The sequence below is a fragment of the Pseudomonas panipatensis genome (genome assembly GCF_900099785.1).
In the GTDB taxonomy this organism is placed as follows: domain Bacteria; phylum Pseudomonadota; class Gammaproteobacteria; order Pseudomonadales; family Pseudomonadaceae; genus Pseudomonas; species Pseudomonas panipatensis.
In genome coordinates this window covers 350,743-406,559 of sequence record NZ_FNDS01000006.1, presented here as the reverse complement: position 1 = coordinate 406,559, position 55,817 = coordinate 350,743, and the positions used below count along the sequence as shown (strand labels likewise).

Annotated in this window: 49 protein-coding genes and 3 pseudogenes (2 of these 52 only partly in view); 26 read left to right on the top strand and 26 right to left on the bottom strand. The window is 68.9% G+C overall.

Annotated features, from left to right (window positions below):
- The 4 genes from BLQ74_RS16430 to BLQ74_RS16415 all read left to right on the top strand — a co-directional run.
- A protein-coding gene (locus BLQ74_RS16430; protein ID WP_090263999.1) for a lipopolysaccharide biosynthesis protein crosses the window boundary here: on the top strand, positions 1 to 649 show its final stretch. Its footprint begins 662 nt before the window's first position; 649 of the gene's 1,311 nt are visible here — the last part of the coding sequence; its start codon lies beyond the left edge, outside the window; it ends in the stop codon at positions 647 to 649.
- Positions 643 to 2,559: a hypothetical protein gene (locus tag BLQ74_RS16425; RefSeq protein WP_090263995.1), complete on the top strand. Its 1,917-nt coding sequence runs from the start codon at positions 643 to 645 to the stop codon at positions 2,557 to 2,559. Before BLQ74_RS16430 ends, BLQ74_RS16425 begins: the two co-directional genes overlap by 7 nt.
- 73 nt (positions 2,560 to 2,632) lie before the next feature.
- Entirely contained in the window at positions 2,633 to 3,760 is a 1,128-nt protein-coding gene (locus tag BLQ74_RS16420) for a GNAT family N-acetyltransferase (protein WP_170842815.1), read from the top strand.
- Positions 3,757 to 4,557, top strand: coding sequence for a carbohydrate deacetylase (locus tag BLQ74_RS16415; RefSeq protein ID WP_090263992.1), 801 nt, complete (start codon positions 3,757 to 3,759; stop codon positions 4,555 to 4,557). Before BLQ74_RS16420 ends, BLQ74_RS16415 begins: the two co-directional genes overlap by 4 nt.
- Before the next feature lie 36 nt (positions 4,558 to 4,593).
- Here BLQ74_RS16415 and BLQ74_RS16410 read toward each other — a convergent pair whose 3' ends face one another.
- The 6 genes from BLQ74_RS16410 to BLQ74_RS16385 form a co-directional block, all read right to left on the bottom strand.
- Positions 4,594 to 6,150: an amino acid ABC transporter permease/ATP-binding protein gene (locus BLQ74_RS16410; protein ID WP_090263990.1), complete on the bottom strand. Its 1,557-nt coding sequence runs from the start codon at positions 6,148 to 6,150 to the stop codon at positions 4,594 to 4,596.
- A 59-nt stretch (positions 6,151 to 6,209) separates the two neighbouring features.
- On the bottom strand, positions 6,210 to 7,016 hold the full coding sequence (locus BLQ74_RS16405) for an ABC transporter substrate-binding protein (RefSeq protein ID WP_090263988.1): 807 nt from the start codon (positions 7,014 to 7,016) through the stop codon (positions 6,210 to 6,212).
- Between the two features lie 37 nt (positions 7,017 to 7,053).
- The gene (locus BLQ74_RS16400; protein ID WP_090263986.1) at positions 7,054 to 8,097 is read right to left on the bottom strand and encodes an isopenicillin N synthase family dioxygenase; all 1,044 of its coding nucleotides are present in this window, start codon (positions 8,095 to 8,097) and stop codon (positions 7,054 to 7,056) included.
- Positions 8,098 to 8,122: 25 nt separating this feature from the next.
- Positions 8,123 to 8,965, bottom strand: a complete 843-nt coding sequence (locus BLQ74_RS16395) for a sugar phosphate isomerase/epimerase family protein (RefSeq protein WP_090263983.1) — start codon at positions 8,963 to 8,965, stop codon at positions 8,123 to 8,125.
- Between the two features lie 470 nt (positions 8,966 to 9,435).
- The gene (locus BLQ74_RS16390; RefSeq protein ID WP_090263981.1) at positions 9,436 to 10,395 is read right to left on the bottom strand and encodes an alpha/beta fold hydrolase; all 960 of its coding nucleotides are present in this window, start codon (positions 10,393 to 10,395) and stop codon (positions 9,436 to 9,438) included.
- A gap of 101 nt (positions 10,396 to 10,496) precedes the next feature.
- A complete protein-coding gene (locus tag BLQ74_RS16385; RefSeq protein WP_090263980.1) occupies positions 10,497 to 11,546 on the bottom strand; it encodes an NAD(P)H-dependent flavin oxidoreductase in 1,050 nt (349 codons plus the stop codon).
- Positions 11,547 to 11,630: 84 nt separating this feature from the next.
- Between BLQ74_RS16385 and BLQ74_RS16380 the strand changes: the two genes are divergently transcribed.
- The 3 genes from BLQ74_RS16380 to BLQ74_RS16370 all read left to right on the top strand — a co-directional run bounded on the left by BLQ74_RS16380 (position 11,631) and on the right by BLQ74_RS16370 (position 14,748).
- Positions 11,631 to 12,509, top strand: a complete 879-nt coding sequence (locus BLQ74_RS16380; RefSeq protein WP_090263979.1) for a LysR family transcriptional regulator — start codon at positions 11,631 to 11,633, stop codon at positions 12,507 to 12,509.
- On the top strand, positions 12,506 to 13,681 hold the full coding sequence (locus BLQ74_RS16375) for a YbfB/YjiJ family MFS transporter (RefSeq protein ID WP_244507213.1): 1,176 nt from the start codon (positions 12,506 to 12,508) through the stop codon (positions 13,679 to 13,681). Before BLQ74_RS16380 ends, BLQ74_RS16375 begins: the two co-directional genes overlap by 4 nt.
- 116 nt (positions 13,682 to 13,797) lie before the next feature.
- Positions 13,798 to 14,748, top strand: a complete 951-nt coding sequence (locus BLQ74_RS16370; protein ID WP_090263978.1) for a phospholipase D family protein — start codon at positions 13,798 to 13,800, stop codon at positions 14,746 to 14,748.
- A gap of 181 nt (positions 14,749 to 14,929) precedes the next feature.
- Here the strand turns inward: BLQ74_RS16370 and ilvA are convergent, their stop codons facing one another.
- The 3 genes from ilvA to BLQ74_RS16355 form a co-directional block, all read right to left on the bottom strand.
- On the bottom strand, positions 14,930 to 16,444 hold the full coding sequence (gene ilvA / locus BLQ74_RS16365; protein WP_090264061.1) for a threonine ammonia-lyase, biosynthetic: 1,515 nt from the start codon (positions 16,442 to 16,444) through the stop codon (positions 14,930 to 14,932).
- An 11-nt stretch (positions 16,445 to 16,455) separates the two neighbouring features.
- On the bottom strand, positions 16,456 to 16,884 hold the full coding sequence (locus BLQ74_RS16360) for a YybH family protein (RefSeq protein WP_090263977.1): 429 nt from the start codon (positions 16,882 to 16,884) through the stop codon (positions 16,456 to 16,458).
- 229 nt (positions 16,885 to 17,113) lie between these two features.
- Positions 17,114 to 18,001 (bottom strand): Dyp-type peroxidase, encoded by an 888-nt coding sequence (locus tag BLQ74_RS16355; RefSeq protein ID WP_090263976.1) that lies wholly within the window; start codon positions 17,999 to 18,001, stop codon positions 17,114 to 17,116.
- Positions 18,002 to 18,442: 441 nt separating this feature from the next.
- Between BLQ74_RS16355 and BLQ74_RS16350 the strand changes: the two genes are divergently transcribed.
- The 4 genes from BLQ74_RS16350 to BLQ74_RS16335 all read left to right on the top strand — a co-directional run bounded on the left by BLQ74_RS16350 (position 18,443) and on the right by BLQ74_RS16335 (position 23,468).
- Positions 18,443 to 19,900 carry a high affinity choline transporter 1 gene (locus tag BLQ74_RS16350; protein WP_090263975.1) on the top strand — a complete coding sequence of 486 codons (1,458 nt, stop codon included), beginning with the start codon at positions 18,443 to 18,445 and terminating at the stop codon, positions 19,898 to 19,900.
- Positions 19,901 to 20,028: 128 nt separating this feature from the next.
- Positions 20,029 to 20,589: a PAS domain-containing protein gene (locus tag BLQ74_RS28155; protein WP_170842814.1), complete on the top strand. Its 561-nt coding sequence runs from the start codon at positions 20,029 to 20,031 to the stop codon at positions 20,587 to 20,589.
- A gap of 47 nt (positions 20,590 to 20,636) precedes the next feature.
- Positions 20,637 to 21,407 carry a 3-hydroxybutyrate dehydrogenase gene (locus BLQ74_RS16340; protein WP_090263974.1) on the top strand — a complete coding sequence of 257 codons (771 nt, stop codon included), beginning with the start codon at positions 20,637 to 20,639 and terminating at the stop codon, positions 21,405 to 21,407.
- Between the two features lie 108 nt (positions 21,408 to 21,515).
- Positions 21,516 to 23,468, top strand: coding sequence for an acetoacetate--CoA ligase (locus BLQ74_RS16335; RefSeq protein ID WP_090263973.1), 1,953 nt, complete (start codon positions 21,516 to 21,518; stop codon positions 23,466 to 23,468).
- A gap of 151 nt (positions 23,469 to 23,619) precedes the next feature.
- Here BLQ74_RS16335 and pcaD read toward each other — a convergent pair whose 3' ends face one another.
- The 6 genes from pcaD to BLQ74_RS16305 form a co-directional block, all read right to left on the bottom strand.
- Entirely contained in the window at positions 23,620 to 24,408 is a 789-nt protein-coding gene (pcaD, locus tag BLQ74_RS16330) for a 3-oxoadipate enol-lactonase (RefSeq protein WP_090263972.1), read from the bottom strand.
- A 169-nt stretch (positions 24,409 to 24,577) separates the two neighbouring features.
- Positions 24,578 to 25,783: a 3-oxoadipyl-CoA thiolase gene (gene pcaF, locus BLQ74_RS16325; protein ID WP_090263971.1), complete on the bottom strand. Its 1,206-nt coding sequence runs from the start codon at positions 25,781 to 25,783 to the stop codon at positions 24,578 to 24,580.
- Positions 25,780 to 26,562 (bottom strand): CoA-transferase subunit beta, encoded by a 783-nt coding sequence (locus tag BLQ74_RS16320; protein ID WP_090263970.1) that lies wholly within the window; start codon positions 26,560 to 26,562, stop codon positions 25,780 to 25,782. Before BLQ74_RS16320 ends, pcaF begins: the two co-directional genes overlap by 4 nt.
- Positions 26,562 to 27,425, bottom strand: a complete 864-nt coding sequence (locus BLQ74_RS16315; protein WP_090263969.1) for a CoA transferase subunit A — start codon at positions 27,423 to 27,425, stop codon at positions 26,562 to 26,564. Before BLQ74_RS16315 ends, BLQ74_RS16320 begins: the two co-directional genes overlap by 1 nt.
- Positions 27,426 to 27,581: 156 nt before the next feature.
- The gene (locus BLQ74_RS16310; protein ID WP_090263968.1) at positions 27,582 to 27,995 is read right to left on the bottom strand and encodes a VOC family protein; all 414 of its coding nucleotides are present in this window, start codon (positions 27,993 to 27,995) and stop codon (positions 27,582 to 27,584) included.
- A gap of 17 nt (positions 27,996 to 28,012) precedes the next feature.
- A complete protein-coding gene (locus tag BLQ74_RS16305) occupies positions 28,013 to 28,435 on the bottom strand; it encodes a YciI family protein (RefSeq protein ID WP_090263967.1) in 423 nt (140 codons plus the stop codon).
- 205 nt (positions 28,436 to 28,640) lie between these two features.
- Between BLQ74_RS16305 and BLQ74_RS16300 the strand changes: the two genes are divergently transcribed.
- The 3 genes from BLQ74_RS16300 to BLQ74_RS16290 all read left to right on the top strand — a co-directional run bounded on the left by BLQ74_RS16300 (position 28,641) and on the right by BLQ74_RS16290 (position 32,623).
- On the top strand, positions 28,641 to 29,108 hold the full coding sequence (locus BLQ74_RS16300) for a YbaK/EbsC family protein (protein WP_090263966.1): 468 nt from the start codon (positions 28,641 to 28,643) through the stop codon (positions 29,106 to 29,108).
- Between the two features lie 301 nt (positions 29,109 to 29,409).
- A complete protein-coding gene (locus BLQ74_RS16295; protein ID WP_090263965.1) occupies positions 29,410 to 31,230 on the top strand; it encodes a DUF1302 domain-containing protein in 1,821 nt (606 codons plus the stop codon).
- Between the two features lie 28 nt (positions 31,231 to 31,258).
- Positions 31,259 to 32,623, top strand: coding sequence for a DUF1329 domain-containing protein (locus BLQ74_RS16290; RefSeq protein WP_090263964.1), 1,365 nt, complete (start codon positions 31,259 to 31,261; stop codon positions 32,621 to 32,623).
- A 71-nt stretch (positions 32,624 to 32,694) separates the two neighbouring features.
- On the opposite strand, the gene BLQ74_RS16285 is transcribed toward BLQ74_RS16290, so the two are convergent.
- On the bottom strand, positions 32,695 to 33,402 hold the full coding sequence (locus BLQ74_RS16285) for a Crp/Fnr family transcriptional regulator (RefSeq protein WP_090263963.1): 708 nt from the start codon (positions 33,400 to 33,402) through the stop codon (positions 32,695 to 32,697).
- A gap of 227 nt (positions 33,403 to 33,629) precedes the next feature.
- On the opposite strand from BLQ74_RS16285, the gene BLQ74_RS16280 reads away from it, so the two are divergent.
- The 11 genes and pseudogenes from BLQ74_RS16280 (at position 33,630) to BLQ74_RS28335 (ending at position 46,742) form a co-directional block, all read left to right on the top strand.
- Positions 33,630 to 35,354 carry an AMP-binding protein gene (locus BLQ74_RS16280; RefSeq protein ID WP_090263962.1) on the top strand — a complete coding sequence of 575 codons (1,725 nt, stop codon included), beginning with the start codon at positions 33,630 to 33,632 and terminating at the stop codon, positions 35,352 to 35,354.
- A 35-nt stretch (positions 35,355 to 35,389) separates the two neighbouring features.
- Positions 35,390 to 36,193 carry an esterase/lipase family protein gene (locus tag BLQ74_RS16275; RefSeq protein WP_170842813.1) on the top strand — a complete coding sequence of 268 codons (804 nt, stop codon included), beginning with the start codon at positions 35,390 to 35,392 and terminating at the stop codon, positions 36,191 to 36,193.
- 71 nt (positions 36,194 to 36,264) lie between these two features.
- Positions 36,265 to 37,803 carry a WS/DGAT/MGAT family O-acyltransferase gene (locus BLQ74_RS16270; protein WP_090263961.1) on the top strand — a complete coding sequence of 513 codons (1,539 nt, stop codon included), beginning with the start codon at positions 36,265 to 36,267 and terminating at the stop codon, positions 37,801 to 37,803.
- A 71-nt stretch (positions 37,804 to 37,874) separates the two neighbouring features.
- Complete coding sequence (locus BLQ74_RS16265) at positions 37,875 to 39,212, top strand: MFS transporter (RefSeq protein WP_090263960.1); 1,338 nt, start codon at positions 37,875 to 37,877, stop codon at positions 39,210 to 39,212.
- A gap of 21 nt (positions 39,213 to 39,233) precedes the next feature.
- Positions 39,234 to 39,998 (top strand): class II aldolase/adducin family protein, encoded by a 765-nt coding sequence (locus tag BLQ74_RS16260; protein WP_090263959.1) that lies wholly within the window; start codon positions 39,234 to 39,236, stop codon positions 39,996 to 39,998.
- A 125-nt stretch (positions 39,999 to 40,123) separates the two neighbouring features.
- Positions 40,124 to 41,221 carry a M14 family metallopeptidase gene (locus BLQ74_RS16255; protein ID WP_090263958.1) on the top strand — a complete coding sequence of 366 codons (1,098 nt, stop codon included), beginning with the start codon at positions 40,124 to 40,126 and terminating at the stop codon, positions 41,219 to 41,221.
- Positions 41,118 to 43,511, top strand: a pseudogene (locus BLQ74_RS16250) (MalT transcriptional regulator family protein); the annotation flags it as partial. The gene BLQ74_RS16255 and the pseudogene BLQ74_RS16250, both read left to right, overlap by 104 nt.
- 156 nt (positions 43,512 to 43,667) lie before the next feature.
- Positions 43,668 to 43,862: pseudogene (locus BLQ74_RS28150) on the top strand (response regulator transcription factor); the annotation flags it as partial.
- Between the two features lie 96 nt (positions 43,863 to 43,958).
- Positions 43,959 to 44,909, top strand: coding sequence for an alpha/beta hydrolase family protein (locus BLQ74_RS16245; RefSeq protein WP_090264056.1), 951 nt, complete (start codon positions 43,959 to 43,961; stop codon positions 44,907 to 44,909).
- A 165-nt stretch (positions 44,910 to 45,074) separates the two neighbouring features.
- Positions 45,075 to 45,884 (top strand): annotated as a pseudogene (locus tag BLQ74_RS28340) (MCP four helix bundle domain-containing protein); the annotation flags it as partial.
- Positions 45,879 to 46,742, top strand: coding sequence for a methyl-accepting chemotaxis protein (locus BLQ74_RS28335; RefSeq protein WP_483153931.1), 864 nt, complete (start codon positions 45,879 to 45,881; stop codon positions 46,740 to 46,742). The pseudogene BLQ74_RS28340 and the gene BLQ74_RS28335, both read left to right, overlap by 6 nt.
- 11 nt (positions 46,743 to 46,753) lie before the next feature.
- Here BLQ74_RS28335 and zapE read toward each other — a convergent pair whose 3' ends face one another.
- The 9 genes from zapE to BLQ74_RS16195 form a co-directional block, all read right to left on the bottom strand.
- Positions 46,754 to 47,878, bottom strand: a complete 1,125-nt coding sequence (gene zapE / locus BLQ74_RS16235) for a cell division protein ZapE (RefSeq protein ID WP_090263955.1) — start codon at positions 47,876 to 47,878, stop codon at positions 46,754 to 46,756.
- Positions 47,875 to 48,366, bottom strand: coding sequence for an outer membrane lipoprotein YfiB (gene yfiB, locus BLQ74_RS16230; protein WP_244507219.1), 492 nt, complete (start codon positions 48,364 to 48,366; stop codon positions 47,875 to 47,877). The genes zapE and yfiB overlap by 4 nt, the downstream gene beginning before the upstream one ends.
- A complete protein-coding gene (gene dgcN / locus BLQ74_RS16225; RefSeq protein ID WP_090263953.1) occupies positions 48,251 to 49,657 on the bottom strand; it encodes a diguanylate cyclase DgcN/YfiN in 1,407 nt (468 codons plus the stop codon). Before dgcN ends, yfiB begins: the two co-directional genes overlap by 116 nt.
- Complete coding sequence (gene yfiR / locus BLQ74_RS16220) at positions 49,654 to 50,217, bottom strand: regulatory sequestration protein YfiR (protein ID WP_090263952.1); 564 nt, start codon at positions 50,215 to 50,217, stop codon at positions 49,654 to 49,656. The genes dgcN and yfiR overlap by 4 nt, the downstream gene beginning before the upstream one ends.
- A gap of 171 nt (positions 50,218 to 50,388) precedes the next feature.
- Positions 50,389 to 50,712: a DUF2025 family protein gene (locus BLQ74_RS16215; RefSeq protein WP_090263951.1), complete on the bottom strand. Its 324-nt coding sequence runs from the start codon at positions 50,710 to 50,712 to the stop codon at positions 50,389 to 50,391.
- 66 nt (positions 50,713 to 50,778) lie between these two features.
- Complete coding sequence (gene ubiM, locus BLQ74_RS16210; RefSeq protein ID WP_090263950.1) at positions 50,779 to 51,951, bottom strand: 5-demethoxyubiquinol-8 5-hydroxylase UbiM; 1,173 nt, start codon at positions 51,949 to 51,951, stop codon at positions 50,779 to 50,781.
- 125 nt (positions 51,952 to 52,076) lie between these two features.
- Positions 52,077 to 53,207, bottom strand: a complete 1,131-nt coding sequence (locus BLQ74_RS16205; RefSeq protein ID WP_090263949.1) for a saccharopine dehydrogenase family protein — start codon at positions 53,205 to 53,207, stop codon at positions 52,077 to 52,079.
- Positions 53,208 to 53,294: 87 nt separating this feature from the next.
- Positions 53,295 to 53,696: a GFA family protein gene (locus BLQ74_RS16200; RefSeq protein ID WP_090263947.1), complete on the bottom strand. Its 402-nt coding sequence runs from the start codon at positions 53,694 to 53,696 to the stop codon at positions 53,295 to 53,297.
- A 92-nt stretch (positions 53,697 to 53,788) separates the two neighbouring features.
- Positions 53,789 to 54,910, bottom strand: a complete 1,122-nt coding sequence (locus BLQ74_RS16195; RefSeq protein ID WP_090263945.1) for an ATP-NAD kinase family protein — start codon at positions 54,908 to 54,910, stop codon at positions 53,789 to 53,791.
- Between the two features lie 206 nt (positions 54,911 to 55,116).
- Here BLQ74_RS16195 and BLQ74_RS16190 point away from each other — a divergent pair, with 206 nt between their 5' ends.
- Positions 55,117 to 55,296 (top strand): PA1571 family protein, encoded by a 180-nt coding sequence (locus BLQ74_RS16190; RefSeq protein ID WP_090263944.1) that lies wholly within the window; start codon positions 55,117 to 55,119, stop codon positions 55,294 to 55,296.
- 95 nt (positions 55,297 to 55,391) lie between these two features.
- On the opposite strand, the gene pdxB is transcribed toward BLQ74_RS16190, so the two are convergent.
- Positions 55,392 to 55,817: the end of a 4-phosphoerythronate dehydrogenase PdxB gene (pdxB, locus tag BLQ74_RS16185; protein ID WP_090263942.1), read on the bottom strand. 723 nt of this gene lie beyond the right edge of the window; only the last 426 of its 1,149 coding nucleotides appear in the window; its start codon lies beyond the right edge, outside the window; its stop codon occupies positions 55,392 to 55,394.

The following is a 55,817-nucleotide window of genomic DNA, read 5'->3' as shown; positions in this document are numbered from 1 at the left end:
CCACCCCAACGTGATCTTCCAGGAAATGCTCATGCGCGCCGATTACCTGCTGATCGGCTCCATGCTGCCGCCGTCGGCCCTGGGCGAATACGCCCTGGCCAGCGCCGCCGCCGAACTGCTGCTGATCATCCCCGAGGCGGTGACCACGCCGCTGATGAAGCGCCTGCTGCAACAGGGCGAAGGCATCGACGAACTGACCCCCTTCGCCCTGCGCCTGACCGCCAGCGTGATGCTGGTCGCCTGCCTGGGCATGGCGGCGATCGGCGAATGGCTGATCGTGCTGCTGTTCGGCGCGCCCTACGCGCCCGCCTACCCGGCCCTGCTGGCGCTGCTGCCGGGACTGTTCGGCCTGTGTTACGCGAGCATCCTGCGCCTCGACCTGCTGGGCAAACAGCGGCCCGGCGCGCTGTCGATCATGATGGGCCTGGCGGTGGCGCTGAACCTGGCACTGAACCTGGTGCTGATCCCCAGCCTGGGCATCGTCGGCGCCGGCATCGCCTCTTCGGTGGCCTACCTGGCGGTGACCCTGGCCATGCTGGTGCTCTACTGCCGGCTCAGTGGCGTGCCCTGGCAACGCACCCTGATCCTGCTGCCCGAGGACATCCGCCAGCTCCGCGACATGCTGCGCCCACGGGAGGCGACATGCTGAAGCGGCTGCTTCTGGCGCTACTGTTCATCGCCGTCGCGGCGCCGGCCGAGGAGCACCGCTGGCAGGGCCTGCGCGATGGCGTCCTGTACCTGCGGCCAAGCGCCTGGGACGCGCTGGACATCGACTGGCAGGCGGCCTGGCAGAGCGAGGCCAACCATGAGCAACTGTATCTGCTGGACGGCGTCGGCCATCTGGCGCAACAGGTCGAGATCGCCGCCGAGCGCAACCGTGGCGAGCGCCGCCTGGACCTCGCCGAAGGCAACGGCGACTACGCCCTGCACATCCCCGGCTACAGCTTCCGCAGCTACCGGGTCAGCCACGGCGCCGGCAGCGCCTCGCAGTTCGAACCGGCGAAACTGCACTTCAGCGCCGAAGTGGCGGACGGCACCACCCTGTACTTCCGCGTCGGCCCCGGCCAGCAGGTACGCCTGGCGGGGAAGAACCACGGCGGCGTGCACGCCTTGCAGGCGACCCGCCTGAGCGACAACGCCCAAGTGCAACTGGAGCTGCTGCGCTACGACCGATACGCGCGCTTCGACCAGGCCAGCCTGCCGCTCTCGCCGCGCGAGGAAATCTGGCGCCTGGAGCTGGTCGGCAGCGGCAAGGCGGCATTCTGGCTGGACGGCGGCAACAACCTGTTCGCCCTGGCGCCGGAGCAACTGTTCCGCCTGCAGTGGCGACCGGGCACGGTCCAGCTCCGCCTGCGCCAGGACGACCTCGGCCCGGCGCCACGCCTGGGCAGCGCCCTGCCCTATGGCGTGCCGGAGGCCGACGGCATGCGCCAACTGGCGGCGATCGCCGGCCGCGCCGGGGCCTACTACAGCTTCGTCGATGTGCTGCCGCGCCAGCCGCAGCGCGAGATCGCCTTCCGCCAGGCGTTCCAGGAGCGACTGGGCATCGACCAGGACATCACCCTGCTCGCCGGCAGCGGGCGGCGCGCCGTGCTCGACGCCGATCCGTCGAGCTTCGCCGGACTCGACGCCTGGCTGGCCGATACTGCGCGCCTGCCGGGCAAGGGCCTGCATTACCTAGCCTTCGCCGACGAACCCAACCTCAACTACCCGGACTACGCCAGCTACGCCGACTACTTCGGCGCCATGCTGCGCCGCGTCCAGGCCAGCCCCGGCGCCCGCGCCGCCGGCGTGCGCATCGCCATGCCGGCCAGCTCGCGCCTGCTCGACGGCCCGTTCCGCAACGGCGCCGCGCAACGCCGCGGCCTGGACTGGGCGCGGCAGTTGCTCGCCGAGCACGGCAACGACATCGATGCCCTGGCCTGGCACGAATGGATGCTGCGCGACCTGCTGGCCACCCGGCGCTACCGCGACAGCGTGCGCCAGGCCGCCGATCTGGTCGGTCTCGACCTCAACGGCCGGCCGCGCAAGGCGCTGCTGCTCGACCAGACCAACATCTCCAGCGGCGACGCCCTCAGCCCCTACCAGCAGAACAGCCAGTTCGCCGCACTCTGGTGGGCCTCGGTGGTGTTCAACGCGTCCCAGGACGGACTGCTCGACATGCTCATCTGGTTCCAGGCCATGGACGAAGACGCCTACACCAAGGGCATGCTCAACGAAGACGCCACCGGCACCACACTCAAGCCGGTGGGCCTGGCCCAGCGCTTCATCCTGCAACACTGGCTGGCCCAGGTGCAGGGGCTCGACAACCCGGCCTTCGAGGTCGACGCCCTGGCCCTGCGCGACGGTAAGCGCCACAGCCTGCTGGGCGTCAACAAGGTGCCGCGCCAGCAAGCCATGGAAATCACCGGCGCGGCGCTCTGCGCGGCCAGGCCGAGCCTGCGCCTGTTCGACAGCCAGGGCCTGGAGCGCGACTGGCCGCTGACCTGCGAAGCCGATCGCGCGCGCTTCGACCTGCCCGGCGAAAGCCTGTTCGCCCTGACCTGGGAGGCCACATGAACCCGCCACCACAGCGCATCGACCGGCGTCGCCGCCGCGCCGACCGCGACCACGCCAGGCAGGGACGCTGAACATGCGCCTGCACTGGAGCCACAGCCTCAGCGCCGCCGACTTCCCCCGGCAGGCATACGAAGCCCTGCGCGCGCGCCTGGAACAGGCCACGCCGTTCAATCACCTGGGCTGGCTGGATGGCGCCGAGCGCGCCCTCGAACCCGGCCAGCAACTGCACATCCTGCTCGGCTGGGAAGAGCAGCGCCTGGTGCTCTGCCTGCCGCTGATCCGCTGCCGCGAACGCCAGGCCGGGCTGCCGCTGTGGGTAGTGCGCCACCTCGGCTACCCGCTGGCCGACCGTATCGCCCTGCTGATCGAGCCCAGCCAGTGGCCGCGCCTGGGCGAGGTGCTGGCGCTGATCCGCCGGCGCCTGCCGCACGCCCTGCTGCAACTCAGCGAAATCACCCCGCTGGCCGGCCAGGCCGGGCAATTCGCCGCCTGGCAGCGCCATAGCTGGTTCGCCGAACAACGCCTGAGCTGCCGCGCGCCCGAGCATCGGCTCAGCGCGGCGGACCGCGCCGAACCCAGCGGCGACCTGCGCTACAAACTGCGCAAGGCGCGCCGCCGTTGCAGCGAGATGGGCGCCAGCATCCTGCGCCTGCGCCCCGACGCGCAGAGCATCGACGCCCTCTGCGAGGCCCTGCGCGAGGTCGAGCAGGTGAGTTGGAAGGGCGAGCAAGGCGTCGGCATCTTCTCCGGCGAACGCCGCCAACGCTGGATGTTCGACGCCCTGCATGCGCTGGCCGCGGCGGACTGCCTGCGGGTGGTCATGGTCGAACACCAGGGCCGCTGCGTCAGCTACCGCCTCGGCCTGTTCGAGCGCGGCCGGCTGTACGACTACAACCTCGCCTTCCGCCCCGAATACGCCAGCCTCGGCGCCGGCCGCCTGCTCCTCGATGAATGGATTCGCTGGGGGCTCGACGACGACTGGCAATGCATCGACGCCTCGCGGGTCAGCCTGAGCGGCTCCGGCCACCAACTGCACGAACGCCAGACCGGCGCGGTCGAGCAGCAGCGCTGGACTTTCTATTCGCGGCGCCCCAGCGGCCTGCTGCTGGGCCTGCTGTATGGTGCCTGGCGCCAACTGAAACCCTACCTGCAACGCCGGCGCGGCCGTTCCAGCGCCGCCGGCGCGGAACCCAGCCCATGACGCAGCCCCTGCTGGCCATCGTTAACGCCGACGATTTCGGCCTGTCCCGCGAAGAGAACCGGGTCATCGTCGCCGCCTTCGACGCCGGCGTCGTCAGCTCCGCGACCCTGATGGCGAACATGCCGGCCTTCACCGAAGCCTGTGCCCTGGGCCATGAGCACGGCGTGCAGGACAGCCTCGGCCTGCACTTCAACCTCACCTACGGCGAACCGCTGAGCCCGGCGCTGCGCCGCGAGCCGGCGTTCTGCGACGCCGACGGGCGCCTCGACCTCGGCCTGCCGCGCCACGTCCTGCGCCTGTCCGCCAGCGCCGCGGCGGCGCTGCGCGGCGAACTGCAGGCGCAGTGGCAGGCTTGCCTGGCCCAGGGCATCCGCCCCAGCCACATCGACTCGCACCAGCACGTGCACAACCTCTGGCCGATCGCCGCGCTGGTCGCCCGCTTCGCCGCCGAACAGGGCGTGCCCGTGCGCCTGGCGCGCAACCTGGGGCGCAACATCGGCCCGGCGAAACGCCTGTTCAAGTACCTGCTCAACCGCCGTCTGAGCCGCCTGAGCGGTTGCAGCGTGGCGCAGGTCTGCACCCCGCGCGACCTGCTCGACGGCCTGCGCCCCGGCAGTCCGGTGGAGATAGTCGCCCACCCCAGCCGCCTGGCCGATGGCGGCTTCGGCGACGCCTACCTGCCGCCCGGCGAGTCGCTGGTAGAAGTGCTGGCCAGCGGCCTCGGCCAGCATCGGCGCATCTCCTACCGCGACCTCGCCGCGCTGTCCGCCGCCGGGCTGGGCAGCCCCTGCGGCTGAGCCCGGCGCCGTCGGCTGCCGCGCGCCAGCTGAACGTCAGCGCGCCGACTGCCGCGCGCGTTCCGGCGCCGCCGCGGCGGCTGGCGCGTCCAGGCCGATGAAGCGCAGCACGCGCTCGCCGGCCTCGCCGTTGCGGATCGCCGCCGGGCTGGCGTCGACCTGCACCTGGCCGTGCTCCATGAACACCACGCGATCGGAAATGGACAGGGCGAAGTCCATTTCATGGGTGACGATGACCATGGTCATGCCCTCCTTGGCCAGGTCGCGGATGACATTGAGCACGTCGCCGACCAGTTCCGGGTCGAGCGCCGAGGTCGGTTCGTCGAAGAGCATGATCGCCGGCGCCATGGCCAGCGCGCGGGCGATGGCGACGCGCTGTTGCTGGCCGCCGGAGAGCTGGTGCGGGTATTTGTGCGCATGGGCGAGCAGACCGACCTTGTCGAGCAGCGCCAGGGCGCGCTCTTCGCAGACCGGGCGCTCGGCCTGGCCGTGGAAGCGCGGGGCCAGGGCGACGTTGTCGAGAATGGTGCGGTGCGGGAACAGGTTGAAGCTCTGGAACACCATGCCGATGTGCCGCACGCCCTGGCGCAGGCGCTCGGGATCGCCACGGCCGGCGCCGATGTAGCCCTCGCCGAAGAGCACGATCTCGCCGCCGTCGATACCCTCCAGGCCGTTGATGGTGCGGATCAGCGAGGTCTTGCCGGAGCCCGAGGGGCCGATGATCGACACCACCTCGCCACAGCCGACCTGCAGGTAGACGCCCTTGAGCACCTGATGGGCGCCGTAGCTCTTGCGGATGTCGCGCAGGTGCAGGGCCGGCGGCACGCCCGCCCCGGCCATCTGCCGCTGCTGCACGGGCAGCGCCGGCAGGCGCTGGCGCAGCGTCTGCAAGGCGGCGTCGGACAGGGTATCCGGCTTGCGCGCGTTGAGGTCCAGGCGGTGCTCCAGGTACTGCAGCAGCCAGCCGAACAGGGTGACGATGAGCACGTAGTAGATGGCCACCGCGGAGAGGGTTTCCATGACCAGGAAGTTCTGCGCGTAGAGGCGCTGGCCGACCATCAGCAGCTCGGTGAGGGAGATCACCGAGACCAGCGAGGTCAGCTTGACCACGGTGACGTACTCGTTGATCAGGGTCGGCAGGGAAATGCGGAAGGCCTGCGGGATGACGATCAGGCGCTGGATGCCGAACGCGCCGATGGCCAGCGCGCGGCCGGCTTCCTTTTGCCCCTTGGCCACCGAGATCAGCCCGCCGCGATGGATTTCCGCCATGTACGCGGCCTCGGTCAAGACCAGCGCCAGCAGCCCGGAAATGAACGGATTGGACAGCAGCGCGCCGCTGGCCGGGAACAGTTGCGGCAGGTTGTAGACGAAGACCACCAGCACCAGCAGCGGCACGCTGCGGAAGAACCAGATGTAGAGCCCGGCCGGCACGCGCAGCAAGGGCTGCTCGGAGAGCTTGGCCGAGGCCAGGAGGAAGCCCAGGAACATGCCGATCAGCCAGGCCAGGGCGCTCAGCTCGATCACGGTGACGCAGGCCTTCCAGAAGGCCGGCAGGGAGAACAGCGAGAAGAAATACGACCAGTCGAACTGCATGGGCACCTCGGTGGACGGGCCCCCGTCGAGGCCCGTCTCTCATATTGCGAAACGCGGAATCACTCGGCCGAGGCGTCTTCCAGGGCGTACTTGTTGAGGATGGCGGCGAACTCGCCGCTGTCCTTGGTCTTCTGCAGGGCGACTTTCAGCGCGTCGTAGAGGCCCTGGTTGCCCTTCTTCACGTACATGCCCAGGGTCTGCTTGTAGATCAGCTCCTTGGAGCTGACCACCACGCGGCCCTTGGAACGCTCGGCGATCATCCGCGCGGCGCCGGAAATCTCCACCTGGGCCTGGACGTTCTTCGACAGCAGCGCCTGGGTCACTTCCGGCGCCGAGGGGTATTCGCTGACGCTGATGGCGCCCTTGCCGTTCGGCTCGCAGTAGCTCTTCGACAGCTCGGCGAACTTGCTCACCCAGGTGGTGCCCTGCTCCAGGCCGACCTTCAGCCCGCAGAGGTCTTCGGGTTTCTCCGGACGCAGCGTGCCGTCGGCCGGGACCATGATCGCCGCGCCGGTCTGTGCGTAGGGAATCGCCAGGGCCTGGGCGGTGCGCTCGGGAGTGATGTACATGCCGGAGATCACCGCATCGAAATGCCCGGCGTTGAGGCCGAGGATCAGCCCGGAGAACTTGGTGTTGACGAAGTCGGCCTTGACCTCCAGGTGCTTGGCCAGGGCTTCGGCCAGTTCCGGGTCGGAGCCGACCACCTTGTCGCCGTCATAGGACTCGAACGGCGGGTAGGTGATTTCCATGCCGATCTTGATCTGCCCCGGCGCGGCGGTCACGGCGGCGCTGGCGCCCTGCATGGCGCCGAACAGGGTGGCACCGAGCACGGCGCTGGCCAGGAGGGTGCGGGTGGTTTTCAACATAGCGATGCTCCAGGGTCTGGGTCTTGAAGTGCGCGGCTCAGGTCGGCTGCGTCTGTTTTTTCAGGTGGCCGAAGCTGGACGGCTTGCGCGCCCGCTCCGGCAGGCTCAACTCGCCCGCCTCGACCTTGCGCCGCAGGTAGCTGTAGGTCTGCAGCGCCTGGCTCCACATGTGTTCGCCGATCGCGATGGTTTCGTACTCGCGGCTGCCGTTGTCGAACTGCGGCAGCGGGCGGATCTGCGTGTGGTAGTCGCAGGCGTAGAACAGCGGAAAGGAATAGCGCTCCTCGCGCACCGTGCGCACACGGTGCGCGGTGGCGACGAAGGCGCCGGCGGTCATGACTTCGAGCATGTCGCCGATGTTCACCACGAAGGCGCCCGGCACCGGCGGCGCGTCGATCCACTCGCCGTCCTCGTTGAGCACCTCCAGGCCCGGCTCGGTGGCATGCAGGATGGTGAAGCACTCGTAGTCGGTGTGCGCGCCGATGCCGGGGGCGTCCTGGGCGGCGCCATCGAACGGGTAATGGATCAGGCGCAGCTTCGACGGCGGCCGGCTGACCAGCGGATCGAAGTAGTCCTCCTCCAGGCCCAGGGCCAGGGCGAAGCCGCCGAACAGCCGGCGGCCAAGGGCGAACACCGCCTGGTAGTAGGCGCGCACGCTGCTCTCGAAGCCGGGCAGCGACGGCCAGCGGTTCGGCCCCAGCAGCGGCGTGCCGGCCAGCACCAGAGGATCGTCGGCGGGCACTTCGAAGCCGACGTCGAAGGCTTCCTTGTGGTCCGGCTTGCCCTTGGCATAAACCTCCTCGCCTTCCGGGACGAAACCCTTGTGGCTTTCCGAGGCGCCGATGTAGTGGCGCATCTTGGCCTCCAGCGGCTGCGCGAAGTAGTCGCGCGCGGCGCGCTGCAAGCCCTCGATCAGCGCCGGCTCGATGCCGTGGTTGCGAATGTAGAGGAAGCCCACCTCGGCGGCCGCCTTGCCCAGCGCCGCGGCCACCGCCTGACGGTCCTCCAGGCGCGCGCTGAACAGCCCGGCGATATCGACGACGGGGATCGAGGTGAAGGCCTTGCTTGCATGCTCCTGCATGGTCGATTGCTCCGAGAGGGGGTCTTCAGGATTCGAGGAAGCGCCGGAAATCCTGGCGCTGTGCCTGGGCCATCCAGCGGTTCAGCTCCCACAGATCGGCGATGGGGGCGTTGGTGAAAGGCAGGTGATGCAAATATCCGTCCGCCCCGAACTCCGGGGTCAGGGTGCTGACCGCATAGCCGCGCGCGCGCTGCGAACGCCACACCGCGCGCCAGTGCGCCTGGTGGAAGGCCAGTGCCGCGGCGTATTCCGGCGCCGCCGGGTGCGGCACCTGCGGGCCCTGGTCGTAGCCGACGCGTGCCTGAATGTGGTGCACGCGCTCGACGAAGGGCGTCAGATCGTCCGCCGGGTCGTTCAGCAGGCGCTCGCAGACCACCACCCAGTGACTGATGTCGCTGGTGAAGCGCAGGTCCGGCAGTTGCCGGATCAGCTCCAGGGTCACCCAGGGATTGAACAGCGAGCGCGCACGGTGGCTTTCGAAACTGCAGAACAGGCCTTGCTCGCGGCTCAGTTCGAGGGCGCGGCCGAAGAACTCGACCTGCGCCGCCAGGGGCCAGCGGTCGTTGCCGCCAAGCACGTTGACGAAGCGCGGCGCCAGTTCGGCGGCCCAGCCGAGCTTGCGCTGCAGGTCGTCGAGGTGCAGTTGCGGGCTGGCCGACTGCTCGGGCAACACGTCGTAGGCGGTGAACAGGGTGCAGATGTAGGGCACGCGCTCCGCGGCCAGCAGCCGCGCGTAGTCGGCGCGCAACGCCGGATCGAGCGGCAGACGCGCTTCCAGGCCGTCGAAGCCGGCGGCGCGCAGCTCGGCGATGGCCTGCGGCCAGCCATTGGGGTAGCCCCACAGGGTGCGGAAGATTTCCAGTTGCATGCACGGACTCCGGGCAGGATGAGCCGCACCGACAGGCACGGCGGGAGGCACGGCGCGGCGCTCAGGCGTGCAACGAAAGGCGATCGGGGGTGTGGCTGCCGCGCGTGGATCTGGCGGCGGACTGCGAAGGAATGGCGGAAAGACGCGCAAGGATGGACACGGTTGAGTTCCTCTGACAGACCAGCAATCTGGACGGGCCTGCGCCCGTCATTCTTGTTCTGCGCCTGGCGCGATGCCGGGCGTGCTTGGGCAGTAAGGAAAAGCACCGCGGACGAGGCTTCTGGAATGGCGACGTTCCGCGGACGCCGGGGCCGGTGGCCTGGCGTCGGGTGCAGTTGTCGCAGCTTGCCGGAGTGGGAAAAATAGCCCCGCGCAAATAATTACTTCAGGTTTTTCTGAAGTATCCGGCGAATCGGGAGGCAGCGCCGACAGCGGCTGACGCGCGCCATTGCAGCAGCGCGCGCGGCGTTTCAGGCGGGGTAATGGCGGGCGAGGAAATCCACCAGCAAGGCATTCACCTCGGCGGTTTTTTCGTTCTGGATCCAGTGCCCGCAAGCGGCCAGCCGGTGCTGTTCCAGGCGCGGCACCCAGTCCGCCATGCGCGAGAGGGTATAGGCTTCCAGCCGCCCCACCGGGTCACGGTCGCCGATCGCGAACAGGGTTGGCTGTTGCACCTTGAGCCCGGCCAGCGACTCGCTGCGCTGCCAGTTGCGCTCGAAGTTGCGGTACCAGTTCAGCGCGCCTCGGAAGCCGCGCCCGGCGAACGTGCGCAGGTAGATGGCGAAGTCCGCCTCGCTGCACCAGGCCGGCAAGCGCGCGGGGCTCGGCAGGTCGTCGAACAGGCGTGCATCCGCCGGCTTGTCCTGGAGGAACGGATCGCTGTCGCCGGGATCACGGAAGAACAGCCGCAGGCTGCGCGACAGGTCGGCGTCCAGCTCGGCCTCGGCGACGCCGGGCTGCTGGAAGTAGAGGATGTAGTTGAAGCGCCCGCCATGCAGCTCGCGCATGATCTCGGTGGCCGGCCGCCGCGGCCGCCCGGCGAAGGGCACCGAGAGCGTCACCAGCGCCTCGACCCGCTGTGGCTCCCACAGCGCCAGGTGCCAGGCGACGAACGCGCCCCAGTCGTGCCCGATCACCGCGGCGCGCGCCTGCCCCAGGGCATCCATGGCGGCGCGGATATCGCCGCACAGGCTCGGCAAGTCGTAGGCCTCCACCGCCACCGGCGCGTCGCTGGCGCCATAGCCGCGCATCTCCGGGACGCACACCCGGTAGCCCGCGGCGACCAGCGCCGGAATCTGCCCGCGCCAGGAGTGCCAGCACTCCGGGAAACCATGCAGCAGCCACAGCGGCCGCCCCTCCTCGGGGCCGGCCAGCCAGACGTTGAGACGGATGCCGTTGACCGCCAACAGGCGCTGTTCGATGGTGAGCATGGGCCGACTTCCCTGGTTGTAGGCGACGCCAGAAGCTAGCAGAGGCCGTGCGGCGCCGGGACGACCATTCGCCGGCCGAATGCCGCGACCCGGCCCGCTGCCTAGCCGGCGCGCATCTCCTCGGCCAATGCCGCCACCAGTTGCGCCGCCGGCAATTCACGGGCCTGCGGCGCGCCCTGCCCGGCCCATTGCACGGCGAAATCCTCGTTGCCACGGGCTTGCGCGGCAGCCAGCAGGGCTTTGCTGGCGTCGTAGGTCTGCGGGTAATCCGGCAGGGCCGGCGCGCCGGCGCCGCCGATGTCGCTGAACAGGCGGTTCGGCAAGCCACGCGCCGGGCGTCCCGAGATGGCCGCGCTGACCTCGGTCCGCCAGGCCCGCGGCGTGCGCAGCGCCGCGCGGTAGGCGGCATTCGCCGACGACTCCGGGCAAGCGATGAAAGCGGTGCCCATCTGCACCGCCTCGGCGCCCAGCGCCAGCGCCGCGCGAATGCCCGCGCCGTCCATGATGCCGCCGGCGGCGATCACCGGCAGGCGCAACGCCTTGCGCAGATTGCGCACCAACGCCAGGGTGCCGATGCAGGCGTCGTGGCTGGGCTCGAACAGGCCGCGATGGCCGCCCGCCTCATAACCCTGGGCGACCACCGCGTCGATCCCGGCGGCCTCGATCCGGCGGGCCTCGTCGAGCTGGGTGGCGCAGGCCAAGAGGGTGATGCCGGCGGCCTTGAGGCGGTCGATCCAGTCCTGCTCGGGCAGGCCGAAGTGGAAGCTGACCACCGCCGGGCGCGCGTCCAGCAGCAGTTCGAGCATCTGCGGATCAGCGAGGAAGCTGCGGTAGATCTCGCGCAGGGCTTGCGGCGGCTCGGCGCCGAGTTCGGCGAACAGCGGCCGCAGATACTCCAGCCAGCGCGCCTCGCGGAGCGGGTCGCCGGGCGCCGGGCGGTGGCAGAACAGGTTGAGGTTGAACGGCCGCGCGGTCAGCGCGCGGGTCTGTTCGATCAGCGCCTCGGCCTGCGCCGGATCGCAGGCGCCCAGCCCCAGGGAGCCGAGGGCGCCGGCATTGGACACGGCGGCGGCGAGCGCCGGCGTGGAGACGCCGACCATCGGCGCCTGGATGATCGGATGCTGGATACCGAGCCGTTCGATGAAAGACATGTTCGCGATCTCGCCGTGGAAAGGTTGACGAAAAATCTCACAAAGAGAATATTTTCTGCAAGTCATTCTCCACCAGAGATACAAATGGACCTTTCCAGCCTGGAAATCTTCCGCTGCGTCGCCGAGGAACAGAGCGTCACCCGCGCCGCCGCACGCCTGCACCGGGTGCAGTCGAACGTCACCACGCGCATCAAGCAACTGGAAGACGACCTTGGCGTGGCGCTGTTTCTGCGCGACGGCAAGCGCATGACGCTGACCGACCCGGGCCGCGAGTTCCTCGCCTATGCCAGCCAGTTGTTGGCCCTGGCCGCCGAGGCGCGGCAAGCACTGCACCCGCAGACGGCCAGCGGCAGCCTGCGCCTGGGTAGCATGGAAAGCACCGCCGCCAGCCGCTTGCCGGCACCGCTGGCGGCCTTCCACCGGGCCTGCCCGCAAGTGCGCCTTGAAGTCACCACCGGCACCAGCCAGGCGTTGCTCGATGGCGTGCTGTCGCGCCGCCTGGACTGCGCGCTGATCGCCCACCCCGAAGCGCTGCGCGTCGAACCCGCCGTCGACATGGCGCTGGAGCGCGGCCTGCAAGGCCTGCCAGTGTTCCGTGAGGAACTGCTGCTGGCGCTGCCCGAGGACCACCCGGCGGTAAGCACGGCGGACGACGTACAGGTGCGCACCCTGGCTGGCTTCGCCCGTGGCTGCACCTACCGGCAACTGGCCGAGGACTGGCTGAACAGCGCCGGGCCACCGGTGCAGGTGCAGGAAGTCGGCTCCTACCACGCCATCCTCGCCTGCGTCAGCGCCGGCGCCTGCGTCGGCCTGCTGCCGCGTTCGCTGCTCGACCTGCAGCGCGATGCTCCCGCCGTGCGCCTGCTGCCGCTGCTCAGCGTGGACACCCTGCTGGTCTGGCGCGAAGGCTATGCCACTGCCGCCTTCGCGCGCTTCCGCGAGGCCCTCGGGGCGTCGGCGTGAGTACCGCGACGGCGCTCCGCGCGGGACTCTGCGCCGCGCTGGTGCTGGCGCTCGGCATGGGCTTCGGCCGCTTCGCCTTCACCGGGCTCTATCCGCAGATGCTCGGCGACGGCCTGCTCGACCTGAGCAGCGGCGCGCTCGCCGCCTCGGCCAACTACGCCGGCTACCTGCTCGGCGCCCTGCTCCTCGCCCGCGCCCAAGCGCACCAGGCCGCGCACCTGTGCCGCCTGGCGCTGCTCGGCACGCTACTCGGCCTGGCCGCCATGGCGCTGCCGGCGCCGGCCTGGCTGGCCATCGCGGTGCGCTTCGGCGCCGGGCTGTGCAGCGCGCTGGCGATGGTCGGCGCCTCGCTCTGGTTGTTACAGGCACAGGCGCAGCCCCAAGGCGCATCCTTGCTGTTTTCCGGGGTCGGCGCCGGCATCCTGCTGTCCGCCGAACTGATCGCCGCCGGGCAACGGGCCGCGCTCGGCAGCGCCGCCAACTGGCTGCTGCTGGCCGGCGTCGGCGCCCTGCTCACGGCCCTGGCCTGGCCGGCGCTGAAGGCCGCGCCGGCGCAGGCGAGCGCGGACCGCCACAGCAGCGCCTCGGCGCCGGCCCCGAGCGCGCTGGGGCCGAGCCGCCTGCTGCTGATCTACGCCCTCGCCGGCTTCGGCTACATCGTCACCGCCACCTACCTGCCGCTGCTGCTGCGCGACGCCCTCGGCACGCTCGACCCGCTGCAGGCATGGGCGCTGTTCGGCCTCGGCGCGGCGCCCTCGTGCTTCCTCTGGCAGCGCCTGCAACGGCGCCTGGGCACGCGCCGCGCGCTGGCGGCGAACCTGGCGCTGCAAGCCCTCGGCGTGGTCCTGCCGGCGCTGGCCAGCGGCCCCCTGGCCGGCCTCGGCAGCGCCGTACTGGTCGGCGGCACCTTCATGGGCAGCGTGACCATCGCCATGCCGGCGGCGCGCCAGGTGGCGGCCCAGGTGCGCTTCAACATGCTGGCGGCCATGACCGCGGCCTATGGCATCGGCCAGATCGCCGGCCCGCTGCTCTGCGGCCTGTTGCTGCAACGCAGCGCCGGCTTCGCCCCGGCCCTGCTCGTCGCCGGCGCGGCGCTGCTGCTGGCGGCGCTGAGCTGCCAGCGGCGACTCGGCGCGCCGAGCGGCGCAGGGGTCCGCGCCGGCCACGGCTGAGCGGCTGCCGCCCGGCGCCTCGCGCGGCGGCAAGGCTTTTAGCGCTACGCCTGTATCCGCGCGGGCCGCCGTGCCAGAATAGGCGGCATTGCAGAGTCACTGCTGCTGGAGAACCTATGCAGATCCTCGATAATCAAAACGACCTCGCGGGCTTCCTCGGCCAGCAACGCGACAAGAACATCACGGTCGTCTCCGCCTTCGCCGCTGGCACCGAAGCGCTCGTCGATCGGCTGCGCGCGCAGGGCAACCGCCTGGACATCGTCGTCGGCACCATCAACTCCTTCACCTCCCCCGACTTCATCGAACACTGCACCAGCGAGGCCGGCGACGACCTCAGCTTCGCCGTGGATTTCCGCAACCAGAAGAGCATCCACTGGAAGCTCTACCTGATCGAGCCGGACCTGGTCATCCTCGGCAGCGCCAACTTCACCGAGATCGGTGTCAGCCTGTCCCGCGACAACGCCGTGGTCCTCCAGGACGCCGTGCTCTACGCCGGCTACCAGGCGCGCATCGCGGCACTGAAGGCCAGCGAGGGCGTGCTCTCCAGCAGCCAGAGCGAGGCCTTCGACGAAGCCCTCGAAGAGTACCGCTACAGCCACCGGCGCATGCAGGCCGGCCTGGCGCGCACCGCGCAATACCTGGACGGCGAAAGCTGGCTGGGCGAGGAGTCGAACCAGAGCATCCCGCTGTTCACCTGGTACAGCGACCATTCCGAAGACTCCGAAAGCATCGCCGAGCGCCACCTGCGCGACAGCAGCAATGGCGTGGCCTGGGACGACGTCCGCGAGTTCTTCACCTACGAATGCGCCGAGGGCGCGCTGCCCTACGAAGAAGGCGACGTGGTGCTGACCGCGCGCTGCAATGGCACCAACATCGCCTTCTACACCTTCGACCGTATCCTCTACCGCGACGGCACCTACTACATCTATTCCTATCGCAAGAAGCGCTACTCCGTGCCCTTCAAGCTGGAAGACGCCAAGGAAAGCCTCAAGGAGGCCATCCCGCGCTGGTACGAGGAAGGCCGTACCGAGATCAATCGCGCGGACATCCTGCGCTTCATGATCTGAGCCGCGGACGCGGCACGGCGGCCCGCGGGCTGCATGGAAGAGAGGCGGCAGCCCTGCCCGGCTGCCGCCTCTTTTTTTGCCTGTGCCGCGCTCACTGCGGCAGCGGCGCCATCGAGACCCTGGACATCGATCCGGCGCTCGACCGCCTGCGCGACATTCTCCAGCTCATCGCGCCACAGGCCTAGCCGATGAACAGCCGATAGGCCGGATTCTCGCTCTCGTCCCAGTACGGATAGCCGATCGCCGCCAAGGCCGCGTGCAGCTCGCCAAGCTCGCCGTCCGGCACTTGCAGACCGGCCAGCACGCGGCCATCGGCGGCGCCGTGGTTGCGGTAGTGGAACAGGCTGATGTTCCAGCGCCCGCCGAGTTTGCCGAGGAAGTCGAACAACGCGCCGGGGCGTTCCGGGAACTCGAAGCGCAACAGCCGCTCGGCGCCGACCTGCGGCGCGCGGCCGCCGACCATGTGGCGGATGTGCAGCTTGGCCACTTCGTTGTCGGTCAGATCGAGCACCGGGAAGCCCTGGCCGCGCAGATGCCCGAGCAAGGCCGCGCGCGGATCGTGCTGCGGGTGGGTCTGGATGCCGACGAAGATCTGCGCCTCCTCGTCGTGCTTGTAGCGGTAGTTGAACTCGGTGATCTGGCGCTTGCCGATGGCCTCGCAGAACGCCTGGAAGCTGCCCGGCCGCTCGGGAATGGTCACCGCCAGGATGGCTTCGCGCTTCTCGCCCAGTTCGGCGCGCTCGGCGACGTGGCGCAGGCGGTCGAAGTTGATGTTGGCGCCGGAGTCGATGGCCACCAGGGTCTGCCCGCTGGCCTGCTCGCGCTCGACGTACTTCTTGATCCCGGCCACGGCCAGGGCGCCGGCCGGCTCGGTGATTGAGCGGGTATCGTCGTAGATATCCTTGATCGCCGCGCAGATTTCGTCGGTGCTGACGGTGATCACCTCATCCACATACTGGCGGGCGATATCGAAGGTGTGCTGGCCGATCTGTGCCACCGCCACGCCGTCGGCGAACAGCCCGACCTGGTTCAGCACCACGCGCTCGCCGGCGGCCAGGGCGGCCTGCAGGCAATTGGAGTCGTCCGGCTCGACGCCGATGACCTTGGTCTCCGGGCGCAGGTATTTCACGTAGGCGGCGATACCGGCGATCAGCCCGCCGCCACCGACCGGGACGAAGATCGCGTCGAGACGACCGGGATGCTGGCGGAGGATTTCCATGGCCACGGTGCCCTGGCCAGCGATCACGTCCGGGTCGTCGTAGGGCGGCACGAAGGTATAGCCGTGTTCCTCGACCAGGCGCAGGGCATGGGCCAGCGCCTCGGGAAAGGCATCACCGTGCAGCAGCGCCTTGCCACCACGGGACAACACGCCCTGCACCTTCAGTTCCGGGGTGGTGCGCGGCATGACGATGGTCGCGCTCACCCCCAGCTCCTTGGCGGCCAGCGCCAGGCCTTGGGCATGGTTGCCGGCGGAGGCGGCGATCACCCCGCGCGCGCGCTCCTCGGCGGAGAGCTGGGCGAGCTTGTTGTAGGCGCCGCGGATCTTGAAGGAGAACACCGGCTGCAGGTCTTCGCGCTTGAGCAGCACACGGTTACCGAGGCGCTCGGAGAGCTGGCGGGCCGGCTGCAGCGGGGTCTCGATGGCGACGTCATACACCGGCGCGGCGAGGATCTTGCGCACGTAGCGCTTGAGCAGTGCGTCCTGGCTCATGCTTGCGCCTCCCGGGTTTGGCCGGCCGGCGGCAGGCTGTCGAGGAGCTCGCTGCCATAGGCGTTGTCCACCGCGCAGCGCCACTGGCCGTCGGCCTCGCGGCGGAACACATAGGTGGCCTTGCGCGCCAGTACCTGCGGGCCGTCGGCGGTCTCCCCGGCAATCAGGGTGCGCGCCAGAACCAGCGCGATGTCACCGGATTCGAGCACCTGCATGGCCGCCTGGCGCACCTTGAGGCCGCTATTGAAATGCGCGTCGATGGCGTCGAAGGCGCGACGGATCTGCTCGCGGCCACAGGCATTGAGCCCGGGGCGCACCACCAGGGTGGCGTCCTCGGTATAGAAATCCATGAGTAGGTCGAACTGCCGGGCGTTGATCAGTCGGTCGGCCAGTTCGATGGCCTGGGTGACGCTGTAGGGGCTCATAGCCTGTCTCCTGCTGGGCGGTTTTCGGTGCCCTGGAGACAGTTAGGAAGAACCCGCCTCGAGGGCGGGTTCGGTGGACGTCGGCTAACCCGCCAATGACGTAATGGCGGTAATAATGATGCGGCCGAGGTTCAGGTTCGTGCGGGTCATGGCTTGGGAACTTAGGCGATGCCAGGGCGCAGCGTCAAGCGATTCCTACAGGGTTACCTGACGGACCACGCCGCGCGACTCAGTCACTCAGCAGCGCGCTCAAGTCGAGCACGCCCGCCTTGCACGGCGGGCACCAGTAGTAGCCGCCGCTGAGCGGCCGGCTGAAGCGATAAAGCGCGTCGACGATGCCATCTTCCAGCCCGCTCATGCGCCGCAGTTGCGCCTCGAAGGCATCCAGGCTGTGGCCGAAGGCGAGGAACATCAGGCCGGCGTCGGCGCCGCTGGTCCAGGGCATCGAGCGACGCACGACGAAGGCTTCGGGGCTGAAGCTTTCCTGGGCGGTGCGTTTGACGTGGGCGGATTCCGGGGCGTCCTCCAGCTCCTCGTTGTCGCTCTTGCGCCGGCCGATGATGTCGTCCTGCTCGCCCTGCGGCAGCGCGGCGAAGGCTTGCAGCTCGTGGCGCCACTGCTGGATCGCGGCGAAGCTGCCACCGTCCAGGCCCGAACCGCTGCCGCTGACGATGGCGGCGGCCAGGGCGGCGGCGTCATGCGGGTTCTCGGTGCCATCTTCGTAGCCGGTCAGGTCGTGGCCGCTGCCGTGGCGGAAGGCTTCGGTCAGCGCCACCAGATGCAGTGCGGGGGCCAACTCGCGCTGCAGCTCGTGGGTGCGCAGGAGCAGCTCGCCGCGGTCCTCGCCATGCAGCCAGACCCACAAGGCATGCGGGGTCGAGGGGTTGTCCACGCCAACGCCGGAAAGCGCCGGGAACTCGCGCAAGCCCTCGATGCGGCGGCCCAGCGCTCGCACCAGGGACTCGCCGCAGCCGACCACCGCGGCAGCGCCATCGACCAGGCGCTGCAGGCGGTCGAGAGCCGCCGGCAGGTGTTCGACGGCGTGCAGGTCAAAGAACAGGTGACGGGCCTGCGGGGGAACCGGGGTGGCGAGAATGCCGGGCTGGTAATGGCTCATGGGGACGTCCTTGAACGAAAAAACCCGAGTTTAATCGGCACCGACGGATTTCCATACCCGCCCGGTTCCCCGGTGCGGCGACGGGCCGCCAGCCCAGGCGGCACGGAAGCTGAACCGACTCAGCAAGCGTTCTTCATATCGAACAGGCAGTGTCAAAAATATCTGACTGGCGAGTCTCTTCATGCGCGATAAATCAACAACTTAATGAATTCAAGCATGCTCGTCTGTCATTTTTTTCATTCATAAGCACTGTAATCGTTTGACATATTTTACGTCTTTGGCAGACTGCTCGACCGTTGCGTCCCGGAGGGCAGGCCCCTGCCACCCGGACTCCTGGCCCCTGCCGCCAGGTCGCCGCGATGCCTAAAAACAAAAACGTGCCAGTTGCGCCGCCCTGCCCCTCCTCTGCGCACCTGGCCAGCCAATGGAAAGTACGAGCAAATGCTGATCTGGTTTGTCGCGATCTACCTGTTGATCACCGTCATTGTCGGCTTCTACGCAGCCACCCGCGTGCACAACGCTTCGGACTACGCGGCCGCCGGCCGCAGCATGTCCTTCCCCCTGGTCGTGACCATGGTGTTCGCCACCTGGTTCGGCTCCGAAGCCGTGCTGGGCATTCCCGCCACCTTCCTCCAGGAAGGCTTCGCCGGCATCATCGAAGACCCCTTCGGTTCCTTCGGCTGCCTGATGCTGGTCGGCCTGGTGTTCGCCCGCCCGCTGTACCGCCTGAACCTGATGACCATCGGTGACTTCTTCCGCAAGCGCTTCGGCCAGCACGTGGAAATCTTCACCAGCCTGGTGATCATCATCTCCTACATGGGCTGGGTCGCCGCGCAACTCACCGCGCTCGGCGTGTGCTTCAGCGTGCTGTCGGACGGCGCCCTGACCACCACCCAGGGCATGCTGATCGGCACCGTGATCGTCCTCCTGCACACCCTGTTCGGTGGCATGTGGTCGGTGGCGCTGACCGACTTCCTGCAGATGATCATCATCGTCTGCGGCCTGTTCTACCTGGTCTGGCTCATCGGCGACATGGCCGGCGGCCCGCAGGCGGTGATCAGCCACGCCGCCGCCGAAGGCAAGTTCCACTTCCTCAACGGCACCTCGGCGAAAGACATAGTCGCGTTCCTCGGCGCCGCGGTGACCATGATGTTCGGCTCCATCCCGCAGCAGGACGTGTATGCCCGGGTGATGTCGGCGAAGACCGAGAAGATCGCCTCGCGCGCCACCATGACCGGCGCCACCTGCTACCTGGTGTTCTGCATGCTGCCGATCTTCCTGACCTACGCCGCGTCGATGATCGACCCGGAGATGGTCAAGCACTGGCTGGCCGAAGACTCGCAGCAGATCCTCCCGCACCTGATCATGGAGCGCACCCCGCTGTTCGCCCAGATCATGTTCTTCGGCGCCCTGCTCTCGGCGATCATGTCCTCGGCGTCCGGCGCCCTGCTGGCCCCGTCGGTGACCCTGACCGAGAACATCCTCAAGCCGATGCTGCCGAGGATGAGCGACCGCCAGGCGCTGCGGGCCATGCGCGGCAGCGTGCTGGGCATGACCGTCGCCACCTGCGTGTTCGCCCTGTACTCCAACGCCAGCATCTACGAGATGGTCGGCAACGCCTACAAGGTGACCCTGGTCGCCGCCGTGGTGCCGCTGTTCTTCGGCCTGTTCTGGAAGCGCGCCACCACCCAGGGCGCCCTCACCGCCATCGCCTTCGGCCTGATCGGCTGGGTATCGCTGGAACTCGGCCACCAGGAAGGCGACTTCTGGCCGCCGCAACTGGTCGGCCTGATCTGCAGCGCCTTCGGCATGATCATCGGCTCGCTGGCCCCGCAGCTCAGCCGGAACCACGGCGACCACACCGAGACCCTGGCCGCCCAGGCTGCCCTCGGCAACTGAGTCCCGCGCGCCATGAAAAAGCCCCGCCCCGTGCGGGGCTTTTTCATGGGCGGCGCCTGCCCCTGCTGACCCGCCAGGCGCGTCCCGGTAGAGTGCGCCCACGTCTTACCTTCGTCGCCGGGCCGCCCATGAACGACAGCCATTCCCTCACCGACTACCAGAGCGTCCGCCAACTGGCGATCCGCTCGCTGTTCGAAATCATCGAGCAGTTCAGCGAGGGCACGCTGATCGTCGACCGCGAGGCGCGCATCGTCTGGATCAACCAGCGCTACGCCCAGCGCTTCGGCCTGGCCGATCCCGAACAGACGGTCGGCCGCCCGGTGGAGAGCGTCATCCCCGGCAGCCTGATGCGCGAGGTGGTGCGCAGCGGCCGGCCGATGCTGCTGGACATCCTCGACCTGGCCAGGGACCCGCTGGTGGTCATGCGCATGCCGATCCGCGACGACAGCGGCGCGGTCATCGGCGCCGCCAACGCCGCCGGCATCCCCCTGGAAGTGCTGCACCGGGTGGCGGCCATGGCCAGCGGCGGCATGGACACGCTGCCGCACAACGGCGCGGTGATCACCCTGCTGGCAGTCACCGGCCTGACCCACCGCGAGGCCTACAAGGACATTTTCGCGATTACCCTGATCAAGACCCTGGCGGTCTTCGTGGTCATCACGCTGTTTTACACAACCGGGATCGTCTGATCCCCCGACACGGCGACCAGCCATGCGCGGCCGCCGAGGAGAGAAACATGAGCCTCAACGGCAAGACCGCTCTGGTCACCGGTTCCACCAGCGGCATCGGCCTCGGCATCGCGCGCAAGCTGGCCGAGGCCGGCGCCAACCTGCTGCTCAATGGCTTCGGCGATGCCGCCGCGGCCATCGCCGAGATCGCCGCCTGCGGCGTGCAGGTCGCCCACCACCCGGCGGACATGTCGCGTCCGCAGGAGATCGCCGAGCTGGTGGCCTTCGCCGAACAGCGCTTCGGCCCGATCGACATCCTGGTCAACAACGCCGGCATCCAGTACGTCGCGCCGGTCGAGGAATTTCCCGTCGAGCGCTGGGACGCGATCATCGCCATCAACCTGTCCTCGGCGTTCCACACCACCCGCCTGGTGTTGCCCGGCATGCGCCAGCGCGGCTGGGGACGCATCATCAACATCGCCTCGGCCCACGGCCTGGTCGGTTCCGCCGGCAAGAGCGCCTACGTCGCCGCCAAGCACGGCCTGGTCGGCCTGACCAAGAGCGTGGCCCTGGAAACCGCCAGCACGGCGATCACCTGCAATGCCATCTGCCCCGGCTGGGTGCTCACGCCGCTGGTGCAGCAGCAGATCGACGCGCGCATCGCCGCCGGCTCCACGCCCGCGGCGGCGCGCCAGGAACTGCTGGCGGAGAAGCAGCCCTCCCAGGCCTTCGTCACGCCCGAGCAGCTCGGCGAGCTGGCGCTGTTCCTCTGCGGCGAGGCCGCCGCCCAGGTACGCGGCGTGGCCTGGAACATGGATGGCGGCTGGGTCGCCCAGTGAGCCAGGCGGCGCGCCCGCCCGGCGGGCGCGCAGAAGCCGCGGCGGGCTGCCTGCGCGGGCGTATCTCGTGCCACACTGTTGAATAAACGCCATCCGACGGACGCGCAGATGAAGCCACTCTGGAGCCCCTCCCCCGAACGCATCGCGGCCAGCCGCATGGATGCCTTCCGCCGCCAGATCAACCAGCGCCACGCCCTGCACCTGGCCGACTATTCCGCCTTGCACGCCTGGAGCATCGAGCAGCGCGCGGCCTTCTGGCAGGCCATCGTCGACACCTTCGAGGTGCGATTCCACAGCCCGCCGCGCGCGGTGCTCGAAGAAGGTCCGCGTATGCCCGACGCGCGCTGGTTCCCCGGCGCCAGCCTGAATGTCGCCGAACACCTGCTGCGCCGCCGCGACGACGCCGTGGCGGTGATCGCCATCGGCGAGGACGGTAGCCGCGAAACCTTCAGCTACGCCGAGCTGGCGGCCCAGGTCGGCGGCCTGCAACGCAGCCTGGCGGCCATTGGCGTGGGCGTCGGCGACCGCGTCGCGGCCTTCATGCCGAACACCTGGCAGACCCTGGTCGGCATGCTCGCCAGCGCCAGCCTCGGCGCCACCTGGTCGAGCTGCTCGCCGGACTTCGGCACCCAGGGCGTGATCGACCGCTTCGGCCAGATCGAGCCGAAGGTGCTGATCGCCTGCGCCGGCTACCGCTATGCCGGCAAGACCCTCGACCTGACCGCCAAGCTCAATGAAATCCTCGAACGCCTGCCCAGCCTGCAGCACTTGCTGGTGGTGCCCTACGCCCGCCCCGAGGCGCGCGTCGAGGACTACCGCAGCGCCGCGCGGATCAGCCTGTGGGACGACTTCTACCAGCCTGGCGGCGAGCCGAGCTTCACCGCGCTGCCGTTCGACCACCCGCTGTACATCCTCTATTCCTCCGGCACCACCGGCGTGCCCAAGTGCATCGTCCACGGCGCCGGTGGCGTGCTCCTGCAGCACCTCAAGGAACACGGCCTGCACTGCGACCTGAAGCCCGGCGACCGCTTGTTCTACTACACCACCTGCGGCTGGATGATGTGGAACTGGCTGGTTTCCGGGCTGGCGCTGGGCGCCACTCTGGTGCTCTACGACGGCTCCCCCTTCCACCCCGGTGCGGAGCGTCTGATCGACCTGATCGACGCCGAGGGCATCCGGGTCTTCGGCACCAGCGCCAAGTACATCGCCGCCCTGGAAAAGGCCGGCGTGCGCCCGGCGCGGAGCCACCGCCTGGACAGCCTGGCGAGCATTCTCTCGACCGGCTCGCCGCTGGCCCACGAGAGCTTCGATTACGTCTACCGCGAGATAAAGGCCGACCTCTGCCTGTCGTCCATTTCCGGCGGCACCGACATCGTCTCCTGCTTCGCCCTCGGCAACCCGGCGGCGCCGGTGTGGCGCGGCGAGCTGCAATGCAAGGGCCTGGGCATGGCGGTGGAAGTCTGGGACGACGCCGGCAAGCCGGTGCACGGCGAGAAAGGCGAACTGGTCTGCACCCGGCACTTCCCGTCGATGCCGGTGGGTTTCTGGAACGACCCGCGTGGCGAGAAGTTCCACGCCGCCTACTTCGCCACCTTCCCCGGCGTCTGGGCGCACGGCGACTACGCCGAGGAAACCGCCCATGGCGGGCTGATCATCCATGGCCGCTCCGACGCCGTGCTCAACCCAGGCGGCGTGCGCATCGGCACCGCGGAAATCTACCGCCAGGTGGAAAAGGTCGAGGAAGTGCTGGAGTCCATCGCCATCGGCCAGGACTGGCAGGGCGACGTGCGCGTGGTGCTGTTCGTCAGGCTGCGCGACGGCGTGCCACTCGACGACGCGCTGCAAGAGCGCATCCGCCGCGCCATCCGCGCCAACACCACGCCACGCCATGTGCCGGCGAAGATCCTCGCGGTGGCCGACATCCCGCGCACCATCAGCGGCAAGATCGTCGAACTGGCGGTGCGCAACGTGGTGCACGGACGCCCGGTGAAGAACACCGACGCCCTGGCCAACCCGCAGGCGCTGGAGCTGTATCGCAACCTGGCGGAATTGCAAACCTAGGCTGGATAGGGTTCGACCTTGGCCGCCGTCTGGCACGCCCCCGAGGGGAGTCGGGGGCGACCGCGACGTGGCCTAACGGCTGGGGGAGTCGGCGTATAACCGCGAGCGGTCATACGCCGTGGCAGGTCACACCCGCCGGAGGCGTGCCCGGTCAGCCGCGCAGGAAGGCCAGTACCTTATCGCTGAAGGCGTCGCCGGCCTGTACGTTGGACAGGTGCGCGGCATGGAACTCGACCAGCTCGGCGCCGGCGATGCGTTCCTGCATGAAGCGGCCGTGCTCGGTAGTGGTCACCGGGTCGCCGCTGCCGCAGACAATCAGGGTCGGCGCGCGGACCGAGCCGAGTTGTTCGCGGAAGTCAGCATCGCGCACGGCAGCGCAATTGGCGGCGTAACCCTGCGGCGATGTTTGCGCGAGCATCGCCACGATGGGCTCGACCTTGCCTGGCTGGGCCTCGGCGAAATCGGCGGTGAACCAGCGCGAGATCGAGGCATCGCGCAGATCGCGCATGGCCTGCAGGCCGCCGGCGAGGACCGTGTCGATACGCGGATTCCAGACTTCCGGGGTGCCGATCTTGGCGGCGGTGTTGCACAGCACCAGGCGTTCGATGCGCTCGGGCGCATTGATCGCCAGCCACTGGCCGATCAGGCCGCCCATGGACAGGCCGCAGAAGCTCGCCTTGGCGATGTCCAGCGCGTCCAGCAGGGCCAGCACGTCGGCACCGAGCTGGGCGATGCTGTAGGGGCCGGGGCTGACCAGCGAGGAGCCGTGGCCACGGGTGTCGTAACGCAGCACGCGGAAATGCTCGGTGAACGCCGGCATCTGCGCGTCCCACATGTGCAGGTCGGTGCCCAGGGAGTTGGACAGTACCAGCACCGGGGCGCTGGCCGGACCTTCGAGGAGGTAGTTCAGTTCGCCATCGGCGAGTCTTACGCTGGGCATCTTTGGCTCCTAGGCAACAGGAACGACGCCCGCCAAGGCGGCGGGCGCCGGAATTCTCGCAGAAGCAGGCGGGCCGTGCGGACCGGCGTGGAGGACCGCCGGACCACCTGCGCTGCAATCGAAGTCGATGGGTTTCGCCAAGCGAAACCCATCCTACGCCCCGTCGGCGTCAGATGCGCTCGACGGCCAGGGCGACGCCCTGTCCCACGCCGACGCACATGGTGCACAGGCCGCGCTTGGCGCCGGTCTTCTGCAGCTGGTGCACGGCGGTCAGGACCAGGCGCGCACCGCTGGCGCCCAGCGGATGGCCAAGGGCGATGGCGCCGCCGTTCGGGTTGACCCGCGGGTCGTTGTCGGCGATGCCCAGTTCGCGGGTCACTGCCAGGCCCTGGGCGGCGAAGGCTTCGTTGAGTTCGATGACATCGAAATCGCTCACCGCCAGGCCCAGGCGTTCGAGCAGCTTGCGCACCGCCGGCACCGGGCCGATGCCCATGACGCGCGGCGCGACGCCGGCGCTGGCCATGCCGAGCACTTTCGCGCGCGGGGTCAGGCCATGCTTCTTCACGGCTTCGGCGGAGGCCAGGATCAGCGCTACCGAGCCGTCGTTGACGCCCGAGGCGTTGCCGGCGGTGACGGTTTTATCCGGGCCGTTGACCGGCTTGAGCTTGGCCAGGGCTTCGGCCGTGGTGTCCGGACGCGGGTGCTCGTCGGTGTCGACCAGCGTCTCGCCCTTCTTGCCCTTGATCACCACCGGGACGATTTCCTCGGCGAAGTAGCCGGCGGCCTGGGCGCGCCCGGCGAGCTGCTGGCTGCGCAGGGCGAAGGCGTCCTGGTCGGCGCGGCTGACCTGGTAGTCGTCGGCGACGTTGTCGGCGGTCTCCGGCATGGCGTCGACGCCGTACTGCGCCTTCATCAGCGGGTTGACGAAGCGCCAGCCGATGGTGGTGTCTTCGATCTTCATGTTGCGCGAATAGGCGCTGTCGGCCTTGCCCATGACGAAGGGCGCGCGCGACATGGATTCCACGCCGCCAGCGATGGCCAGTTCGATCTCGCCGCTGGCGATGGCGCGGAAGGCGGTGCCCACCGCGTCCATGCCCGAGGCGCAGAGGCGGTTCAGGGTCACGCCGGGGATGCTCTCCGGCAGACCGGCGAGCAGCAGCGCCATGCGCGCGACGTTGCGGTTGTCCTCGCCGGCCTGGTTGGCGCAGCCGAGGTAGACCTCGTCCAGCGCCGCCCAATCGACCTGCGGGTTACGCGCGATGAGCGCCTTGATCGGCACGGCGGCCAGGTCGTCGGCGCGCACTGCGGCCAGCGCGCCGCCGAAGCGGCCGATGGGCGTGCGCACGGCGTCGCAGATATAGACCTCGCGGCTCATTCTTCACCGCCTTGCTGGCCATGGGCGGCAGCGGTGCGGGCTTCCAGGGCGCGCAGGGCGTCCAGTTCGACAGCGGTGGGCGCCACGGTTTCGGCGACCTGCTCGGCGAAGCGGATGGCCCAGCCGGTATTCTCGATCACCTGCTCGCGGGTGACGCCCGGGTGCAGCGAGGTGACGATGAATTCGTTGCTGCCGGCTTCCGGCTCCATGATGCACAGGTCGGTGATGATCGCCACCGGGCCCTTGCCGGGCAGGCCGAGCTGCTGGCGATGATCGCCGCCCTCGCCGTGGCCGACCGAGGTGATGAAGGCCAGCTTGTCGACGAAGGTACGGTGCGACTGCTTGAGGATGATCAGCACTTCCTTGGCCGAACCGGCGATTTCCGGGGCGCCGCCGGCGCCGGGCAGGCGCACTTTCGGCTTGTTGTAGTCGCCGATCACGGTGGTGTTGATGTTGCCGAAGCGGTCGACCTGGGCCGCGCCGAGGAAGCCGACGTCGATGCGCCCGCCCTGCAGCCAGTAGCGGAAGATTTCGCCGGTGGGGACCACGGTGTCGGCGGTCTCGGCCAGCTCGCCGTCGCCGATGGACAGCGGCAGCACGCTGGGCTTGGCGCCGATGGGGCCGGATTCGTAGATCAGGACCACGTCCGGCGAGGAGGTCAGGCGCGCCAGGTTGGCGGCCTTGGATGGCAGACCGATGCCGACGAAGCAGACCGCGCCATTCTTCAGGCGGCGGGCGGCGGCCACGGTCATCATTTCATTGGTGCTGTAAGCGCTCATCACTTGGCCTCCGCGGTCTTGGCTTGGGCGATCTTTTCCTGGAACTCGGCGAAATCCTTGGTGCCGCGGATGTAGGTGTCGATCCACGCGGTGAAGGTTTCGCGGTCACGGGCGATCGGGTCCCAGGCCTGGTAGAAGCGGTTGTCGCGCTCGTAGTAGCCGTGGGCGTAGGACGGGTGCGCGCCACCGGGTACGTGGCAGACGGCGGTCAGCGCCCAGGTCGGCAGGACGCAGGCGTTCATCGGCGCATTGAGGTCGTCGACGATTTCTTCGACGGTGACGATGCAGCGCTTGGCGGCCAGGGCGGCTTCCTTCTGCACGCCGAGGATGCCCCACAGCAGCACGTTGCCCTTGCGGTCGGCCTTCTGCGCGTGGATCACGGTGACGTCCGGGCGCACCGAAGGCACGGCGGCCAGTTGCTCGCCGGTGAACGGGCAGTCGATGAACTTGATGTTCGGGTTGACTTTCGGCAGGTCGGAACCGGCGTAGGCGCGCAGCACAGCGAACGGCAGACCGGAGGCACCGGCGACGTAGGAGTTGGCCAGGTCGGCATGGCTGTGCTCGTCGATTTCCAGCGGCTGCGGCCAGCCCTTCTCCACCGCGTCGCGCAGGCGGTGCAGCGAACCGACACCGGGGTTGCCGCCCCAGGAGAAGGTCAGCTTGCGTGCGCAGCCGGCGCCGATCAGCAGGTCATAGACCAGGTCGGGGGTCATGCGCACCAGGTGCAGGTCTTTCTTGCCCTGGCGGATCAGTTCGTGGGAAGCGGCAGTCGGAATCAGGTGGGTGAAGCCTTCGAGGGCGACGGTATCGCCGTCGTTCACGAAACGCTCGACCGCTTCGCGGAGAGTAAGGAGTTCAGCCATGTTCGGTCTCGTCTAGTCATCAAGGGCATCCAGGGATGCCGATGGGCAGACAGTAGCGCTGGGGGTCGGTGCGAACAATGCGATTATCGACTATTGGTGCGAATATCGAACACTTCTGCCGCCCGACCCACGAGCGGCAGAAGAGTCCCGGGCGCCTCAGCGATCCTGCTCGCAGTTGACCATCCAGGGCACCCCGAAGTGATCGACGCACATGCCGAAACGCACGGCCCAGAAGGTCTGCTGCAAGGGCATGCGGACCTGGCCGGCATCGCTCAGGGCATCGAAGATGCGTTGCGCCTCGGCCTTGCTGTCGACATTCAGGGAAATCGACACGCCCTTGGTGCCCTCGTAAGGCATCGGCGGGCAGTTGTCCGAGCCCATCAGCACCTGGTCGCCGACTTCCAGGCGCACATGCATGATGCGCTGGTGGAACTCGGCGGGGATCTGCCCGCCGTCCGGCGCCTCGCCGAAACGCATGAACATCGGCAGTGAGCCGCCGAGGATTTCCGCGTAGCGTTTGAAGGCCGCTTCGCAATTGCCATCGAATATCAGGTAAGCATTGATCTTCATGATCGACTCCTGCCGGCTCAGGGTTTGCCGGCGATGCGGGCACGCAGGCGCTCTTCCTGCGCACGCAGTTCATCGCTGAATTCGGCGCCGAAATCCTCGGCCTCGAAAATCTGCCGGATCTCGATTTCCGACTCGCCGGCGAAGGGATTGGGGCTGCGCTTGATCCACTCGACGCATGCCTGCAGCGAGTCGGTCTGCAGTATCCAGTAGCCGGCGATCAGCTCGCGCGGCTCGAACGGCCCGGCGATCACCTCGCGCCCGGCGCCATCGAAGCGCACCCGCACGCCCTTGGCGCTGGGTTGCAAGCCTTCGCCGCCGAGCATTACGCCGGCGGCGACCAGCTCCTCGTTGAACCTGCCCATGGCGGCGAGCAGGTCTTCCCTGGGCATGGCGCCGGACTCGGACTCGGCGGTCGCCCTGACGATTGCCATGAAACGCATGTGCACCTCCTTTTTCCTGTCGTGATCGAACAGCGGACTTCCATCGGCACTAAGGGTGGACGCGAAAGTCGCACCGCCCGCCGCCAGGCGACGAGCGGCGCGTGCGGATTTCGCCAGGCACGGCTGGACGCGGGCGCGACCAGCCCCTAGATTCGCCGCTTCGGCATTCGCCGCAGCACCACGCAACAGAGCAAGGAGCAGGAACATGAGCCTGGAATCGGTCCGCGCCTTTTTCGCCGAGAAGGCCCCGGATATCGCCATCATCGAACTGGACACCAGCACCGCCACCGTCGCCCTGGCCGCCGAGGCCCATGGCGTGGAGCCGGGGCGCATCGCCAAGACGCTGTCGCTGCGGGTCGGCGAACGCACCGTGCTGGTGGTGGCGCGCGGCGATGCGCGGCTGGACAACCGCAAACTCAAGGAAGCCCTCGGCGGCAAGGCCAAGATGCTCGCCGCCGAAGAGGTGGTGGCGCTCACCGGGCACCCGGTTGGCGGCGTCTGCCCGTTCGGCCTGGCCACCCCGCTGCCGGTCTACTGCGACATTTCCCTGCGCGCCTTCGACGAGGTGCTGCCGGCCGCCGGCGCCCTGCACAGCGCCGTGCGCATCGAGCCGGAACGGCTCGCCGCGCTGGTCGAAGCGGACTGGGTGGACGTCTGCCAGGCAGCGACCTGACCCATCGGCGCCGCCGCGCCATCCTGACGACGGCGGCGCCCACACGGCGCCAGCCCGCCAGCGTCAGGCCCCGCCGCCTTCCGGGCAGTCCCGCCCCGCGCGGCGCCCTGCGCCGCCATCGATTGCCGCAGCAAGGCAATGAATACCCCATCATTCAGCGCGCTACTGGCATCCGCTGGAGCCCGCGCCGCAGCAGGACTCGTACTTTCTTCCGATAGAGCACTAGCACTTTGGCGCGCTTATCCGCCGCGACGGCGGCGAATAGGGTGCGGGCAGTCTCCCAACCGCCATGGAGCGCCAGATGACAAGAATAAGAAAGCCCGCCGCCCTACAACCGCTCGCCCTCGCCATCGCCTGTGCCGCCGTCGCGCCGGCCCATGCGTTCAACTTCAACATCGGGGAAATTCAGGGACAGTTCGACTCGACGCTGTCGCTGGGCGCCAGCTGGTCCACCCAGTCGCCCTCGCAAGCGCTGATCGCCACCAGCAACGGCGGTCATGCCCAGTCCAGCACCGGCGACGATGGCCGGCTGAACTTCAAGCGGGGCGAAACCTTTTCCAAGCTGTTCAAGGGCATCCACGACCTGGAGCTGAAATACCAGGACACCGGGGTGTTCCTGCGCGGCAAATACTGGTACGACTTCGAGCTGCAGGACGAGAGCCAGCCGTTCAAGAACGTCAGCAACGATGGCCGCAAGGAGGGGGCTAAATCCTCCGGCGCGCAACTGCTCGACGCCTTCGTCTACCACAACTACGACATCGCCGACCGTCCGGGCAGCGTGCGCCTGGGCAAGCAGGTGGTGAGCTGGGGCGAAAGCACCTTCATCAGCAACAGCATCAACGCCATCAACCCGGTGGACGTGGCCGCCCTGCGTCGCCCCGGCGCCGAGCTCAAGGAAGCCTTGATGCCGGTGAACATGTTCTATCTGTCGCAGAACCTCACCGAGCAACTGTCCGCGGAAGGCTTCTACCAGTTGGAATGGGACCAGACGGTGCTCGACAACTGCGGCACCTTCTTCGGCGGCGACGTCGCCCCCAATGGCTGCAACGACAATTTCACCGTCGGCAGCAACCAGGCCTATCTCCACGAATCCATCGCCGCCGCGCGCGGCGCCGGCTTCTCGGCGACGCCCGAGGGCGTGATCCTGCCGCGCAGTTCCGACCGTACCGCCCGCGACAGCGGCCAGTGGGGCCTGGCCCTGCGCTGGCAAGCCGACAACACCGATTACGGCGCCTACGCGATGAACTATCACAGCCGCACGCCGTTCCTCGGCAACACCCCCGCGGCCCAGTCGATCTACGCCAAGTCGCTGCCGCTGATCATCTCCGGCCTGCGCGCCGGGCTGCCGGCCAAAGGCAACGGCAGCGCCGAGGAACTGGCCCAAGGCGCGCTCATCGGCAACAGCAAGTATTTCTTCGAATACCCCGAGGACATCCGTCTGTACGGCCTGAGCTTCGCCACCACCCTGCCCGAAGGCACGGCCTGGTCCGGCGAGATCAGCTACCGGCCGAACATGCCGCTGGCGATCAACACCAACGCCATGACCATCAGCCTGCTCAACCCGGCGGTGCCGTACCTCAAGCCGCTCGGCATCAGCAAGCCGTTCGTTGCCGGCATCGACTCCCAGGCCGGGCAGGACACCAAGGGTTACGTGCGCAAGCCGATGACCCAGGCGCAGACCACCTTCACGCACTTCTTCGATCAGGTGATGGGCGCCGACCGCCTGACCCTGGTGGGTGAAGTCGGCATGACCCACCTGAGCGACCTGCCCAGCACCAGCGACCTGCAACTGGGCCGCTCCTCGGAGTACGGCCTGTACGGCGCCTCCGGCACCCGCGGCTTCTATACCAGCAACTCGTGGGGCTACCGCGCCCGCGGCATTCTCGACTACAGCGACGTGTTCGCCGGGGTCAACCTCAAGCCGAACCTGGCCTGGTCCCACGACGTGGAAGGCTACGGCCCGACCTTCAACCAGGGCGCCAAGGCGGTGAGCCTGGGACTGGATGCCGAGTACCGCAGCACCTACACCGCCAGCCTGGCGTACACCAACTTCTTCGGCGGCGATTACAACACCCAGGTCGATCGCGATTTCCTCGCGCTCAGCGTTGGCATGAGCTTCTAGACCCCCGCATTACTGTGAGGCACGCAGCATGAAACACACCCGTAAGTGGCTTGGCATCCTCTCCCTGAGTCTTCTGGCCAGCTCCGTGCTGGCCGCGGTCAGCCCCGACGAAGCGGCCAAGCTGGGCTCCAGCCTGACCCCGCTGGGCGGCGAAAAGGCCGGCAACGCCGACGGCAGCATCCCGGCCTGGAACGGCGGTCTCGCCAGCGGCGCGGCCAAGGTCGACGCCGGCGGCTTCCTCAGCGATCCCTATGCCAGCGACAAGCCGCTGTTCACCATCACCGCGCAGAATCTGGAGCAGTACCGCGGCAAGCTCAGCGCGGGGCAACAGGCGCTGTTCAAGCGCTACCCCGACTACAGCATGCGCATCTACCCCAGCCACCGCAGCGCCGCGGTGCCGCCGGCCATCGCCGCCGCCGCCAAGACCAGCGCCTTGAAGACCAGCCTGCTCGACAGCGGCAATGGCATGCAGAACTTCGGCGAAAGCCGCTACTACGCCTTCCCGATCCCGAAGAACGGCCTGGAAGTGATCTGGAACCACCTGACCCGCTATCGCGGCGGCAGCATCAAGCGCGCCAGCATCCAGGCGACCCCGCAGGTGGACGGCAGCTACACCCTGGTGCGCATGGAGGATGAAGTAGCCTTCCCCGAGCGGCTGGCCGACCTCGACGCCCAGCGCGCCGAGAACACCCTGCTGTTCTACAAGTCGAAGATCACCGAGCCGGCGCGCCTGGCCGGCACCGTCACCCTGGTCCACGACACCATCGACCAGGTCAAGGAGCCGCGCGAGGCCTGGATCTACAACGCCGGCCAGCGCCGCGTGCGGCGCGCCCCGCAGGTCGCCTACGACGGCCCGCGCACCTCCGCCGACGGCCTGCAGACCTCGGACAACTTCGACATGTTCTCCGGCGCCCCGGACCGCTACGACTGGAAGCTGGTGGGCAAGCAGGAGATGTACATCCCCTACAACAACTTCCACATCGCCTCGCCGCAGGTGAAGTACGCCGACATCCTCCGCGCCGGGCATATCAACCCGGAGCTGCCGCGCTACGAACTGCACCGCGTGTGGGTCGTCGATGCCACCCTCAAGCCGGGCCAGCGCAACATCTACGCCAAGCGCCGCTTCTACCTCGACGAGGACTCCTGGCAGATCGCCGCGTCGGACCTCTACGACGGCCGTGGCCAGCTCTGGCGGGCCGGCGAGGCCTACCTGCTGCAGAACTACCAGGCGCAAGTGCCGTTCTATGCCTTCGAGGCGCTCTACGACCTGATTGCCGGGCGCTACATCGTGGTCGGCATGGCCAACGAGGAGAAGAACTGGATGCAGTATGGCGTCCCGGTCAAGGCCAGCGACTACGGCACCGCCGCGCTGCGTAACGACGGCGTGCGCTGAGCCCGTCCTCCGTCGTCTTCAGGCGACCCTCGCGGGTCGCCTTTTTTGTTTTCGCCGTCGCGACCCCGCCCTCAGCGCCGCGCCAGGCGCGCCAGGGCATCGCGGTCGAGCAACAGCAGGCGGGCGCGTTCGCGGCTGACCAGGCCCTGCGCCTCCCATTGCTTGAGCACCTGATTGATGCGCTGGCGGGTCGCCCCGACCAGTTGCGCCAGACTTTCCTGCGGCAACTGCAATTCGATGCGCACCCCATGCGGAGTCACTGCGCCGTAATGCGCGGCGAGCATCACCAGACGGCCGGCCAGGCGCTGTTCCAGGGACTGCGTGGTGAACGCCTCGAAGGCTTCGAGCATCTGCCGCAGGCGCTGGCCGGTGAGGCGCAGCATGAGCCGGCAGAAGCCCGGATGGGTACTCAGCAGTTCCTCGAAATCCGCAGCCACTATCTGCAAGGCCAGCGAACGCACATGGGCATGCGCCTCACACAGGCGCGGCTCGCCGTCAAACATGGCTACCTCGCCGATCCAACTGCCCGGCTCGTAGAAGTTCAGCAACGCCTCGTAGCCATCGGCGGAGGTCCCGCCCACGCGGATACAGCCTTCGAGCACGATGAACAGGCCATCGGCGACCTCGCCGCGGCGGAACAGGCACTGGTCCACCTCAAGCGGGCGCAGGCGCCCGCGCCGCACCAGGTCCTCCTGAATCGCCGGCGGCAGGCTGGCGAACCAGGGATTGGCCAGCAGCGCATCGCGCTGGATCTCGGATAAGGCCGAAAGAGTGGTCATGCCTGCGTCTCCGTACTGTCGTCTGCTCTGCACCGAACGCCGGACTGGACCCGTCGGTCAGCTTTCATCTGCATTGTCAGGCCCGCCAGGCGCGGCGAACAAGGCAGGCATGCCCTGTTTCAGGGAAGACTGCCAGAAGTCACGAAACGGCCAGCGCAAATTTCTGACAGAACCGTCTCCCAGAGGCGCCGCAACATGCAGCCACAACTATAAAGGAGACACAGGCCGTGCAAACTCCCTGGATCCATGCCTACCCGCCCGGCGTTCGCTGGGATGCCGAATTGCCGCAATGCAGCCCGCTCGACCTGTTGGCCAATGCCACCTGGCGCTGGCCCGAACGTACCGCCGTGGACTTCATGGAGCGCCGGATCAGCTACCGCGAACTGTCGAACCTGGTCGACCGCGCCGCTACCGGCCTGCAACGCCTGGGCGTAGGACCGGGCATCCATGTCGGCCTGCTGCTGCCCAACGCTCCGCACTACCTGATCGCCTTCTTCGCCGTGCTGCGCGCCGGCGGTTGCGTGGTCAACTACTCGCCGCTGGATGCCGACGAGGTGATCGCGCACAAGATCGAGGACAGCGACACCGACATCCTCGTCACCCTCGATCTCGCCACCCTCTACCCCAAGGCCGTCAACCTGCTCAGCCGTACCCGCCTGCGCAGCCTGGTGGTGGGTTCGCTGGGCGAGTTCTGCGAGCGTCCGGAGGCAGTGCAGGCCCGCCTCGAACAGCAGGGCCAGCTCAGCCGGGTGCATTACAACCACCGCTGCCTGCCTTTCACCCACCTGCTGAGCAACGACGGCCACTACCATGCCCACCCGCTCGGCGACGCCGCGCGCCAGCTCGCCGTGCTGCAATACACCGGCGGCACCACCGGCCTGTCCAAGGGCGCCATGCTCAGCCAGGCCAACCTGGCCGCCGCCGTGGCCCAGGTCGTCGCCACCAATGTCACCGCCGACACCGACGATCACCGGCGTCTGCACGAGGGCCGCGAAAGCGTGCTCGCGGTGCTCCCGCTGTTCCACGTCTACGCCATGGTCTGCGCCATGCTCTTTCCCATCGCCATCGGCGCGGAAATCGTCCTGATGGCGAAGTTCGATCCGCTCGCGCTGCTCGGCGAGATCCAGCAGCGCCGCATCACCTGCTTCCCCGGCGTGCCGACCATGTTCACCGCCCTCGCCAGCCACCCCGAGGTCGAGCGCTTCGACCTTAGTTCGCTGAAGGTCTGCGTCTCCGGCGGCGCGCCGCTGCCGCTGGAACTGCTGCAGCGCTTCCAGGCCTTGACCGGCTGTCCGCTCAGCGAAGCCTGGGGCATGACCGAAACCACCGCCTGCGGCACCTTCACCCCCACCGACGGGCTTCGCAAACCCGGCTCCTGCGGCATTCCCCAGCCGGGCTTGCGGCTGCGCCTGCTCGACCTCGACGATCCCGAGCGCGACGCCGCCGACGGCTGCAGCGGGGAAATCGCCGTCGCCGGCCCGAACGTCACCCTCGGCTACTGGAAGCAGCCCGAGGCCAGCCTCGACAGCTTCACCGCCGACGGCTTCTTCCGCACCGGCGATGTCGGCCGCCTGGACGCGGACGGTTACCTGTACATCGTCGACCGCACCAAGGACATGCTCCTGTGCGGCGGTTTCAACGTCTATCCACGGGTCATCGAGGAAGCCATCTACGCCCACCCGGCGGTGGAGGAAGTCATGGTCGTCGGCATCCCCGACGCTTACCGCGGCCAGTCGCCGAAGGCCTACATCAAGTTGCGCCGCGACCAGCCGCCGTTCGGCCTCGAGCAACTCAAGGAGTTCCTCGCCGACCGCGTGGGCAAGCACGAGATGGTGCAAGCCCTGGAGTTCCGCGCGGAACTGCCCAAGACCGCGGTGGGCAAGCTGTCGAAGAAACTGCTGCTCGACGAAATCGCCGCGACCCCATCCGCGCCAGCGAGCGCGTCCGCCTGAGCCACGCGCCGGACTCAACACGAGAGCCCCATGCCATGAAAGCCTCCCTGTTCGCCTCATTGGCGGCGCCGCTGCGTCGGCGGCCGGTGGAGTACCGCCCCTCGCGCCTGCTGCTGGCCCTGGAAAGCCGCGCCCTGCTGGAATGGGCGACGCTGCCGGCGGCCCTGCCCTGGCTGCTCTGGCGCGTGCCCAAGGGCGACGGCCATGGCGTGATGGTCCTGCCCGGGCTGATGGCCGGCGACCACTCCACCGCGCCGCTGCGACGCTTCCTGCGCAACCGCGGCTACCGCGTCCAGGGCTGGGGCCAGGGCATCAACCGGGGGCCGGGCGGTGGCGTGGTCAGCCAACTGATCGAGCGCCTGGAGGCGCTGCACGCCAGCAGCGGCGGCAAGGTCAGCCTGATCGGCTGGAGCCTGGGCGGCATCTTCGCCCGCGAACTGGCGCGCCTGCGGCCGACACTGGTGCGCCAGGTGATCACCCTCGGCAGCCCGCTGTACGGCGCGCCGGAAACCAGCACCAACGCCTGGCACCTGTATCGCCTGGTGCGCAAGGTCGAGCACGGCGACGAGGTGCGCGGCGAGGTCGCCCCACCGGTACCGACCACCTCGATCTACAGCCGCAGCGACGGCGTGGTCGGCTGGGGCGGCAGTGTCGAACGCCAGGGCCGCCGCACCGACAACATCGAGATCAATTGCGCCAGCCACCTGGGTCTGGGGGTACACCCGCTGGTCTGGTACGCCATCGGCGACCGCCTGGCGCAAGCCGAGGGCCGCTGGCGGCACTTCCGCCCGCGCGGAGCGCAACGTGCGTTCTTCCCGTTCCGCGCGCCACGGCGCTGAGGAGGCCGCCGACGGCGCGGCCCCTGCCCAGTGTTTCCCTGCCACGACAAGAAAAAAAGGTTGGAGATGCGATGAATCATTTAAGCGGGATGGATGCCATGTTCCTTCACCTGGAGTCAGCCGAGATGCCCATGCATGTCGGCTCGCTCAATGTGCTGGAGCTTCCGGCCGGCCACGCCGGCAACTTCTACGAGGAGGTCAAGACGTTCATCGCCCAGCGCATGCACCTGGCCGCGGTGTTCACGCGCAAGCTGGCGTTCATGCCCTTCGATCTTTCCGATCCGGTCTGGGTGGATGACGAGAACATCGACCTCGACCACCACATCCGCCACATCACCCTGCCCGCCCCCGGCAGCAACCGGCAACTGCAGGAGGCGGTGGCGCGCAGCCATTCGAGCCTGCTCGACCGCAGCCGGCCACTGTGGGAACTGACCATCATCGACGGCCTGAAGAGCGGCGAAGTGGCCCTCTACACCAAGCTGCACCACGCCGGCATGGATGGCCAGGCCGGCATCGAACTGGGCCGGGCGATCTTCGACCTCGCGGCCAGCGGCCGGCAGATTCCGCCGGCGCAACCCAAGCTGCGGCGCAACCAGTACCAGTTGGGCGTCGCCGAGCTGGTCGGCGCGGCGCTGAGCAACGCCGCGCAGCAATACGTCAAGCTGCTGAAGATGCTTCCGGACATGCTGCGCGCCGGCAAGAGCCTGCTGCCCGGCAGGGATGCCAGCGGCCACCGCCACTGGCGTATCCCCTCCCTCGGCCAGTGGCTCGCACCGCGCACGCCGCTCAACGTTGCGATCACCAACCAGCGCAGCTTCGCCGGCCGCACGGTGGCGCTGGCCGAGGTCAAGGAGATCGCCCGGCAGCTCCAGGTGTCCTTCAACGACGTGGTCATGGCCACCGTTTCCGGCGCCCTGCGCCGCTGCCTGAAAGCCACTGGCGAGCTGCCGCCGCGGGCCCTGAGCGCGGCCGCGCCGGTCAGCCTGCGCGCCGCCGGCGACGACACCTCGAACAACCAGGTCAGCATGCTGATCGTCGATCTGGCCACCAACGAGGCCGATCCGCTGCGGCGCCTGCGCCACATCAACGCCTCGGCCAGCCGGCGCAAGGCGACCCTGGACAACTTCCGCTCGGCGATCCCCATGGATTTCCCGATCTTCGCCGCGCCCTGGCTGATTTCCGGCCTGGCCTCCACCTACGGCCGCTCGCGCCTGGCCAACTGGCTGCCGCCGCTGGCCAACCTGGTGATCTCCAACGTCGCCGGCATCGACACGCAACTGTATTTCGCCGGCGCCAAGGTTCTCAGTTACTACCCCGTGTCCATCGCCACCCATGGCCTGGCGCTGAACATCACCGTGACCAGCTACAACGGCCGCCTGGACTATGGCCTGGTCGCCTGCCGGCGCGCCCTGCCGGACCTCAACGAACTCGGCGACCACCTGCTCGCCGAACACCGCCAGTTGCTCGAACTGGCCCGCGCCGCGCCCCGACAGAGCGCTGCGGCCTCGCCGGCCGAGGCGCGCAAGGCACGTGCCCGGCCCAAGGCCGCGCCCAAGCGCAAGGCAGCCGCCGCCAAGGTCCTGCCGCTGGCGCCACTCAAACACACCTGAAGGGATCGCCGAGCGGCGGCGGGCCAGCCCCGCCGCCGCCGCGCCAACCTCGTCCGTACCCGGAGCCTTGCATGTCCACCCTGACCACCGCCCCCTCCCGACCGAGCGAACTCGGGCAAGCCGCCCCCGGCGAACTCGATGCCCTCTACGGCAAGATCACCCGCCGGCTGATCCCGCTGCTGTTCGCCTGCTACCTGCTGAATTTCGTCGACCGCGCCAACATCGGCTTCGCCCAGTTGCAGATGAAGAGCGCGCTGGGCTTCTCCGACGCCGTCTACGGCCTCGGCGCGACCATGTTCTTCATCGGCTACCTGCTCTTCGAGGTGCCCAGCAACCTGTTGCTCAAGCGCCTCGGCGCGCGCCTGACCATCCTCCGCATCATGGTCCTCTGGGGCCTGGCCTCGGCCGCCACACTGCTGGTCACCACGCCTACCCAGTTCTATCTGGTGCGCTTCCTGCTGGGGGTGTTCGAGGCCGGCTTCTTCCCCGGCGTGGCGCTGTACCTCACCTTCTGGTTCCCGCCGCAGCGCCGGGCCAGGGTCTTCGCCCTGTTCATGACCGCCCAGGTCGCCTCGGCCTTCATCACCAGCCCGCTGTCCGGCTGGATTCTGAAGAACATGCATGGCCTGCACGGCTGGGATGGCTGGCAATGGATGTTCCTCATCGAAGGCCTGCCCACCGCGCTGCTCGGCGTGCTGGTGTACTTCCTCCTGCCCGACGGGCCACGGCAGGCGCGCTGGCTGTCGGGCGTGGAACAGGATCGCCTGCGCCAGGACCTGCGCGACAGCGAGGTCAGCGCCGCGGCCGGCGGCCACGGCTTCAAGTACCTGCTGCGCGACCCGCGCGTCTACCTGCTGGCCTTCGTCGCTTTCGTCAGCGGCTGCGCCGGCTACTTCCTGGCGTTCTGGACGCCCACGGTGATCCGCGAACTGGGGATCGAAGACCTGCAACAGGTCGGCCTCTACGCGGTGATCCCGAACCTCTTCGCCATCGTCGCCATGATCCTCTACGGCCGCCGCGCCGACCGCCGCAACCAGCAGCGGCAGTATTACTGCGTGGCCATGTGGGTCGCCGCGCTGGGCTTCCTGGCCCTGGCCTTCAGCCTGCAGGCCAGCCTGTTCTGGACCCTGGTCGCGATCACCCTGGGCGGCTCCGCGCTGGTGTCCGCCGGGCCGGTGTTCTGGGCCATGGTCACCCGCTACCTGCCGCGGGTCGAGGCGCCGGCGGGCATCGCCTACATCAACTCGCTGGCCTGCATCTCCGGCGTCAGCCCGGCCGTGGTCGGCGCCATCAAGACCCACACCGGCAGCCTGCAGTCGGCGGTGTTCCTGCTCGCCGCGCTGTTCCTCGTGGCCGGCATCGGTATCCGCCTGGGCATGCGCGACAGCGCCATCCGCCCACTGTCCTGAAGCTGAGAAGGAGCGTCACCGATGAGCATTCCGCCAAGTCTGAAAGATCGCGTCAGCGCCAGCGAGTGGCAACTGCGCACCGACCTCGCCGCCGCCTACCGGCTCACCGCGCTGTTCGGCTGGGACGACCTCACCGCCACGCATATCTCGGTGCGTCTGCCGGGGCCGGAGCAGCACTTCCTGATCAACCCCTACGGCATGCTGTTCGAGGAAGTCACCGCCTCGTCGCTGGTGAAGATCGATCTCGCCGGCAACAAAGTCGGCGACTCGCCCTACCCGGTCAATCCGGCCGGCTTCACCATCCACAGCGCGGTACACGCCAACCGCGAAGACGCCGTCTGCGTGATGCACACGCACACCATCAACGGCACCGCGGTGTCCGCCCAGGAGGAAGGCCTGCTGCCGATCTCACAGCAATCCGCGGCGGTGCTCGCCTCGCTCGGCTACCACGACTACGAGGGCGTGGCGCTGAACGAGGCGGAAAAACCGCGGCTGGTCCGCGACCTCGATAGCAACACCTACCTGATGCTGCGCAACCACGGCCTGCTCACGGTGGGCCGTTGCGTCGCCGACGCCTTCGTCGCCATGTACGTGTTCGAAAGCGCCTGCATGGTGCAGGTCCGCGCCCAGGCCGGCGGCGGCAAGCTGGTGCGGGTGCCGCAAGCCATCGTCGACGGCATGCGCCGACAGATCGACCAATCCACCCTCGGCAACGGCCTCGGCGCGCTCAATTGGCCCGGCCTGCTGCGCCGCCTGGATCGACGCAACCCTGGGTACGCCGAATGAACCACTGTTCGAAAAAGGAAACAGCGCATGCATGCGAACAAACTGCCGAGTCCGGGCCATCCGTTGCCCTCCCACCCCCGGTACTCGGCCTGGATGACGATCGTCGCGGCACGGAGCGAACGAGCATGAACCCCGCTGACTATTTCGCGCAGAGCTACCAGCAGGCGCGCACCCTGTTCCTCGACGCCGCCCGCCGCGCCGGCCTGGCCGTGCACAACCACGCTCACCCGCTGGCCGGGCGCGACGGCGAACCGCTGGCCCTCGACGTGGCGCGCCAGGGCAGCGCCGACGCCAAGGCGCTGCTGATCGTCAGCAGCGCCTGCCACGGCGTCGAGGGCTTCTGCGGCTCGGGCGTGCAGAACGCCCTGCTCGCCGATGCCGACTTCCAGCGCCGCGCCCGCGAGGCCGGCGTGGCGGTGCTCTACCTGCATGCCCTGAATCCCTGGGGCTTCTCCTGGTGGCGCCGCTGGACCCACGAGAACGTCGACCTGAACCGCAATTTCCAGGACTTCAGCTATCCCTCGACGCTGCCGCTCAACCCCGGCTACCAGGCCCTCGCCGACGACCTGGTGCCGGCTACCTGGCCCGCACCGGAGGCCGACGCGCGGCTCTACGCCTACCTCGCCGAGCACGGCCCGGCGGCCATGCAGCAGGCCGTTTCCAGCGGCCAGTACAGCCACCCGGACGGGCTCTTCTTCGGCGGCCACAGCGCCACCTGGAGCAACCGCACCCTGCGCACCGTGCTGCGTGAAGAGGCGCGGCGCTGCACGCGCCTGGGCTGGATCGACCTGCACACCGCGCTGGGCCCCTGCGGACACGGCGAGCGCATCTGCCACGCGCGCGCCGACGACCGCGCCGGCCTGGAGCGCGCCCGCGCCTGGTGGGGGCCAGAGGTCACCTCGCTGTACGACGGCGGCGCGGTGTCACCGCTGCTCGCCGGCATGATGTGGCACCTCGCCTATGACGAGTGCCCGCAGGCCGAATACACCGGAATCGCCCTGGAGTACGGCACCGTGCCCGGCGAGGAAGTGCTGATGGCGTTGCGCGCCGACCAGTGGCTGTACCGCCACCCCGGCGCCGACGACGACACCCGCCGCGCCATCAAGCGACGCCTGCGCGATGCCTTCTATGTCGATACCGACGCCTGGAAGGCGCGCATCCTCGAACAAGCCCTGGACGCCGCCCGGCAAGCCATCGACGGTCTTTCCGGGACGCCCAACTGAAGCGTCCCCACGATCAACCTGCGCCGCCGCCCGAGGGCAGCGGCCGGAGCTTTCGCCCATGAGCCAGTACGACGATATCCCGCGGTCCAGCCGCAGCGGCACACCCCGGCCGCTCGCCAGCCGGTTGCCGGCGCTGCCCGCGCGGCACATTGCGCGGCCGCGTCTGTTGCAGCGGCTGCTGACCGGGCAGCAGCGGCTCAACCTGCTGCTGGCGCCGGCCGGTTTCGGCAAGAGCCTGCTGCTCAACGAATGCGCGCACCAGGCCAGACCGGGGGTGCAGGTGGTCTGGCTCGACCTGCGCGGGCAGACGCTGACGCCGGACGAGCTGCTCGGCCGCCTGGCCAGCGCCCTCGGGCGCGAGCCGCGCGCGGGGGGCACGGACGAGGCACTGGAGGGCTTGCTGAGGAGCCATGGCCAGCCGCTGTGGATCGTGCTCGACGACTATCCCCGGCAAGACGCCCCGGCCCTGGACCGTTGCCTCGGTGACCTGCTGGAGCGCGACATCCCCGGACTGCGCTGGTGGATCGCCAGCCGCCGGCGCCCGGACTGGAACCTGCCGCGCCTGCTGTTGCAGGGCGATCTGCTGGAAATCGACGCCGCGGACCTGGCGCTGGATGCCGAGGAAGTCGCGCGTCTGCTGCAACAACAGCAAACGCCGCACGCCGCCGACAGCCTCGCGGCCCTGCTGGAGGACAGCGGCGGCTGGCCGGCGATGCTCAGCCTGGCGCTGCGCGCGGGCAGCCCGCCGGCGCTGGAAAGCGCCGCGCCGGTGTTGCAGGACTACCTGCGTCGGGAAATCCTCGCCCCGCTGCCAGCGCCGCTGCGCCAGGCGCTGGGCATCCTCGCCCACCTGCCGCGCTGCAACACCGAACTCTGCCGGCACCTGCGCAGCGTCGGCGCGACGGCCTTCGAGCAACTGTGCCAGAGGCAACTGCTGCGCCGCCTGGCGGGCGATGGCGGCTGGTATCAGCCCTGGCCGGCCCTGGCCCGCCTGCTGTGCGGCATGCCGGACACGCCGGCGCCGCTGCACAGCTTCCTCGAAGCCAGCCAATGGTTCGCCGCCCACGGCAAGATCCACGAGGCGGTGCAGCAGGCACTCGCCGCCGGTCACGCGGAGTTGGCGGTGAGCCTGCTGCGCGGCTACAGCCAGGACCAGATGATGATCGAGCAAAGCGCCGCGCACCTGCTGCAATGGCGCGAGCGTCTGCCGCCCGGCATCCTGCGGACCAAGCCGCACCTGGTCCTGCTGCACACCTGGGCCCTGATCATCTGTGCGCGCCTGGACGAAGCGCAGGATTGCCTGCAAGACCTGGCGCGCTTCCTCCCGGCGGCCGACGCCCAGCGCCAGCGGCGCTACCTGGCGCAGTACCAGGCCACCCTCGGCGTGCTGCAGCGCCAGTTCGGCCTGGCCAGCGCGCACCGGCACTGCCTGGACGCCCTGGAAGACCTCGACGAATCGGCCTGGGCGCAGCACATCCTCTGTCACCAGGCCCTGGCCCAGCAGGCCATGGCCGAGGGCGACCTCAGCGGCGCCCGCCAGCACTGCCAGAACGGCCTGCGCCTGGCGCGGCAGCAGCACAACCTGCGCTTCGAGGCCTTGCTCAGCGTCGAGCACATCCACCTGCTGGCGCTGTGCGGCAACCACGGCCACGCCCTGGACTACGCCGAGCAGATGCTCAGCGACCTGGACAACGCCGGCCAGCGCGGGCCGATGACCGCGCGCCTGCGCCTGCTGCGCGGCACCCTGCTGGCCGCGCGCGGCGACGCCGCCGCGGCCATGGACTGCCTGCGCCAGGGCCTGGACGAAGCCGAGGACTGCCAGGATGCCTACCTGCTGTTCGGCTACCAGGCCTTGATCGCCTGCGCTCTCGACCGTGGTGAAACGGAATGCGCGCACCGCCTGCTGCTCAACGCCGAACGGCGCATGCAACAGTTGCAGACCACCGAGATCCGCTACCGCGACGTGCTGCAACTGGCGCGTGGCGAGCTGTGGCTGGCCGAGGACGAAGCGCAGAAAGCCCGCGACGACATCCACGCGGTGCTGCTCCGCCTGCAGGACAACGTGCTGCTGGCGCCGACCGGCTTCTATGACCTGCTGCCCCGCGCCCGCCTGCTGCTGGCGCGCGCCCACCTGGCGCTGGGCGACAGCGCCAAGGCGGGCTACGAATTGCAGGGCCTGCTGGAGGATTGCCATTACCTGGGCCTGCGCGGGCTCGCCTGCGAATGCCAGTTGGAACTGGCCGAGGCGCTGTACCTGCAAGGCCAGCAGAGCCTGGCCGAGACGCCCTTGCGCGACGCCATCGACGACTGCCGCCACCTGGCCCTGCGCCAGCCGTTGCTGGCCATGGCCCGGCGCGGCTCGCCGTGGATTCAGCGCTTCCTCCCCGGACCACCGGCGCCAGCGCCGGCTGAGCCGCCGCGGAGCGGCAGCGACACGCCGCCCGTGGAAGTGCTCAGCCTGCGCGAACTGGAAGTGCTCGACCTGATCGCCCAGGGCTGCTCCAACCAGCAGATCGCCGAACGCCTGGCGATCTCCCTGCACACGGTGAAGACCCACGCCCGGCGCATCAATATCAAGCTCGAAGTGGAGCGCCGCACCCAGGCGGTGGCGCGCGCCAAGAGCCTCGGCCTGCTGCGCTGAGCGCACGCCTCGGCCTGTGCCGCGCGCCCTGCTGGCCGCCGCGCCCGCCGAGGCGCTAGAGTTCGCCGCATGGCCGGGACAATGCGCGAGGGCTGCATGAACGACACGCCGATTCACATCAGCGCGGCAGACGCCTACCCGCTCAAGGGCCGCCTCTGGCGCCATCCCGGCGCCGCCGAGGCAGGCCGCCCGCTGGTGATCATCAACCCGGCGACCTCGGTGCGCAGCGATTACTACGCGCGCTTCGCCGCTTACCTGCACGCCCAGGGCTTCGACGTCATCAGCTACGACTACCGTGGTATCGGTCACTCGCGCCCGGCCTCGCTGCGCGGCTTCGAGGCCAGTTGGCTGGACTGGGGCCGCCTGGACTTCGACGCCGTGCTGCGCTGGGCCGCGACGCACTGCCCCGGCCAACCGCTGCAGGTGGTGGCGCACAGCGTCGGCGGCTTCCTCATCGGCCTGGCGCCGTCCAACCACCTGCTCACCCGCGTCTTCAGCATGGGCGCGCAATACGCCTACTGGCGCGACTACGCCAGCCATCGGCGGCTGTCGATGCTGCTCAAATGGCACGCGCTGATGCCCGCGCTGAGCAGCCTGCTCGGTTACTTCCCGGGCAAGCGCCTGGGCTGGATGGAAGACACGCCGCGCGGCGTGGTGCGTGACTGGACCCACCCCGGCGCGCGCTTCGAAGACGCCTACCGGCGCGGCCCGCAAGCCATGCCGCGCGCCGAGCGGGCGGCCCTGGTGCAGGGCTTCGCCAACCTGCGCGCGGACACCCTGGCGCTGAGCGTGAGCGACGACGAATTCGGCACCCGCGATGCCATCCAGCGTCTGCTGGCCTACTACAGCAACAGCCAGCGCTGCCATCTGCGCCTGTCGCCGCAGGCCCTGGGCTGCGCCCGGATCGGCCACTTCGCCTTCTTCCACAGCCGCTTCGAGAGCAGTCTCTGGCCCATCGCCCTGCGCTGGTTGCGCGACGGCGAAGTGGACGCCGAGCTGGCTCGTTTCATCGTCAGCGACAGCCCGCCGCGCCACCCCGCAGCCTGAGCCCTGCACCGCCGCGCAAAGCGAAAAGCCTTAGCCATCCGTGAGTTAGATCGAAATTCGCGCACCGGCACTTGGCCAGTACACAAGACTGTCACATCTCTTTCATAAGCTGTGCTCGCCTTTTTTTCGCTCGGCAGAGCGTCACAGCAGCAGTGGTCCAGCGTGATGAGAATGTCCAAAGCCTCCCTCGCCCGATTTGCCCAATGGCAACCCTTGCGCCGCTTGCGCATCGGCCAGCGCACCCTGCTCTGTTTCATGCTCTGTGCCCTGCTGCTCGGTGGCGTCGGCGCCTACTGCCTGTACCAGATGGCGGCCATCCGCGCCCAGGGCGAGACCATCGACAGCGACCAGTTGCCGAGCATCGCCCTGGCCGACAGCATTGCCCTCAACCTCAGCCAGTTGCGCGTGCGCGCCCTGCAACAGGTGAGCAACCCCGATCCCATGGTGCGCAGCGGCAACAAGGTGATCATCGAGCAGTTGGCCATCGACATCGCCCAGGAATTCCGCGACTACGCGCCGCTGATCAGCGACGACACCGAACGCGGCGCCATCGAGGCGTTGCAGCAGGCCTTCGAGCAGTTCATCCAGACCATCCGCGAAGAGCAGCAACTGCTCGAACAGCAGAAGTTCGACGAGGCGCGCAGCCTGCTCAACGCCAACCTCGACCAGCAGGGCGAAGCCATCGACACCCAGGTGCAACTGCTGCGCGAATTCAACAAGCAGGCCGCCGCCGACGCCATCGCCAATGCCGCCAGCGCCTACAAGCTGGCGCAGCGCATCGTCTGGGTGGCCCTCGCCAGCGCCCTGCTGCTCAGCCTGCTGCTGGCCTGGCGGCTGACCCGCAGCCTGGTGCGGCCGCTGGCCGAAGCGCTGCAGGTGGCCGAGCGCATCGCCGATGGCGACCTCAGCCAGGTCATCGTCGCCCACGGCCGCGACGAAGCGGCGCGCCTGCTCGACCGCCTCGGCGCCATGCGCGGCAACCTGCACGGCACCATCCGCCAGATCGGCGACGCCGCCGAGCAACTGGCCACCGCCAGCGAAGAGATGAGCGCGGTGATGGAGGAAGGCACCCGCGGCCTGCACCAGCAGCACGACGAAATCGACAACGTCAGCCGCGCCATGAGCCGCATGAGCGAGGCGGTCGGCAGCGTCGCCGCGCACGCCCAGTCCACCGCCGACGTGGCGCGCCAGTCCAACGACAGCGCGCGCGGCGGCCAGCAACAGTTGGCCAACACCCTCAATTCGATCCAGGACCTCGGCGCCGGCGTGCGCCACGCCGCGGAACAGGCCCAGGGCCTGGCCGAGCAGACCCTGCATATCAGCAAGGTGCTCGATGTGATCCGCAGCGTCGCCGAACAGACCAACCTGCTGGCGCTCAACGCCGCCATCGAAGCGGCGCGCGCCGGCGAAGCCGGTCGCGGTTTCTCGGTGGTGGCCGACGAAGTCCGCGCGCTGGCCAAGCGCACCGGCGATTCGACCCGTGAGATCGAGCAATTGATCGGCGCCATCCAGAGCGGCACCGGGCGGACCGTGGAAGCCCTGCGGCAGAGCGCCGAACAGGCCGACCACACCCAGGACCAGGCCGGCGCCGCCGACCGTGCGTTGGCGCTGATCATCGACGCCGCGCGCAGCATCGACGAGCGCAACCGCATGATCGCCGAATCGGTGGACCATCAGGCCGAGGTCGCCCGCGACATCGAGCGCAACCTGGCGAACATCCGCGACCTGTCCAACCAGAGCGCCGCCGGCTCGCAACAGACCAGCAGCGCCAGCCAGGAACTGTCACGCCTGGCCGTGGACCTCAGCGGCCTGGTCCAGCGCTTCCGCCTCTGAGCGCCGGCCGCTCAGCCGGCGAAGCGCTGCAACTGCATCTCGCGCAGGCGGCTGAGGGTGCGGCGGAAGGGAAACTCCAGGCCGCCGTGACTATAGAGTTCATCCAGCGCCACGGCCGCCTCCAGGTACAGCGGCACGCCACGGTCGTAGCATTCGTCGACCAGGGCGATGAAGCGCCGCACGCCATCGTCCTTGGCCGACAGCGCCGGCAACTGGCGATCGCCGGCCACCACGCGCTCCACGCCATCCTCGGTGCCACGGGCAATGCGCGCTTCGCGGCGCTCGCCGCCGAGCGCCGGGACATCCGCCAGCAGGATCGCCCGATAGCGGTCGCAGAGCGCGATGAAATCGGGCGCCGCCAAGGGCTGTTCGCAGAGATCGGCATAACGGCACCAGAGCACCCGCTCATTGCGCCGCAGCACCTGGATGCAGCGCCCGCCCAAATCCAGCGGCTGCGTGCTGCCCGCGCCGCCGCCCAGCGCGGCGTAGACATACGCCAGGGCACTGGGCACGCCCTCGCGGCTCAGCCAATAGCGTTGCGCCGGCGCGCCGGGATGCAGGCGATGGTCACGCCCGCCGTCCACCGCCACCACCTGCATGTGCCGCTCCAGGGCGGCGATCGCCGGAACGAAGCGCTCGCGGTTGAAGCCCTCGGCATACAGCTGCTGCGGCGGCTGGTTGGAGGTGGCGACCATGACCACGCCGCGCTCGAACATGGCGCGCAGCAGGCCGCCCAGCAGCATGGCGTCACCGATGTCGCTGACGAAGAGTTCGTCGAAGCAGAGCACCCGCAGCTCCAGCGCCAGCTCACTGGCCAGGGCGTGCAGCGGCTCGGGAGTACCGCTGAGCTGGAACAGCCGGCGGTGCACCCATTGCATGAAGTGGTGGAAATGCTGACGCCGCGCGGGCACCCGCAGGCTTTCGTAGAAGCGGTCCATCAGCCAGGTCTTGCCGCGCCCGACCGGCCCCCAGAGGTAAACCCCGGATGGCCGCAGGCCCTGGTGCAGGGCCACCTGGCAGTCTTCCAGCAGCCGCGCGGCATGGGCCTGCGCCGGGTCCTCGGCGAACCCGCGCTGGGTCAGCGCCTGGCGATAGGCCGCCAGCGGCGACAAGGGGATCTGAGCGGAGGCATTCATGGCGCGGGCACGATGATCGACACCCGGCGGTTTTCCTGCCGCCCCGCCGCGGTCTTGTTGTCCGCCACCGGCTGCTCCATGCCACGGCCGATCACCTGCAGGTTCTCCTCGCGCAGGCCGACGCCGCGCAGCACCTGGGCCACGGCCTGCGCGCGGCGCAACGACAGCTGGCGGTTGTAGTCGGCATCGCCATAGGAGTCGGTATGGCCTTCCAGGCGCAGCTTGTCGATGCCGCTGGCCAGCAGTTCGCGGCCGATCCGCTCGATATCGCCGCGGCTGCCGGCGTTGATGCTGTCGGCGTTGTTGCCGAACAGCACCTTGCCGGACAGGCCCAGCTCCCAGCCTTCGTCGTTGAGGTGGAAGCCGTTCTGCTTAAGCACCTGGATCTGCGCCGCGCTGAGCCCTTTCTGCGGCGCCGCTGTCTGGCAGCCGGCCAACAACAGACTGAACATAAGGCCCACGAGCATCCATAGCGGGTTCGAGCGCATCGGTATCACGGTAAATCTCCTGCGAGTCCTCGGTAGTTGGCATATCCAGGGGGCTGGCCAGGCAGCGAGTGCCTCGGGCGCTGCGCTTGGCGCGGTACATGGCGGTATCGGCGCTGTGCAGCAGCGCCGCGGGGCTGCGCCCATGCTCCGGATAGAGGGCGATGCCGACGGTGAGCGAGGTACTGACGCTAGCACCGTCCGGCAACGGAATGGGCACCGCCATGCTGGCGATGATGTCGTCGGCGATGCGCAGCGCGGCGTCGCTGTCCTGGATCGGCGTCAGCAGCACGGCGAATTCGTCGCCGCCCAGCCGCGCCACCAGGTCGCCCTCGCGCAACTGGCCGCGAATGCGCATGGCCACGTCGACGAGGACGGCATCGCCCGCGGCGTGGCCGAGTCCGTCGTTGATTTCCTTGAAGCGGTCGGAGTCGATGAACAGCACCGCGGCGCGCTCGCCGGTGTTCGCCAGCTCGCGCAGCGTCCGGCTCAGGCGGCCCTCGAAGAACGCGCGATTGGGCAGATGGGTCAGGCTGTCATGGCTGGCCTGGTGGGCCAGGGAGGCGTTCTCGCGCTCCAGGTGGCTCTGCCAGGCTTCCAGTTCGTCGAGCAGGGCGTTGAAGTCACTGCCCAGCTCATCCAGTTCGGCGATCCGCGCCGGCGCCACGCGCCGGGCGAACTGGCGCTCGCGGCGCACCGCGCGGGCGACCTGCGCCAGGCGCTCCAGCGGGGTGATGATGCGGCCGACCATGCGCCGCGACAGATAGAGCGCACCCAGCGCGGTCAGCAAGAGTCCGGCGAGCATGCCGCCGAGACCGGTGAAGAGGAACGCCAGCAGGCGCCCGCCGCTGCCGCGCAGGTGGATCTCACCGATGCCGAGGCCGTCGCGGACGATCGGCTGCACGCTCTCCTGGTTGAACAGCCAACTGCCGATCCAGTGGCCGAACGAGCTGAGGTCGTGGGCACGCTGCCAGTCCGCGAGGAGCTGGCCGTAGCGATCGTAGACCGCGCAGCGGGAGACCTCTTCGCTGCTGCAGATCAGGTTCAGCGCCTCTTCGACGGCGGCGCGGTCGTTGAACACCACCGCCGCTTCCACGGTGTAGGCCATGGAGCGGCCGATCAGTTGCAGGTTGTAGTCGGCGTAGGCGCGCAGGCTCCAGAGGCCGATCACGGTCACCGCGAGGCCGGCCATGCACACCGCCGCCAGGGCCATGACCAGGTGCGCACGGTACAACAGACGGCCCAGCGAAGGACGCGAGGAGCGTCCGCGACGGTTCAGCGGCGGCATATTCATGCGCCACCCCGGCGCCGCGCCAGGTCGAGCACGCGCGGATGCACGCGGACACCGCTGCGCGCCACCGAATCCAGGTTGACCGCGAAGGACACCTGATCCGCGCGAATATCCAGGCAGAACATGCTGCCGACGCTGCACTGGCGGTCCTGCTCGTCGATCGACAGCACCGCGTGTCCGGACAACCCGGCGAACACCCGCTGGCGTTCGCTGTCGCTCAGCACCCCGAGGTAGACGGCCTGGCATTGCTCGCCCAGGCCGGCGTCATCGGCCGCGCGGCGCTGCACCTGGATGCGCTGGCCGTCGCCCGGCGGCTGTTCGAGGCGCAGCAAGCCATCGGCGTACTCGGTAGGCCCGACCAGGCAAAGGTTCAGCGGATTCTGCTCGCGCGGCCAGCGCGCATAACTGAGGATGCCCAGCACCACCTGGCTGACCGCGTCGAGACGCCGCGCCACGGACGCGTCGTCGGCGGCGTGCAGGGGCAAGGCCGCCACGCCGAGGCACAGCAGCAAGGCACGCCCAAGGTAGGCCAGACGGCGGAATGCCGGACGGGTGAAAGGCAAAATGGCAGCTCCGGTGCGAGGCTCTGCGGTGGAAAACGTGGCGCCATCTTAACGGATCAGCCGGCAAAGAATCGGCATTCGACTGACGATGAAGCGCCGGAATCATCCTCCCCGTCAGTTTTATGACACGCCTTCCTACAAGAACCCCCGACAAGATCCCGGCGCGCGCCCTCAAGGTTTCAGGCGGCGCTCGGCGCGAATCTCCGGCAGGTCGGTGCGGCGCAGGTAGGTCAGCAGTTCCTCGCCCAGCCCGAGGCGATCGTTGATGTTCTGCGCCACCAGAATCTGCAGGCATTCGCGGCTGAGGCTCATGAAGGCATCGCTCTTCGCCGCCCAGACGAACTCGCAGGCGGGGCTGATGCTGTCCTCCACCACGTCCAGGCCGAATGAGTCCTCGCTGAAGCGCACCAGGTATTTGCCCGCCTTGCGGTTGAATCCGACGAAGCCCTTCAGGCGCTCGGCGGCGGCACAGATGTCTGCGGATGTGAAGGCCATGGGGTTCCTCCCGGGAATGTCCCGCTATGAAGGCGGCGGCGCCACCCCCATGGCGCCGCGCCGGGTTCAGGCGTTCTGTGTCAGATGCCGGGCAATCGCCTGGCGCAAGGGCGGCAGGCTCTGGGCCAGGCGCAGGCCGGCGTTGCGCAGCAGCCGCGCCGGCGGGCGGGCGTCGTTGTACAGGCCGGCGATCAGGCTGGTGGCCTGATACAGCGGCCAGCTCGCCAGGCGCTGCGCGAGCGCGTAGCGGCGCAGCACGGCGGCGCCACCGATGTCCTCGCCGCGCCGCTGCGCCGCGAGGATTTCCGCGGCCAGGCGGCGCTGGCTCTGCAAGCCGAAGTTGAAGCCGTGGGCGGTGACCGGGTGCATGCCCACCGCGGCGTCGCCGATCAAGGCGCTGCGCGGCCCGGCGAAGCGGTCGGCAAAGACCCCCACCAGCGGATAGGCATGCCGCGCGCCGAGCAGACGCATGCTGCCCAGGCGCCGCTCGAAGCGCCGCTCGATGTCGCGGGCGAACGCCTCCTCGTCCAGTTGCAGCAATGGCGCCATCTCGCGCGGCGGCAGGGTCAGCACCACCGACGACTGCTCGCCATTGAGCGGCAACAGGGCCAGGGTCTGGCCGTAGCCGAACCACTCCCAGGCCACCTGCCGGTGCGGCTGCTGGTGGGCCATGCGGCAGACCAGCATGGTCTTGCCGAAGTCTTCCATGCGCGCGCCTATGCCAAGCAGCCGGCGCGTCTCGGAAAAGCGGCTGTCGGCGGCCACCAGCAGGCGCGCATGGATGACCTCGTCGCCCGAAAGGCTCAAGCGCACGCGCTCCGGGCCCAGTTGCACGGCCTGCAGCGAGCGCTGCTCGATCAGGCTGACGTCGGCGCAATCGGCCACCGCGGCATAGGCGGCGCGGCGAATCGCCTGGTTCGGCACCAGGTAGCCGAGCTGTCCGGCGCCGGCCATGCCGGCCTCGATGCGTAAGGCGAACAACGAGGGGCCATTGAGTACCTGGGCGTCGCGCAAGGGGGCGATGTCCTCGGCGGCGATCCGCGCCCACAGGCCGAGTTTCTCCAACTGGCCGCGCGAGGCATGGGTCAGGGCGATCTCGCGGCCATCCTCGGCCGGGTCGGCCAGGGCCGCGCGCGCCTGGCGCTCGACGAGCACGATCGACAGCCCCTGGCCGGAAAGGCTGCGCGCCAGGCACAGTCCGGCCGGTCCGGCACCAATGATGGCGATATCCGCTTGCATGCTGACTCCTGTCGCGGGAATTGAGCGGCTGGCAGTCTAGGTCGCGCCCTGGGCGTTTTTCTTGCCGTGGATCAGTAAGCCAGGGCGCCCCGCCTGCGGCACCGAGGCGCAGGCGCGGGGCGGCGTCACAGCGGCAGCGACTCGACCTCGCGCGCGCCATGCACGACCCTCAGGCCCTCCAGCTCGAACAGGTATTCGTCCAGGCTGAGCAGGCCGATGCAGGGGCTGGCGCCGCGCGCGGCCAGGCGGCCGGCGGCCAGCTTGCGGGCCAGCGCCACGGCAGCCATGCAGGGAATGTTCGGCCCATGGTCGTCGCTGGCCAGCAGGTCCCAGCACAACGCCAGCGGTTGGCCATCGCGGCCCTCGCCTTGCAGGTGGACGAACATGCCGCTGCGGCCGTCGCCGAACGGCTCCAGCGCCACGGCCAGGCGATGCAGGCCGGCACTGAGGCGGCCGGCGTTGCGCAGCAGCCCCATGCGCACCAGCCAGGACAGCGCCCAGGTGCCGAAATGCGTGAAGCGCAGCCCCAGTCCGGCGGAGAAACGCACATCGCGCACGCTCGGGTAGCGCTGCGGGAAGAGTTCCAGGTCGGGCACGTCGCACTGGGCCAGCCAGCGCCGCCCGAGCGGTTGCGGGAAATCGTGGGTGCTCAGGTCCTGCCAGCCGTAGACCGATTGCCAGTGGCCGGCGCGCAACTGGCGCAGCGGCTTGCCGCAATAGCCGAGCACCGCATTCAGGGTGGCCTGGCCGGGAATCTTCGCCGAGGAACTGATGCCGTGGACGATGCTGTCGAGGCGGGCGAAGCGCGGCAGCAACTGGTCGACCACCGCGGCGCTGAGCGCGGGGACCGAACTGGCGCCGGCGCAGACCAGTACCCCGGCGCTGCGCGCGGCGCGATTCAATTCACCGATGCCGCAGACGAAGGCGCGCGCATCGGCCAGGTCGACATAGTGCGCGCCGGCGGCAATCGCGGCGCGGGCCACGCGGTAATCCTGGCCCTGGAAAGGACCGGCGGTGGAGATCAGCAGATCGACCTTCAGTTCGAGCAGACGCCCAGCCAGGGTCGGCTGGTTCATGTCCAGGCAGACCGGCTCACCGCCGACCTCGGCGGCCAGCGCGCTGGCGCGCTTCTGGTCGCGGCCGGCGATCAGCACGCGGAGGCCCTCGATGGTGCTGAGCCGGCGCGCGATCAGGCTGCCGAAATTACCGTAACCGCCAAGAACCAGCACGCGGAATGCGGGGGGTACTACCGACATCGATCCTCCTTGATACCCATCAGCCACGCCTGGCAGGCGCGGCCGCGCAGAGTGTAGCGAGCGCGCCCGCCAGGACCAAGCCGCCGGTCAATCGGGCTTGCTGCCGGGGTAACGCGGCAGCGCATCGTCCAGCGGCCACCAGTTGGCCGCCGAGGCGACCTGCAAATGGACCGCCGCGCGGGTCGGCAAGTCGCCGTCGAGCGTGCCGACGCGCAGCCGCAAGATCCCGGGCAAGGCGTCGCGTTCGCTGTAGATCGGCGACCCGCACCGCGCGCAGAACCAGCGGCGCTTGCCCGGCGAGGCGGAATAGGCACGCAGCAGTTCGCCCCCCGAGAGCAGCTGAAAATCCGCGCGCGCGAGCGGAAGATTGGTGGCGAAAGGCCCGCCCTGGGCCTTGCGGCACTGGCTGCAATGGCAGACCTGGATCGGCGCCAGCGCGCCGCGTACCGCGAAGGTTATGCCTCCGCACAGACAGCTGCCGTGATACATGCCGCGCCCCCTCGAAAGACTCAAAGAGCAGCAGTCTAGAGCAGCGCCAGGCCCGGCACCGACATTTCTACGAGCGGTCTGGGGCGACGCGCTCAGATGGCCGCGGCCAGCGGATAGAGCAACTCCTCCCGGTAGCCCGCCCAGACCCGCAGGACATCCGGGAAATCCGCATCCAGTTGCGGATCGCCGCTATCCACCCGCAACGGCCGTCCCGCCAGGGTGGCGAGCTTGCGCTTGGTCGCCACCACGCGCAGATGATCGAGGCCGATGGCGCGCACCACGCGCGGGCTGATCTGCTGGTTGCCCCGCCCGAGCACATGGCCCTGGCCGCCGATCAGCGTGACCAAGAGCCAGGCCGGATGGCCCTCGACCAGCTCGAACAGTTGCCGTTCGCTGACATCGCGGGCGATCACCTGGCCGTTTTCCACCACGTCGACGCCGAGCAAACTGGTCTCCAGGCCCAGCTCCCGGGCCAGGCCATGCAGCGTCGAGCCGGGGCCGAAGACATAACGCACACCCTCCTCCCAGCTTTCCGCCAGCCAGGCGGCGAGGTCGACCAGGACCAGTTCCTCGGTCTCCATGCCGGCCTGTTTGACGTGCTGCATGAAGTGCCCCTCCTCGGGCACGGTCAGTTCGGCGTACCAGCGCGCCGCCACCCGCCCCGCCCGCAGCGCCGCTTCATCGAGGTCGCGCACCTCGCCCTGGGTCAGGCGCACCAGGCCGCCTTCCACCAGGCGCCGCGCGAGTTCCCCGGCGGCCCGCGGGCTGACGGCATAGACCGCGGAATGAATCTTCACCCCGGCCGGGATGCCGAGCACCGGCTGCCCCTCCCGCGCCACCGCGGCGATATCCCGCGCGGTGCCGTCACCGCCGGCGAAGAGCATCAGCGCGACCCCGGCATCGTCGAGCAGACGCACGGCGCGCCGGGTGTCCTCGGCGCTGCTCTGGGCGCCATCCAGCTCACCGACCAGGCGATGGCGAAAGCCCATCGCCTGCAACAGATCGCCGCCCATCGGGCCGGGAAAGCTGACGAACTCCAGGCGCTCGCGCAGCGGCAGCAGTTGCTCCAGTGCCAGCCGGGTACGCTCGGCCGCGCGCGGCGCGGCGCCCAGGGCGATGGCCTGCGCGGCGACGCCATCGCTGCCCTTGAGTGCGACAGTGCCACCAAGACCGGCCAGCGGATTGATGATCAGGCCCAAGCGAAAAGCGTCCATACTGCCCCCCAACGGATCAACCAGCGGTTTTCTGGCCCAGGTCGGGCCGACTCAATAACAACTTCGATCGCCCCCAGCACCTGGCACGCAAGCTGCGAGGGAGGTGATTGTTTCGCCCGGAGCGACGGAGCGCTGACGCCAGCCTGTCACCGGGACTTCATGTAACTCTGCCTAACATGCAGCAGCTTTCGATGAGGAGACTGGCCATGAGTTTGCAAGAAATCCGCGACACCGCCCCACGCCGCGAAGTCCCCCGCTACCACCCGCACCAACCGGTCGGCGGTTCGATCATCGACGCCCAGGGCAAGGAAATACCGATTACCGAAGACATGATCCAGCGCGCCTGCCGCGAACTGGAAAACAGTTGCGTGCAACGATCGCGCTGAGTTCAGGGCAAACAATCAGCGAACACCGCTGGTTTTCCCACTGAACGTGCGCATTGGCGGCCTTCCTCTGCCGGGGAAGGCCGCTCTTCCTTCCGTCACTCGCCGACACGATTGGCGCCCAGCGCCCGCAACAGCCGCTCCAGCGCTGGCGCATCGCCCTGCACGTCGACCCAGAGCCCGGTGATCTCGCGGCGCGGCGGGTAATGCTTGCGCAAGGCATCGAAGCCGGCGCGACGCGCCTCGGCGCTCCCCACCAGGCTACGACGGAAGGCCGCATCGTCGCTGCGCGGGTCGTATACCGCGCGACACAGCAGGCCCAGCGCCCAGTCCGGCGCACAGTCCTCGCCGAGGCTCAGCTCGGCCAGCCATTGCGGCGGCAGCAGGTCGTCCAGTTGCACCTGCGGCTCCAGGCCGCGCCAGGCGCAGAACGCCTGATAGATCTGCGCGGTGCCGCGCAGCTTGCCATCGAGGCTGTAGCCGGCGATGTGCGGGGTGGCGATGCGGCACAACTGCGCCAGTTC

Excerpts from the sequence above, each read along its gene's own strand:
- BLQ74_RS16425 (WP_090263995.1), top strand. The coding sequence starts at position 643 with ATGCTGAAGCGGCTGCTTCTGGCGCTACTGTTCATCGCCGTCGCGGCG.
- BLQ74_RS16420 (WP_170842815.1), top strand. The coding sequence starts at position 2,633 with ATGCGCCTGCACTGGAGCCACAGCCTCAGCGCCGCCGACTTCCCCCGG.
- BLQ74_RS16415 (WP_090263992.1), top strand. The coding sequence starts at position 3,757 with ATGACGCAGCCCCTGCTGGCCATCGTTAACGCCGACGATTTCGGCCTG.
- BLQ74_RS16410 (WP_090263990.1), bottom strand. The coding sequence starts at position 6,150 with ATGCAGTTCGACTGGTCGTATTTCTTCTCGCTGTTCTCCCTGCCGGCC.
- BLQ74_RS16405 (WP_090263988.1), bottom strand. The coding sequence starts at position 7,016 with ATGTTGAAAACCACCCGCACCCTCCTGGCCAGCGCCGTGCTCGGTGCC.
- BLQ74_RS16400 (WP_090263986.1), bottom strand. The coding sequence starts at position 8,097 with ATGCAGGAGCATGCAAGCAAGGCCTTCACCTCGATCCCCGTCGTCGAT.
- BLQ74_RS16395 (WP_090263983.1), bottom strand. The coding sequence starts at position 8,965 with ATGCAACTGGAAATCTTCCGCACCCTGTGGGGCTACCCCAATGGCTGG.
- BLQ74_RS16390 (WP_090263981.1), bottom strand. The coding sequence starts at position 10,395 with ATGCTCACCATCGAACAGCGCCTGTTGGCGGTCAACGGCATCCGTCTC.
- BLQ74_RS16385 (WP_090263980.1), bottom strand. The coding sequence starts at position 11,546 with ATGTCTTTCATCGAACGGCTCGGTATCCAGCATCCGATCATCCAGGCG.
- BLQ74_RS16380 (WP_090263979.1), top strand. The coding sequence starts at position 11,631 with ATGGACCTTTCCAGCCTGGAAATCTTCCGCTGCGTCGCCGAGGAACAG.
- BLQ74_RS16370 (WP_090263978.1), top strand. The coding sequence starts at position 13,798 with ATGCAGATCCTCGATAATCAAAACGACCTCGCGGGCTTCCTCGGCCAG.
- BLQ74_RS16360 (WP_090263977.1), bottom strand. The coding sequence starts at position 16,884 with ATGAGCCCCTACAGCGTCACCCAGGCCATCGAACTGGCCGACCGACTG.
- BLQ74_RS16355 (WP_090263976.1), bottom strand. The coding sequence starts at position 18,001 with ATGAGCCATTACCAGCCCGGCATTCTCGCCACCCCGGTTCCCCCGCAG.
- BLQ74_RS16350 (WP_090263975.1), top strand. The coding sequence starts at position 18,443 with ATGCTGATCTGGTTTGTCGCGATCTACCTGTTGATCACCGTCATTGTC.
- BLQ74_RS28155 (WP_170842814.1), top strand. The coding sequence starts at position 20,029 with ATGAACGACAGCCATTCCCTCACCGACTACCAGAGCGTCCGCCAACTG.
- BLQ74_RS16340 (WP_090263974.1), top strand. The coding sequence starts at position 20,637 with ATGAGCCTCAACGGCAAGACCGCTCTGGTCACCGGTTCCACCAGCGGC.
- BLQ74_RS16335 (WP_090263973.1), top strand. The coding sequence starts at position 21,516 with ATGAAGCCACTCTGGAGCCCCTCCCCCGAACGCATCGCGGCCAGCCGC.
- pcaD (WP_090263972.1), bottom strand. The coding sequence starts at position 24,408 with ATGCCCAGCGTAAGACTCGCCGATGGCGAACTGAACTACCTCCTCGAA.
- pcaF (WP_090263971.1), bottom strand. The coding sequence starts at position 25,783 with ATGAGCCGCGAGGTCTATATCTGCGACGCCGTGCGCACGCCCATCGGC.
- BLQ74_RS16320 (WP_090263970.1), bottom strand. The coding sequence starts at position 26,562 with ATGAGCGCTTACAGCACCAATGAAATGATGACCGTGGCCGCCGCCCGC.
- BLQ74_RS16315 (WP_090263969.1), bottom strand. The coding sequence starts at position 27,425 with ATGGCTGAACTCCTTACTCTCCGCGAAGCGGTCGAGCGTTTCGTGAAC.
- BLQ74_RS16310 (WP_090263968.1), bottom strand. The coding sequence starts at position 27,995 with ATGAAGATCAATGCTTACCTGATATTCGATGGCAATTGCGAAGCGGCC.
- BLQ74_RS16305 (WP_090263967.1), bottom strand. The coding sequence starts at position 28,435 with ATGCGTTTCATGGCAATCGTCAGGGCGACCGCCGAGTCCGAGTCCGGC.
- BLQ74_RS16300 (WP_090263966.1), top strand. The coding sequence starts at position 28,641 with ATGAGCCTGGAATCGGTCCGCGCCTTTTTCGCCGAGAAGGCCCCGGAT.
- BLQ74_RS16295 (WP_090263965.1), top strand. The coding sequence starts at position 29,410 with ATGACAAGAATAAGAAAGCCCGCCGCCCTACAACCGCTCGCCCTCGCC.
- BLQ74_RS16290 (WP_090263964.1), top strand. The coding sequence starts at position 31,259 with ATGAAACACACCCGTAAGTGGCTTGGCATCCTCTCCCTGAGTCTTCTG.
- BLQ74_RS16285 (WP_090263963.1), bottom strand. The coding sequence starts at position 33,402 with ATGACCACTCTTTCGGCCTTATCCGAGATCCAGCGCGATGCGCTGCTG.
- BLQ74_RS16275 (WP_170842813.1), top strand. The coding sequence starts at position 35,390 with ATGAAAGCCTCCCTGTTCGCCTCATTGGCGGCGCCGCTGCGTCGGCGG.
- BLQ74_RS16270 (WP_090263961.1), top strand. The coding sequence starts at position 36,265 with ATGAATCATTTAAGCGGGATGGATGCCATGTTCCTTCACCTGGAGTCA.
- BLQ74_RS16265 (WP_090263960.1), top strand. The coding sequence starts at position 37,875 with ATGTCCACCCTGACCACCGCCCCCTCCCGACCGAGCGAACTCGGGCAA.
- BLQ74_RS16260 (WP_090263959.1), top strand. The coding sequence starts at position 39,234 with ATGAGCATTCCGCCAAGTCTGAAAGATCGCGTCAGCGCCAGCGAGTGG.
- BLQ74_RS16255 (WP_090263958.1), top strand. The coding sequence starts at position 40,124 with ATGAACCCCGCTGACTATTTCGCGCAGAGCTACCAGCAGGCGCGCACC.
- BLQ74_RS16245 (WP_090264056.1), top strand. The coding sequence starts at position 43,959 with ATGAACGACACGCCGATTCACATCAGCGCGGCAGACGCCTACCCGCTC.
- BLQ74_RS28335 (WP_483153931.1), top strand. The coding sequence starts at position 45,879 with ATGCGCGGCAACCTGCACGGCACCATCCGCCAGATCGGCGACGCCGCC.
- zapE (WP_090263955.1), bottom strand. The coding sequence starts at position 47,878 with ATGAATGCCTCCGCTCAGATCCCCTTGTCGCCGCTGGCGGCCTATCGC.
- yfiB (WP_244507219.1), bottom strand. The coding sequence starts at position 48,366 with ATGCGCTCGAACCCGCTATGGATGCTCGTGGGCCTTATGTTCAGTCTG.
- dgcN (WP_090263953.1), bottom strand. The coding sequence starts at position 49,657 with ATGAATATGCCGCCGCTGAACCGTCGCGGACGCTCCTCGCGTCCTTCG.
- BLQ74_RS16215 (WP_090263951.1), bottom strand. The coding sequence starts at position 50,712 with ATGGCCTTCACATCCGCAGACATCTGTGCCGCCGCCGAGCGCCTGAAG.
- ubiM (WP_090263950.1), bottom strand. The coding sequence starts at position 51,951 with ATGCAAGCGGATATCGCCATCATTGGTGCCGGACCGGCCGGACTGTGC.
- BLQ74_RS16205 (WP_090263949.1), bottom strand. The coding sequence starts at position 53,207 with ATGTCGGTAGTACCCCCCGCATTCCGCGTGCTGGTTCTTGGCGGTTAC.
- BLQ74_RS16200 (WP_090263947.1), bottom strand. The coding sequence starts at position 53,696 with ATGTATCACGGCAGCTGTCTGTGCGGAGGCATAACCTTCGCGGTACGC.
- BLQ74_RS16195 (WP_090263945.1), bottom strand. The coding sequence starts at position 54,910 with ATGGACGCTTTTCGCTTGGGCCTGATCATCAATCCGCTGGCCGGTCTT.
- BLQ74_RS16190 (WP_090263944.1), top strand. The coding sequence starts at position 55,117 with ATGAGTTTGCAAGAAATCCGCGACACCGCCCCACGCCGCGAAGTCCCC.